The organism is Streptomyces tibetensis (assembly GCF_007655005.1).
Classification (GTDB): domain Bacteria; phylum Actinomycetota; class Actinomycetes; order Streptomycetales; family Streptomycetaceae; genus Streptomyces; species Streptomyces tibetensis.
The window spans coordinates 55318-112988 of the sequence record NZ_SZVW01000027.1 but is presented as its reverse complement, the minus strand read 5'-3'; the positions used below and the strand labels follow the sequence as shown (position 1 = coordinate 112988).

The following is a 57671-nucleotide window of genomic DNA, read 5'->3' as shown; positions in this document are numbered from 1 at the left end:
GGAAGGACTGGACGCGCTCCACAAGAAGTACCTCGCTCTGTCGTCCACGGCTCCCAAGGAGACCCGTACGGAACTCATCGCCAGAATGATCCAGCAGATCAAGGAGCTCGGCCTGCTGATCGAAGGCAAGGGCGATCCCCCGAATCTCGGTGAGGTGGCCCCGCATCAGGCCCAGACGCAGCGCTTCAGGCCGGCAGTCAAAGAGGCTCGCTACGCCCAGCTCTGGGAGCTGGAGTCGGAGCACGTGATCCCGCGCAGTTTTGTCGACTCCCTGCTCACCGCGCACTACCCGCCGGGTACCGACAAGGCGACGTTCAAGGTCAGGCCCGAAGAGTACGAGGCCATGCACACGATCCTCATCTACCGGACCGCGGCGCACGGAAAGACGTACAGCAAGGAGCACGGAGGGTCGTACTTCAAGACGCCCAAGCCGGTGGAACTGGGCTCCGACGCGTCATTGCTGAAGAAGTTCCGCTCCCGTGCCCAACAGGGAGAGCAGACCGGGCGGGTCGGTGCGGGCGACTCCCCGAAGCATGCCCGAAGGGCCTTCGACCTGCTGGCCAAAGGTGCCGTGCGGCGCACCGCCGAGGCGGTGGCGGCGGACCACAAGGCGCTCCAGAGCCGGCGCGGCAGTGGTCCGGAACCCCGGCCGACCAAGGCGAGGGTCGAGGAGGCGGCCAAGAAGCAGCGCCAGGACATCAACCGCATTCTTTCCGCACGCGGGTTGGAGCCCATGCCCTTCTGATGCCAGGACGCCCCCGGCGCGGTCAGGGTCGCGCCGACGTCCGCCCCGACTTGGCCAGTTCCCAACGCGTCGCCGCCGCCACGTCCTCCTCCGACACCTCGCCTCGCTCCGCCCCCAGGAAGGCGGCGGTCAGCGCCGCCGCCGCGATCGCTCCGCCGGGGAGATCCACCGCGGCCAGTCGCCGGGGGTCCAGGCCCTCGGTCGGGGTCCCGGCCGGGAACGCGCGGGCCCACAGGGCCGCGCGTGCCGAGGGGTCCGGGTACGGGAACGTCACCACCACGCGCAACCGCCGCAGGAACGCCTGGTCCAGAGCGCCCTTCGTATTGGTCGTCAGCACGGCCAGGCCCCGGAACGACTCCATGCGTTGCAACAGATAGCCGACCTCGAGGTTGGCGTACCTGTCATGACTGTCACGCACCTCCGTACGCCGGCCGAAGAGCGCGTCTGCCTCGTCGAAGAGGAGGACGGCCGCGCTGTCCTCGGCGGCCTCGAAGACCCGGGCGAGGTTCTTCTCGGTCTCGCCGATGTACTTGCTGACCACCCGGGACAGGTCCACCACCACGAGGTCCAGGCCCAGTTCCTTCGCGATCACCTCGGCGGCCAGGGTCTTGCCCGTGCCGCTGGGCCCTGCGAACAGAGCGGTCGTCCCGAGTCCGCGCGCCGATGCGGCACCGAAGCCCCAATCCTCCAGCACCCGGCTCCTGTGCCGCATCGCTCCTACCAGCGCCCGTAGCTGCTCCAGCTGCCCCTCGGGCAATACCAGCCGCGACCAGTCCGCGCGGGGCTCCACCACTTGGGCCACCCCGGAAAAGCCGGCCCGCGCCCGCATGCGGCAAGCCGTCCACAGGTCTGCTCCTCGCTCGACCTCCTCGGCTACCGCGTCCAAGTCCGGCACCGACAGGTCGAAGACGCCCGCCGCCGCGGCCGTCGTCTCCGGCCTCTGGGCGTTATCCGGCCCGCAGCGCTCGGCCAGCGCGGCGCCCAGTGCAGCCGCGCGCTCCGCCGCACCGATGCGCGGCACGACGATTCGTACCGCCTCGCGGGCGACCGGAGCCGGTACGGCGCCCATGTCGTGGCCCAGCACCATCGCCGGCACGCTCAGATCCAGCATCGCCCTCAACAGCGCGGGCTCCTCGTCCTGTCGTGCGTCGCCGAGATCCAATGCCCAGGCACAGCCGTCGAGCACCGACTCGCGCTCCATCAGCCTCAGGAACCGCTCCCGGTCCTCGGCGGCTCGAGGCAGGGCCTCGGCCGCCACGACGTGGAGGGCGCGCCCACCGGCCGTCCACGCCGCCTCGGCCGCGACAGCGGTGAGGTTGCCGTGCTGAGGCCCGCTCAGCACCACGATCCGCCCGTCGGCCCAGGCCCGGGCCGTCCCCTCGGCCGCGTTCCGCAGGGTGCCCGTCAACGCATGCCGGACGGTGACCCGCCGGGTGGCCGGGGCCAGCTCCGTGTCGAGGTGCCCTGCCCCGACGAGGTGGTGCAGCAGCCGCTCCGGGACCAACAGCGGGCTGCGCGTGGGCGAGGTTGCGTCGGCCATCGCCACCAGGTGCCAGCGGCGCAGCGGACCCGCCGGGGTCAGGGCGCTCCAGTGCGGATCGGGAAACCGGGACAGCGCCAGTCCGAAGGTCGGACGGGGATCTCCGCCCGCCCCGGCGATGTCGTCGGCGGTCGCGGCCACCAGCTCGGGGCCAGCCGCGAGCAGAAGCACCGCTCGCTCGAACGCGGTCAGACCGAAGCCGACCATCACCTCGTCCAGCGGAGTAGGGCCGTCCAGACGCCGTGCGGCGTCGCCGGCGTTCTCCTCGGCTTCGGCCGTCTCCTCCCCGCGCAGGCGCGCCCGGATGACGCCCAGCTCGGCCACCAGCGCCTCGTGGCATGCCTGTTCCCGCTCCTCGGGCGTCACGGCGTCGCCCCGACGTCTACCACGGGACGACCGAACGTGCTGTCGCCGATCCGTTCCGGCAGGCTGTCCACGCCGTCCACCCGTACCCTCACCAGCCAGATCCCCTCCGGCACGTCGCTGCGCGGCACCTTCTGCTCAGTCGTCTCCGTCGCCACCCTGGGCAGATCGAAACTGAGATCGGCGGGAGTGTCCGGACCGCCGCCCGACCGGTGGGTCAGGAGGACGGTCACCCGCTGGCCCTTCCTGAGCGGCGGGTCGAGGGTCAGGACGACGTCCGTTGCGGTCGTCTCCGCCGTGACCTTGGGCCGTACCAGGAGCGGTACGGCGTTCGACGAGGCCAGCGTCCGCGACGGCTGTTCCCCGGGTCCCGGCGGGGACCGGTGCAGTACCTGCACGGAACGCACACCGGCCGGAACTCCGGTGAGGGGACCGACGTGCACCTCAGAGTCGGACGAGCCGGGGCCAGGAGCGAACTCGACCGGCCCGATGACCACGCGCGTATCCGGTCCCAGCAGACGCCGGCCGCGCAGGACCACGGTCGCACGCTCCACCACGGCGGTCGGGCCGGGGCCCGCCGCCTCGACGGACTCCAGCAGGGGCCCTCCCGTCGGCCGGGGGTCCACGGTCCGGATCAGCACAGGAGGTGCGACCCTGACGTGGTCGTCCGAGGTGATCACGGCGGCGGACGCCAGCCAGGCCACCGACAACACGCTCTCGTTGCCGCCGCCGAACATGCCCCACAGGTTGGACATCTCCTCCAGCGAGAGCGTGAGGGGGGACAGCCGCGCCGGTTCCCTCCCCATCTCCAGAGGGACCTCCCGCAGGAGGGGTCCGATCGCGTCGTCGTCGCGGTAGCGGTCCACGGCCTTGGCGACGACGGCCGTCGTGAGCACGGGGGTGGCGGTGAGGGATCCCAGCGCCGTGCCGAGCAGCCGTTGCGGCTCCAGCGACTCGTCGTCGCCGTAGCAGCTGATGAGGTAGTGCAGATCGACCGCGGCCGTGGGCCGGGCCATGAGCGAATCTCCGGAGCGACGGGTCGGCAGCGCGGCGACGTTCCCCGTGGCCTGTGGGGTGACCTGGTAGCAGTAGACGTTGATTCCGCGCTGCGGGTTGCCGTCCGAATGAGCCAGCTTCGATGGGTGACGGGTCGTCACCATGACGCCGGCCGCAACCCCGGACCGCTGCGGCGGGTCCAGCTCGCGCTGCAGGACGAACCGGATGGTCGTGGTGATGGCGGCGAGCGCCAGGGCACTGTTCACCTCCGCTCCCGTCGGCGGGCGAGGTAGGCCGCATGGTCGGAGACGGAGCGGCGTCGGGGTGCCGCCGGGGGAGGCGGGGGAGGCGCCGGGTTCGCGGTCCGGGTGACGGTGAGCCGGTCGATGTGGACGTGCACCTCCGACGGCACGGGGCGCTCCGGCGCACCGGTGTCTCTCGGGGCTTCCGCGACGGGCTGACGCACGCTCATCACGCCCGGCTGCACGGTGACCGCGCCGGGGGCCGGGGTCCGTCGCCCCGTGGGCGGAGCGGACGGCGAGGCGGGTTCCACCAGTTCGGGAACGTCGCCCGGCTCCAGCGCCCCGTGGGCGGCCAGCGCTGGGAACACGTGTCGGCGCAGCAGTTCGGCGAGGTCCAACGGCGTGCCGGTCGTCCGAGCGGCGGGGCGGTCCGGGTGAAGGGGCGGCTCACCCGGGGCGTCCGGCGCCAGCGACGCGCCGACGGGCTCGTCCGCTCCGTGGCCGGGCGGCTCATGTCCGGACGGCAGGTCGGCGGGCGGCAGCGGACCGGCCGGCGGCGGGGACGTCGGCCGGCGGTCCGCGGTGGCGGTGTCCCTGGTGGGCTCCGAGTCCGGTGCCGCCGTGGTCGTAGGGGTTCCGGACGCGTCCTCGGAGGACGCCGGCGGGGGATCGGCCGCCCACACGGCCTCCACGGGTGCCATGGCGGAGGCGGGCTCCGGCCGGGCCGCCCGGGCGATCGGCGCCGTGCCCATTCCACCGTGGGCGGGTCGGTACGCCGCTCGCCGCGGGTCTCCCGCCGGGGCCGTGAGAGGAACCGGTTCCTGTTTGGGTGCTACGAGCTGTACGCGCGACTCGGCCGCAGCGGCCGGAGCCCCTACGGCGACCTCCCCCCACCGCGGCTCGGAAGCTCCCTCGTACGGCTCGGGCAGCCGCAGCCGGAGCGCGCCCTCCGCTCCCAGCGCCCGTTCGCCCATCCGCCTGAAGAACCCCGTCACGCCGCCCCCCGGCGAGCCAGCCGCAGATACATCCGGCGGCGCTGGGGGGACATGTGCAGCACGTCCTGCTCCCGCCAGCCGAACGCCGCGGCCAGAGCAGCCACCTCCGAGACGAGGGCCGAGGCCGCACTCGCCACCCGGTCCCACAGCAGCCCGCCCATGTCCACCGGCATGAGCGGCGCCGCCCCACAGTCCGGACAGCTGGTCCGCACCACGGCCGCGGCCGCACCCGACAGTTGCTCGGCGGCCTCCTCGACGCGCGCGACCTCCTCGGGGCCCAGCCCCCGCGTGTCGACCGGCTTGCCCGCGGAGTCCGTCACACATCGTGCCAGCAGCTCGCCCGCCGGGTCCGGGACGCGGCCGGCGGCGAGCAGGTCGCGGGCGGTGAGCGCCCGTACGGACAGCTCACGGTTCCGGGGCCCCGGTACCCGGCGCTCGCGTTCCGGCGAGGCCGTCCACAGCGTGCTCACCGGGAGCCGCACGTCCAACTGCGCGTCACACCCCCGGCACGCGACCACGGCCTCCAGCGCCTCGCCGAAGTCCTCCGCGTACATCCGGCCGGCCAAGGCGCAGACGTCACCCAACGGCAGCCCCAGCGCCGACTCGACGTCCTCGGCGAACCCGCCGTGGCAGACCAGTACGGCGGCCCGGGCCGCCGGGGGGACGGCGGCCGCTTCCTCCCAGGCGTCCAGCAGACGAGCGGGGTCACTGAGAGCCGACACACGTCACTCCGAGAAAGACGGCTCGACCGGGACCGGAGTCGACAGGTCGCGCTCCCAGCCCTCGTTCTCCAGCTTCAGCGTCTGGATCGCCACCGCGTTCGCGTTCGCGTCGAGTTCGGGCAGGGCCTGGAACTCCGAGACCCAGCAGCGGAAGATCTTGTACGAGATCGCGAGCTGCCCCGCCTCGTTGTAGAGCTCCAGGATCATGTCCTTGCGGAAGTCCCGCAGCGACGATTCCGCGCCCAGGGCCGTCCCGAAGTTCCACACCTTGTTCGCCCACGCCTCGAACTCCGGGTCGTGGGTGACACCCCTTTCGAGGGTGATCGCCTCGTACTCGGACCGCCCCGGTGATTTCCGGCTGCTGCTGGGATCCCCGCCGTGCCGGTGGGTGACCACCTCGGTGGTCCGCTTCAACGCGCTGACCTTGCTGACCGCGGCGACGTAGCGGCCGTCCCACTGGAGCCGGAACTTGAAGTTCTTGTAGGGGTCGAATCGTGTCGCACTGACGGTGATCTCGGTCATGCCGTCCCTCCTGCCGGGTGCGGGCTCAGGCCGGCGAGCCGGCGGTCTTCTGCTGGATGTGGATGAGGACGAACTCGGCCGGCTTCAGCGGCGCGAAGCCGACGTGGATGTTGACCACCCCGCGGTCGATGTCGTACTGCGTGTTCGTCTGGCCGTCGCACTTCACGAAGTACGCGTTTCGCGGACTCGCACCCTGGAACGCCCCCTGTCGGAACAGGTCCTGCATGAACGCCCCGAGTGAAGTCCGGATCTGCGCCCACAGCGGTTCGTCGTTCGGTTCGAAGACGACCCACTGCGTGCCGCGGTACAGGCTCTCCTCCAGGAACAGGGCGAGCCGCCGCACCGGCACGTACTTGTACTCGTCGGCCAGCACGTCGGCGCCCCGGAGCGTCCGGGCACCCCAGACGACCGAACCGGCGTCCCGGAACGTGCGCAGACAGTTGACGCCCTTGACGTTGAGCGGGCCCTGCTCCGCGTCGGTGAGCACGACCGCGAGACCCTGCGCCCCGGTCAGACCGGCGTCGACCCCGGCAGGCGCCTTCCACACCCCGCGCGCGGCGTCGGTACGCGCCATCACCCCCGCAACAGCCCCGCAGGGCGCGAACTCGTCCACGGCGCCGTCGCGCAGCGGATCGGAGCGGCGAATGCGCGGGAAGTACAGGGCGCAGTTCCGCGCGCCTTCGCCATTGAGCCCCCGCGGGGTGAGCCAGCCACGCAGGGATGTGGCGTCCTTCGCGGCACCGGGCGGGTCCACGATCAGGAAGGCGCGCCTCTTCCAGCAGTAGGCCATCGCCTCCGCCCACAGGTCCTCGGGGAGGTCGGAGGCAGGGGTGGGCGGCGGCAGGCACAGCAGCGTGAACAGGTCAGCCTTCTCCAGGGCGTAGATGCCCTTCTTGCCGTCCTGGCCCGTTGCGCTGTAGTCCTCGGCTCGCAGAGGCACACCGTGCGAGCCGCTGTCAGGGAAGGGATAGGCGGCGGGGGTCGGCGCCGTGGCGGGCGGGGTGTCTACAGCGCGGATCAGCTGCGAGGCGAGCAGAACCTTCTTGACGTGTCGAGGACCCTCGACGCCTGTGACGTTAAGGAACTCCTCCTGGAATCCGGTCGCGGTGTCGGTGACGGTGAGGTGGTAGAGCGACGCGGCGGTGACGCCCGAACCCTGCGCCTCCGCGACCTGCGCTGCCTCCTCCGGCTCCGGGTGCGCCACTGTCACCGTGAGCCCGTTGCCCCACGTCCCGGGGTTGGCGGCCTGGAGCTTGAGCCCTCCGATGCTGACCTCGGCGGGTTCGGCATCCGGTGCGAGGCGCACGACGAGGGCGCTGTTGCCGCCGTTGAGGAAGTAGTCCTGCACCGCGTAGCCGAGACCGCTGGCGCGCCACAGCCCACCGAAGACCCGCTCGAACTCTCCGAACGAGGAGACCATGACCGGATCCTCCACCGGCCCTCGCAGTGCCCGGCCCACGAAGGCGGTGATGGCGGTGGCGACGCCGACAACGGCACGACTGCCGCCGCTGACCTCGCGGATGTAGACGCCAGGATGGCTGAATTGCACCGTCATGACTGCTGGGCCCCTTCGACGACGGGCTGTGTGGCTCGCCGATCGTGCCCGGTCCGCGTCACCGCGCCATCACGGGGGAGTCACCGCCCGGCGGCCGGCCGGTGACGCGGGCGTGACTCTCGGTTGACGCGGAGGTGCGACATTCGCCGTGAGTGCCGAGTCGAAGGAGGTCGTGGTGGTACTGGTATCAGCATCGGCGGCGGTCAAGGTGAAGAACGGTCCCCAGCTCCCCTTGGACCTCACGCTGGACCCGGAGTCGTACACGCTCCACTCCAGCCGTCTCGGCGCGGCCGGGGACGCGAACGGGGCCGACAAGGACGAGCACACATTGCCGGACGGAACGATCGTGCTGCTGGCGGTGACGGCCGTGGATGTGGAGATGAAACCGGCGAAGGTCGAACTGACCCTGCGTGAGAACACGAAGACTGCGCTGACAGGTTCGCTGCTGGTCGCCAATGCCGATGCCGTCGAGCAGCTCGTGACCGCGGAGAGTGCCCGCAAGGTGAAAATCGAGAATAAGGCGGACAAAGCGGTGACGGTGGAGATCCTCACCTGCCGCGACGGCGACGACGGGTGAGAGATGTGGTGTGCGAAGAAATTCGCAAAGGCCTGCAGCCTGGAACGTAGAACTCTGTGAGAAGCACCTGAAGCGAGCGATGTGCCCTGCCGAAGCCCGCCTTCGCTCCTTTGGAAGAATCTGAGCTTCCTGGGGATCCACTCTTCACGCAGGATACTTCGGGGATGTTGGTGCCTTGGACGGCTGCCGTTGCCAGTCGGGACACCGTATCAGCGTGAGTCCTGCAACACCTGGGGACGCCTGACCGGACAAGCCAAGCGTTGTGCGGTCTGAAGACCGCCCTCGACCGGCGATAAGTAGGCAGGAAGCAAGAGCACGCGTTTATCGCGGAGGGCATTCGCGTCCGCCACCTCCAGGGCCTGACCCGTGGCGTCGGTTTCGACTCCGTCGGCGAGGCACCCGGCCCCTTGGCCGCCGCCGGGTTGCGCGCACTCGCGAACGGCGCGTGATCGACACCTTAGGGGTCACCCTGAGCGCGTCCCCCCACTGGCGGCACCCGGGCGAAGCGTTGCTGTGGTTCGGTTTCGTGCCGTGCCTTCGGCTCGCGAGGCCGCCGGACGCGCGGCCGTCGCTCGCGAGTTCCACCCGGTTCGCGGAACACGGCTCCTCTTGCCCATCAGCCGGTCGACGCTCGGCCACTCCGGAAAGCGGCTCGGTGTCCGACGCCCCTCGGCAGCGTGCCTGATGGGACATCAGTTAAGTCAGCATCTGGTCAGCATGGCCCCCACACGTTCCGGCGCAGTCGGCCCAATGGGCGCCGGCACGGCGCGGAAACCCAAGTGGGAAGCCGTCCAGCCCGACCGGAGCGATGTTCCTCACAAACATGGTTCGGCGCATGCCGGTGTACAGTCGAGACCGCCCTTGACCTGCAGAAAGCAGGCAGGGAGCCGTCTCAGAGGAGTCCAAAGTGCTGCGTACTCTGTTCAAGTCCAAGATCTAGCGTTTGGGTGTTTCCGCAGGTCAGGGCCCTGATCGCTGCCTCCGGGTCAGCAAACGGTCAGCATCGAGTCGGACGGTGTCCGGCTTGCTGACCTGCCCGTACGACATGGGTCTGCCGGGCCGCCCATCGCCCTGTTCGGAAGGCTTGATACGTGGCTCGACAGCTCGCTCGTGGGATGGGGTCGTTCTTCAAGGAGTGCGGTTGTTCCAGGCCGACGCGTTGTCCGCACCCGTACACGATTCGATTCAGAGATGCTCTCGGCAAGCAGCGTGAAGAGTCTGGTTTCGGCACGCAGGACGATGCGATCGAGCGCCTCACGCAGATCTACGCGGAGAAGAAGACGACGGCCCCGTCCGTTGCCGAGGTCCGCCGGGAACTCGGTCAGCAGACGGTCGCGGAATACGCGAAGCAGTGGCGGCCGAGGCAGCGGCGGATGACGGAGTACTCCACGGGCTGGCACGTCGATAGCTCCATCAACGTGCACATCATTCCCCGTCTTGGATCGCGGAAGCTGAACTCGGTGACGCCGATCGTGGCCGAGCGTTTCCTGGACGAGTTGGAGGGCGACGGGGTGGGTCGCGGAAACCAGGTGAACGTTTTCCGTGTCCTGAAGGCCATCCTGCGGGACGCCTATGGCAAGGGTGCTATGGCGGATGATCCTGTGAAGGGGATCCAGGAACCGGAGTACGTCCGCGAGAAGGTGGTCATCCCGTCCCTTGCCTACGTGAAGAAGGCGCTGAAGGCCGCTGACGAGTTCCTCGGCCTTGAGATCGTCATGATGGTCGGCTGTGGCTTGCGCAATGGCGAGGCCCGGGCAGTGAACATCAACAACGTCGTGGCCGACGACGTCTACCGGGTTCACGAGCAGATCCACTCCAACACGCACAAGCCGGCGAAGCTGAAGCATCGCAAGGCGGGGGAGTTCCGGGAGGTCCCTCTGCCGCGCTCGGTGCGGGAAGCGATGGAGCGGTTTGAGGAGAAGCATGGCACCACGACGGAGGGCTATCTCTTGCGCGGTCCGAGCGGCTACTACACGGAACCGATGGAACGCCGCCGTGTGCAGAAGCTCTTCAACACACTCCCTGCGGAGAACGGTGTGGGGATGTACGGCTTCCGGCACTACTTCGCGTCGAACGCGCTCGGGAATGGGATACCGATCACGGACGTGGCGGAGTGGATGGGCCACAAGTCCATCGAGGAGACGTACCGCACCTACCGGCATCTGATGCCGGGGAGCATTACCAAGGCTGCTCGAATCCTGGACGCCAGCCTCTGGGAAGCGGCTTAATTCGTCGCAAGTGGGCCGTGGGTTGTCAGTCTGGCTGGGTGGCCGACGGAGGCACCGTCCGTGTGTGGGATGTGGGCGCCGGGGGCCACTGGCCCCAATGACGAAGTGCATGCCGCCGCGCTTCCCTGGATGGTCGCCACTGTGTCCGTGGGTCCTCCTCGGTGGAAATAGCCAGTGCTGAGGAGCAAGCCCGTCGGTTTGGCTTGGGGTCGTCCTGAAAGGCGACCGCAAGCGTCAAACTGGAACGGAAGGTTGTTTTGCCGCCAGTAGTTGCGATCCTCGGCCGCCCCGGAGGGGCCACCGCCACACTGGCCTGATGCAGGCGACTGCATCGAGGGCTTTGAGTTGCGACCCTCGGCCGCCCCGGAGGGCAACCGCTAAGCTCGGCGAGAAGCTGAGCAGTCCAAATTTCGGGGATATTGCGAACCTCAGCTGCCCATAAGGGCGACCGCCAGCCGACCGCGTTGGCCGGCTGGCCAAGATCCAAGTCGTTGCTGATCCTCGGCTCGCGGTAGCGTCAAGCGCCTGTTGCAATTCCGGCTGCCCCAAAGGGCGGACACCAGGGCAAAGAGGGCATGGCCCAGGTCTTCCGCTTGTGTGCCGTTTCGATCCTCGGCCACCCTAGAGAGCGACCGCTACGTGGCACCGATGTAGGAGCCCGGTTGAGACCCTCGGCCGCCCCAAGGCGACCCCCACCCGTGGCTCCAGCGAGGGTGCGGGGCTTCGATCCGTAGTTGCGACGCTCGACTGCCCTGGAGGGCGACCGTCATCAGCCAGCACGGCATGACCATCTGTGCGTTCATGACGTTGCGATCCTCGGCCGCTCTGGAGGGCGACCGTCACCAGCACCATCCAGCCGATGGAAGCCGGGTCCGAGACGTTTCGCTCCGCGGTCGCCCAAGAAAGCGACCGCCAGGGTCCTGCCCGATGTCGCCGCCAGAGGTTTCCAGGTCGTTGCGATCCTCGGCCGCCCTGAAGAGCGGCTGCCAGCGACATAGCCGAGCCGATCTCGTGCGGCTGCAGCATGCGGTTGCGATCCTCGGTCACCCCGGAGGCCCACCGCCATTGCACTCTCGCGGTGCGAACGACGCCCAGGCCGAACCGTTGCGATCCTTGGCCGCCCCGGAGGGACGACCGTTACGCTCTTGCCGTTGGCACCCTTCCCCCATAACACGGCGTTGCGATCCCCGGTCGCCCTAAGGTCGACCGCCAACTTCGCTTGATCTTTCCGTACCGTTGTCCCTCTACGACGTTGCGATCCTTGGCCCCCCCGGAGGGCGACCCCCACTTGTAGCCGGCAAGCCGACCGAAGTAGGAAATGCCGTTGTGCCCCTCGGCCGCACGGGAGGGGCGACCGCCACCCGGATCGCGGTCCAGTTGTCGATGTCCGAGCCGTCGTTGCGATCCTCGGCCGTCCTGGAGGGCGACCGCCACCTTGCCGTTGAGGGTGCTGGGTTAGAAGCCGTACACGTCGGTGTTGCGATCCTCGGTTGCCCTTGGTCGACCACCGGCGATGGCGACTTGCGTCTTGTCAACGCCGCTCAGCTTATTGCGATCCGCGGTCGCCTTGGAGTAAAGAGCGACCACTAGTGGCCTGTAAGGTTGGCCAGTCGAAGCACTGGACGACGTTGCGATCCTCGGTCACTCTGAAGGGCGACCGCAAGCGGCACACACCGTGTGGTTCCACGGGCCGAAATCGCCGTTGCGATCCTTGGCCGGCCTAGCGAGTGGACGCCAGCAGTCCGGCCAACACCAGCGTTCGTAATGCCGATCATGTTGCGATTCTTGGTCGTCCCGTAGGGCGACCGCCGAACTCGGATCAGGGCACCAAGCAGGTAGCCGTCTACTTGGTTGTGATCCTCGGCCGTCCTGGTGGGCGACCGCCGCGTCTCGAAGTACGTGCTCGCGATGTTCGGGCCGACGTTGCGATCCTCGGCCGTCCTGGAGGGCAACCGCCACACGCGGGGGATGTACCCCAGCCGGAAGAGCGTGGTGTTGCGATCCTCGGCCGCCCCGAAGAGCGACCGCCACCTGAGCAGTGTTTCGCGGTGCTTTGAGGTAAGGGGGCGTTGCGATCCTCGGTCGGCTGGAGAATAGAGTTCAGTCGATAAGCCGGGTCAGGGACACGCCGGCGGGCACGTTGTCTTCGTCAATGGTGATGCGGTCGGTGTAGTCGTCCCAGGAGCGTGCCTCGCTGTGGCCCAGTGGCTTGATACGGATGAGGTCGAAGAGCTTGTGGGCGGGGGCCCGTCCGTAGGCGTCGTCGTGGGAGAAGACGTACAGGCCGCGGATGGCCATTTCGCCGCGGGACGATGCCCGGTCGTGGTCGAACATCATGGCCAGGGCCTGCCAGTAGGCGGCGAGGTCTTCCGGGGTGACTCCGGCCTTGGTGCCGAGGGCTCCAGAGTAGAAGCCGTGGCCGCGGTAGAGCCCGTAGGGGACGTAGTGCTTGTTGCCCATCTCGGTGACCTTGCCCTTGGCCAGGTCCTCGGGCTTGTTCGGGGCGACACGGGTGATGCCGGCCTCCAGCGGGGTGACGGGATCGATGGAGCGGGAGAAGGTGAGTTGCATGGGCCCGCGGGCCCTTCCTGCATGTTTCTTCTGGTCGCCTACGGACATGACGGCTCCGAACAGGCGCACGTCCCAGAAGTTGCGGATCATCCAGTCCTGCGCGGTGGCGGTCTCGCCTTCTTTGGCTCCCCCTTCGATGTAGGCGCGCTGGATCTGCGGGTTGAGGGCGACGCCCTGTTCGACGTACATCTCGAAGCCGAGCTGCCCCTGGTGGACGAGCGTGATGGTGTTGCGGATCTTGCGCTTGAGGGCGACGTCGGTGATGAGGCCCTGGCCGGTGATGGGGTCGGTTCGGGGCATGCCGCCGGCGTCGGGGTCGCCGTTGGGGTTGCCGTCCTTGACGTCGATAAGGAAGACGTAGTCGTGCTTGCGGGTGGGGTCCAGGTGCGCGGCGCTCATGGTTGTGCTCGGTGTCCTTCCGGGGTTGTGGCGTCGTGGTGAGCTGTCGGCTGTGGGGCGTTACCAGAGGGTGTTGTCCGAGGAGTCGGCGTCCTCGGTGGAGACTTCGGGGAGGGCGTCCGCTTGCTGTTCGGCGGCGAGTTCCTTGCCGGCTTCCCGCGCTTTGATAGCTTCTGCGGCAGCGCGTGCGGAGTGAGCTCGCTGGTGGTCGTAGCCGAGGATGAACAGGGCCTGTTGTTCGGTGCTCAAGTGGGCGGGGATAGCGTCGAGCAGGTCGAAGGCGTCCCGCAGTCGACTGTCCATGGCCTTGGCCGCGGGGCCACTGGTGCGGGCGATGGTGCGCAGATGCGGTCGTGCTCCGATACGGAGGCGAGTGAGGACGGCTCGGGGGGAGACGACCGCGGTGCTCAGGTACTTGTCGGTGATGGTGGTGTTGACCTTGGGCATGGCCTTGCGCTGGATCGCTTCGAGCATGGCCATGATCCGTCCGCATACGTAGCCGGGCTCGGTCGACTGGGGGTTCAGCTGGGGCACACAGAGCTCCTTGTGGCGAGTCGTCGTACGGATCAGGGCGAGGCGCAGCAGGGCGATGCGGGGCCGGTCGAGGTTGCGGTCGGCGCGGATGCGCTGCAGGAGGACCGGCAGGAGATGGGCCGGTGGGGCGGCGCCGTGGAGTGCGGCTTTGGTGAGGTCGGCCTGGAGGTGCTTGGGGACGGTGGTGTCGACGTACTTTTTCGTGCGCTTGTCCCAGCGGGCGCAGGCGAGGGCGAGTCGCCAGACCGACCAGTAGGTGTAGGTGTTGTTCCAGCCGTCCCAGGTCTGCTGGTCGGCGAACCAGGTCCCGAGTCTCCGTTTCAGTTCGGGGACGGGGATGGTGATCCAGTCGGCAACGATGACCCTGTTGGTGTTAACCCGCAGGGTGAGGGCGTGGAAGGCGTCCTCGTCGAGGACTGCCAGTGCGTCTCGTCCCCGCCGGGGGTGGCGGACTCCGGCGACGAGCTGGGCCACCTCCTCGGGCTGGGGGTCGCGCAGGGTCCACATGGCTGTGTCGGTGTGGGGGTCACGGGTCCACCAGACGACGGCGGAATCGTCGGCAAAGGCGCGGTGTTCGGGGTCGGCGAGCAGCGTGTTCAGGGCTGTAGCGGACTTGGTGCCGCAGTCGACGCAGATGGGGGTGGCACCGAGCTGCTTGGTGCCGGCCCGGAAGTGGGCGGGCTGGTTGAGGCAGACCAGCTGGGTGTTCATCCCGGAGTTGGGGATGCCCTTGATAGGAACCGGGAGCGTGGACAGCAAGGGCATGACGTGTCCGCACACGAGGCAGAGTCCCTGGTTCGCCTTGCCCGTCTTCCCGCTCTTCGCTTTCTTGACCTCGTGGGCCCACCAGTTCCTGGCTTCCGGTAGGTCGTGGACCCACTCGCCGTCCACACTGATGGCGACGAGGTGGTCTTTGTCCATCTCCAGCGGCCACGCGGTCGGAGCGTGGCTCTTCAGCCATGTGGCCACCGCCTGCGCCTGGGGAAGATGGGGGTGGTCGTTGCACCAGGAAGTGACGAGTGCACGGTAGGCGGCGTGCCGGGTCTTCGCCTTGGTGACGTCGGCAGAGTTGGTCGAGAGGACCTTCTCCCCGTCCGGCCCTTTGACCAGGCCGGGATGGGCGAGCGCGAACTGTGCGGTGTCGGCAAGCAGGATCGGTGCCGGCTTGGACCCAGAGCGTCCCGTGTACGGGGCGGTGATCTTTCGCTGTTCCTGACGGAGGTCGATGACCAGCGGTTCGACGTTCCCTATACCCGTGCTGGAGAGATCGATATGCCACATGACCCGGCGCGCGAGGTAGTACTCGGGGGTGTCGCCCTGGCGGTTGTCGGCTTGCTGGACGAGGCTCTGCAGCAGCACGTCAGGCCACCTCCTCCGCGGAGGCTCGTCCCTCGGCTCCGGGCATGCCACTGACCTCGGCGGGGGCGAGCGGGCGGTCGGGCACGTGGAGAACGCCGTGCTCGAGGCTGGCCCGGAACCAGTGGTAGCGCTCTTTGCCCTTCGGGAGGTACTCGATGTGGTGGAGCATCAGCCCGAGCTCGTCGATGGGCGGAATGCCTGCCTGGTCGGCGGCGGTGACCACGCCGGCCTCCTCCGCCGATCCGCGAGGCCCGAAGAAGGCTGCGAACTCGCGGCAGCCGAAATGGGGCTGCTCATAGCAGGCACCACGTGCGAGCCGTCGGTCGAACTGGTCGCGGTACTTCGGCAGGGGCGCGGTGCACCGGTCGGTGGCGCGGATCGTCGCGTGGATGCGGTAGGCGACGTCGCTCAGGGCGACGGTGACCCGCTGGCCGCGGTCTTCGGCGACGTCGTAGCGGTAGCCGTTGTTGGCCCGCAGGCTCTCGTAGGCGTTCTTGGTGATGATCGAGTTGTTGACCTCGTTGCGCCGGAAGCGGGTCCACCTCACCGGCTTGAGCTGCTCGATCCGCTCGACCCAGTAGGTCATCTCCGGTTTCCAGAAGATGGCCTCCAGCAGTCCCCTCGCCGCGGAGGGGGTCATGGTCGGATACGAGACCCGCTCTACCTTGAGCTCCGGACGCGTGAAGCAGGCCAACGGTCCCCACGCCTCCACCTCAACGCGTAGCGGCCGGTCCGCGCGCTCACCGCGCCGCCGGGTCTGCTCTGCGGTCATACAAACTTCCCCCTCCATGTGCGGCTCGGCCGGTTGTCAGTGGTGCCCGTTACCGTCACGACACTGGCGATCGACCCGGATTTCCTGCAGCCACCCAAACGTTGCGATGGCCCCGGGTCGGCAGCTGACCGATCCGCGACCCACGTGTCCTAGGGTGGCCCGGTAACGAAATGTGGTGGTCTGGTGGATTCTCAGCTCATAAGTGATGAGATGTCAAACTGCCTTGCGAACAAGGCAGTTGATCCAGTAGGTGACTCAATGTCAGTCCCGGAAGGCAGACTCGTGGCCCACTCGCCGGGCCACCACGGGGCCTGGCACTGGTACGAAGACCACGCCCGCGGTACGGGCGAGCTGGCCCGTCGGTTCGCAGAGCCATGGGGAGGCGGTGACCTCGGCTACCGGCTCGGACGCGACCACGACACGGGCAAAGGAGCCTGCGCGTGGCAGGAGGGGCTGATCGAGGAGGCCACCACCGGCCGCAAGACCAGACGGCCCTCGCACAACGACGCCGGAGCCCTCTTGTTCGCCCGGGCGGCCGAACCATTCCCCGTTCTGCTGCCCTGCGCCGGTGTGATCGAGGGACACCACACCGGTCTGTCCGCGTGGTCGGAAGTCCGGCTCCGGCTGAAGGCCCTGATGGCCGACTCCAGCGAGGTGGACGAAGCCATCAACCGAGTCGCCGCGGTCATGCCGGAAATTTTGGACGGGTCATGCCCGGCCGCCCCGGACTGGCTCGACCCACGTGACAAGATCGCTGTGGAGATGCTGGTCCGCATGACCTACTCGGCCGTCGTCGACGCTGACCGTCTCGACACCGCCGCCCACTTCAGACCCGGCACGCACATCCGGCCGCACGTCGGGATGCCAGAACTGTGGGAGAGGTACGAGGCCCGCCGCCAGGAGGCCCTCGCCGGACGTCAGCGTTCCAAGGGCGTCTCCTGGCTGGACAAGCTCCGTGAGAATGTCTACCAGGAGGCACTCGAAGCCGCCGCCGGCAAGCCGGGCGTGTACCGGCTGCACCTTCCGACCGGCGCCGGAAAGACGTTCACCGGTGGAGGCTTCGCCCTCCGCCACGCCTCCCTGCACGGACTGCGGCGCGTCATTGTCGCGGTCCCGTTCATCTCGATCACCGAGCAGAACGCAGCGGAGTACCGAAGCCTCCTGGACCCGGAGCAAGGACCGCCGGTGGTTCTGGAACACCACTCAGCCGTGAACGTCGAAGCTCCGCAGCAACGCGCGCCGCAGTCCGCCGGCCCCTCGACGAACGTGCGCCACGGTCAGAAAGGGGGTCAGCCCAACCGGTGGGCGAAACTGGCCACCGAGAACTGGGACGCCCCCTTCATTGTCACCACCACCGTCCGCCTGATCGAAACGATCTTCGGAAGCACCCCCTGGGCCACCCGCCGACTCCACCGGCTCGCCAACTCCGTGATCGTCCTCGACGAGGTCCAGGCTCTCCCCGACAGGCTCCTGACCCCGATCCTCTCGGGCCTACGGGAACTCGTGGAGCACTACGGCGTGACCCTCGTACTCTCATCGGCGACCCAGCCGGAACTCGCCGCGCTGAACCCCTGGCGCTCCGGCCTCCCGCAACGTGACGTCGTCGCCGACCCCGCACCCCTCTTCAAGCAGCTGCGTCGCGTCAGATACGAGTGGCGGACCGACCCGGAGGTGACCCTCGAAAGCATCGCCGCCGAGGCGGCCGAGCATGACCAGGCCCTCGTCGTGGTCAACGGGACCAAGGACGCCAGTCAGGTGCATCGCATCTGGCTCAGCACGAACCACGACGATGACCCAGGCGTCCTGCACCTGTCGACCCGCATGACCGGCGGCCACCGCCGAGAAACCATCCAAGCGACGAAGCAACGCCTGGAGAAGGGCCTGAACACCCTCCTCGTGTCGACCTCGCTCATCGAAGCCGGCGTCAACCTCGACTTCCCCCGCGGATACCGCGCCAGATCAACACCAGAGTCCGAACAGCAGGCTGCCGGACGGGTCAACCGCGAGGGCAAACGCCCCGCGAAGGACAGCGTCATGACCATCTTCGATCCCCAGGACGGCCTCAACCCGGAGGTGATCTACAACACGTGCGCTATCGCGGCAGCGTCCCGCCGTTTCGGCGACGGGCTGGCCGATCCCGACGATCTGGACGTCCTCCGCTCGTACTACCAGCACCGCTACCGCCTCCAGGCAGGACAACATTCCAAGGACCCCAACGGAGCCACCGGAGAAGTCGTCGAAGCGCTGCGAGCAAAGCTGCACTATCCAGAGGTCGCGCGCAGAATGCGGATCGTCGACAACGAATACTCCGTGGCCGTGGTCGTCATCCGCCCCCGGCTTGAAGAAGAAACCCGACAGGCCGCCCAGAAGGCAGTCGGCCAGCTCCGCCGCGGCCTGCCGACGCCCGTGACCTACCGTGCCCTGCAGGAACACATGGCATCGATCCCCGAGCGCGAACTGGAACTGGCGATCAACGCCGGCCATGCCATCAAAATCGCCGGTGACCTGTACCAGTGGGTCGGCCCCTACCACCCCCACCGAGGCGTCGAACCCCCTGCATGACCATTCAGACCACCGAGCAACGCCTCACCAGTACGCTTGCGGAACTTGAAATGTCAGCTGGCTGCCGAGTGTGGTGATCAACTTGTAGCAGTGAAAATTCGAGTGTTCGGAGAACCGAACCCGTCGCGGTAGTCGTCCTCCGGGCGACTGAGGATCGCAACTTCACCATGACCATCCCTGGCTGGGGCACCACCCTCTGACGGTCGCCCTCAGGGGCGACCGAGAATCGCAACGCCGAGGAATGCGTCGCCTTGGTCGACCGCTTCGTCGACGCGGTTACGTAGCGGTCGTCCTCCGGGACGGCCGAGGATCGCAACCCCGGCCTGGGTTTTGCCGAGGAGGACTACCGCACCTGGCGGTCGCCCTCCAGGACAACCGAGGATCGCAACGACCAGTTCGTCAAGGTCGCCCAGCTCACCGTCGGCTGACGGTTGCTCTCTGGGGCGATCGAGGATCGCAACACCCACAACCCGGGTTAGAACGAGGACGTGGCGTACACGTGGCCGTCGCCTCCCGGGATGACCAAGGATCGCAACGGGAAGTCCTGCCGGAGGACGGCGAGAGTGGGAACCCTGGCGGTCGCCCTCTGGGGTGACCGAGGATCGCAACATCCGCACCCACGCGTCGTACTGCGCTCGCGAGTACACCTGGCGGTCGCCCTCCGGGGACGACCGAGGATCGCAACAGCTTCACCTACGGCGTCGGAGAGGACGGCCGGATCATGGCGGTCGCCTTCCGTGGCGATCGAGGATCGCAACTTGTGGACGTGGAATCTCGTCGATGATGCCGCCGTGCACTGGCGGTCTCGCCCCTTCGGGTGACCGAGGATCGCAAGACCCGCGACGGCTACTGTGAGACCTACACCGACGGACTGGCGGTCGCCCTCCGGAGCGACCGAGGATCGCAACCTCGTCCGCATCACCCGTGCCCGACTCCGTGGCACGACTGGCGGTCGTCCTCTGGGGCGACCGAGGATCGCAACGACGGCCCGACGACGACCCCCTTGCACATCTCCGCCTGGCGGTCGTCCTCCGGGGCGGCCGGGGACGTCCCCGGCCGGGGATCGAGAGCCCCGCCGGTTGGCTGGCCGTGGGCTGGTCGGAACAGCCAGGGCAGCAGCAGCGTGTGCGCTGCCACATCGATGTAGGCACGTGCGGCGGGCCCCGGCCGACCAGACCCGGAGGGCGGCCTCCCCACCCCGGCCCGGACAAGAGCCTGTTCCCAATCGGTCATCACGCGCACGCCCGGGTCCAGGATGTCGTCCTCGAGTCCCCCTCGTGGTCCAGGCGCTGTTCGTCGGGCTGTGCGCCATCGCACCGGCGGACCGTACGACCCGGAAGCCCGGCGTGTGGCTGCGCTGGTCGATGAGGCGGGAACGGTCGCGGAGGTGTTTCGCAGATCCGACCTTCCGTGTCTGCGGCCACCCTGCGCGGCCGGTTCCTCCTTTGCGCTGCTGGAGACACTGCCATATGCGGCCCCACCTCCACCCCGACAACGCACCCTGCTCACCGCGCTGAACCGCCCGCGGCAATAACTGCGGCCAACAGAACCTGCGGAACTCAGGGTGGTTGGCCTCAACGCCCTATGAGGACGCTTCGTCCATCAACGGTTCGTCGTCGATGTAGTCATGAGGGTCGGCATCCAAGAAGACACTCTGGGCTAGGTCGCCCATGTGCATGAGAAGCTTGGCGCCCACTTCGAGGTCGCACGCTGCGCAGTGAAACCCATAGGGGTCGAGTAGAACCTCCTTCGGTGAGACTGTGACCTGGCCGCCGTCGTAGACGTGGACGGCACTCACTTCGCCAGCCACCCACCCCTGGGAGCCGCAGGCCGGGCACTCCCTAGGGGCTTCCCGGCTCATGGTGATCATCGGCTTGCTGGTGATTGCGGCCAGAACCACGTCACGCTCCTTGCCTGACATGTGCCCGAAGCGCTGCTCGAACAACGAACGAGCCTTGACCAGCAGAGCTTCCGCCGCGACTCGTTCCTGCCGCACCTGCTCATCCACCAGTTTGTCGTGCAGGACCAGGAACGGGCCCCAGTAGCCGTTCGGATCAATCTTCAGTTCTTCGAGAACCGGGTCGACCAAGCGAAGACAGACCGTGAACACGGCTTCGGCCTGCGCCGAGTCGTGTATCGCACTGTGGGCGACTCCGTTGCGGGCGTCCGCGAGGGGTTCAAGAGCCTTCTTGTCGATCGGGATCTTCCTGGGAAGGAGCTTGACCACCCGTTCGTAGGCGTCAACAAGGCCGATGGTCTTGACTTTGGTCAGTGGGCCTGCATGCGAGCCCAGCCCCGTGGCATGGAGCAACGAGTCAAAGTGCCGGCCGTCGACGATCAGAGCTGGATGGATCCCGGCGAGGTACGCCTTGAGCAGATGTTCCGTAGCGACTCCAGCGTGGTGAACAGCGAAGTCGTAGCTCTCAGGGCCCTCCACGAAGGCTGCCAGTGCGGCACTCATCCACCTGTGGGATGAACCTTTCAACTGCTCTGCATCCATGTCTGAGACGATAGGGCCGCTAGACCGTCAAGCGCTCGGAGTTTGCATGCGCCGAACCTGATGCGGGCAGGCCAGCGATCCGGCTGTCGCGTCAAGTGGGCGGCGCGGGGCCCACGGGCTCGGGCCTTGATCCCTGATCTTGGACACACGACCCAGCTCCGCGACGCCGAGTTCGGCACTTCATGGAAGAGTTGAAGGCCGATGGGCCACGGAAAACCAGGTGAATATCTTCTGCGCTCATAACCGTTGTCATCCGAGACTGATCCCCGGGCCTTGGGCATGGCGAAGAGGGGGAGATGACGCGAGAGCGCTCGATCATGTGGTGGTGGAGCATGCTGGTCGGCTCTCCCGTCCCGCTCTCGCACTTGCCTGTGAGTCGGGATCGAATGAACCCCCGAGCAGGCCCAGTGCCACCGACTCTCGACATGTCTGATGAGACGTCAGATAAGTCAGCATCCACTCAGCATTAGTCCCATACGGCTCTCCGCGCGTGCGCCCGGTCGGTGGCTTGGTGGCAGCCTGCTGGCGCAGAAATACGCAGGCGGCAAGCCTGGTCACAGCAACGCACGATTTTCCTGGAGGTCTTCGAGTCGAAGGCATGCCGATGTACAGTGAGGGACGCCCCTGACCTGCAGAAAGCTGGCGGGGAGCCGTCTTCTAGGAGTCCAAAGTGCTGCGAACTTTGATCAAGTCCAAGATCCACCGAGCCACCGTCACCCAGGCCGACCTGCACTACGTGGGATCCGTGACCATCGACGCCGACCTGCTCGACGCCGCCGATCTGCTGCCCGGCGAGCTCGTGCACATCGTGGACATCACCAACGGCGCCCGCCTGGAGACGTACGTCATCGAGGGCGAGCGCGGATCCGGCGTGATCGGGATCAACGGCGCCGCCGCCCATCTCGTCCACCCCGGCGATCTCGTGATCATCATCAGCTACGCCCAGGTGACGGACGCCGAGGCGCGGGCACTCGCCCCCCGGGTCGTGCACGTGGACCGCGACAACCGGATCGTGGCCCTGGGCGCCGACCCGTCCGAGCCGGTGCCCGGCTCGGACCAACAGCGCAGTCCGCAGGCCGTCGGGGCCTGACGGACGCATCGGCAGCAGAGGAGGAGCGTGTCCATGAGCGACCCGGAGATCCGCGACGACCGGGCGGCGGGCCGGCTGGAGGCCGTGTCCGGCGGTGAAGTCGTCGGCCGCATCGAGTACTTCGTGCTCGAAAGCCCCGAGCGCGCGCTCGTGCCCGTGCACACGGTCGTCGAGCCGGCCCACGAGGGCAAGGGCATCGCCGGTTCGCTCACGCGCGAGCTGTTCGCCCTCGCCGGCCGCGAGCACAGCGCGGTCGCCTCCCTCTGCCCGTACGTCACCAAGTGGATCGAACGCCACCCCGACGAGGCCTCGTCTGCCGATCAGGACCTGGTCGTGGCGGCGAAGGAGTGGCTGAGGTCCCATCCCGGGCGCTTCTGACCCGGCCTCGTCCCTCTCCGGCCTCGGCTCGTCCCTCTGCGGCCTCGGCTCGTCCCCCTTCGGCCTCGGCCCGTCCCCCTTCGGCCCCGGCTCGTCCCCCTTCGACCTCGGCCCGTCCCTCTCCGACCCAGGTCCGCCCCTCTCCGGACACCCGCCCCCGGCCCCATTGCCCCCCACCTGGTCCCCTCCCCGTCCTGCGGGGGAGTGACTGCCGACGCGGGTGCCGGGTAGGCGGGGATTAGTCCAGAGCCGGAGCCGACCCACTGGCTGGAGGACCTGATGACGAACCCGATTCCCGACCCCGTGCCGCCGGCGCCGACACCGGGCCCCGATCCCCAGCATCCGGACCCGCACCCCGACCCCGTGCCGAACCCACAGCCCCCGCCGGGCCCGGAGCCGACCCCTCCGCCGCCCGCGCCCACCCCGCCGGCACCCCCGGGCCCCGGCCCCGTGCCGGGTCCCGACCCGTCCCCCATCCCCCCGGGACCGGAACCCGTGCCGAGCCCGGAGCCCGGCCCGCCACTGTCCTGACCTCACTGTCCTGACCCCCGGATACGCGAGCGGGGCGGTGGACGGCATCCCGTGCCGTCCACCGCCCCGCTCACCTCCCTGAGCGGCAGCGCCTACGCGGAGGTCTCCGACCGGTCCCCGCCCCACAGCGTGTGGAACGAGCCGTCGCGGTCCACCCTGCGGTACGTGTGCGCACCGAAGTAGTCCCGCTGCCCCTGCGTCAGCGCCGCCGGCAGCCGCTCCGCGCGCAGGGCGTCGTAGTAGGCGAGGGCCGCGGCGAAACCGGGCGTCGGCACACCCTGACGGGTCGCCGCGACCAGCACCTCACGCCAGTCGTCCTGGGCGTCCCCGATCTCCTGCGCGAACGTCGCGTCCGACAGCAGGCTCGGCAGGTCCGGCCGGGTGTCGTACGCGGACCGGATACGGTCCAGGAACGCCGCGCGGATGATGCAGCCGCCCCGCCACAGCGCCGACACCGCACCGAGGTCGATGTCCCAGCCGTACTCGTCGCGGGCCGCGTCGATCTCGTGGAAGCCCTGCGTGTACGACACGATCTTCGACGCGTACAGCGCCTGCTCCACCCGGTCCGCGAACGCCCGGGCCTCCGCCTCGCTCAGCGGCTGCGCCTTCGGGCCGGCCAGCTCGCGCGAGGCGTCCCGCAGCGCCGCGTGGCCCGACAGAGAGCGCGCGAAGACCGCCTCGGCGATACCCGACACCGGCACACCCAGGTCCAGGGCGATCTGCACGGTCCAGCGGCCGGTGCCCTTCTGCTCGGCCTGGTCGACCACCACGTCCACGAACGGCTTGCCCGTCTCCGCGTCCACGTGCGAGAGCACCTCGGCCGTGATCTCGATCAGGTACGAGTCGAGCCGGCCCCGGTTCCAGGTCCGGAAGATCTCGGCGATCTCGGCGGGGGAGTACCCGGCGACGTCCCGCAGCAGCTGGTATGCCTCGCCGATGAGCTGCATGTCCGCGTACTCGATGCCGTTGTGCACCATCTTCACGAAGTGCCCGGCACCGTCCGGACCGACGTGCGAGACGCACGGTGTGCCGTCGGCCGCCTTCGCCGAGATCTTCTCCAGCATCGGGCCGAGCGAGTCGTACGACTCCTTGGGGCCGCCCGGCATGATGCTCGGCCCGTTCAGCGCGCCCTCCTCGCCGCCGGAGACGCCCATGCCGACGAAGTGGATGCCCTGCTCACGCAGGTCCCGCTCCCGGCGCCGGGTGTCCGCGAAGTGCGCGTTGCCACCGTCGATGATCATGTCGCCGGGCTCCAGAAGCGGCGCGAACTCCTGGATCACCGCGTCGGTCGGCTCACCGGCCTTCACCATCACGACCAGACGCCGCGGCCGCTCCAGTGCCGCCACGAAGTCCTTCGCGCTCTCGCACGCGACGAACTCACCCTCGCCGCCGAACTCCTCCACCAGGGCGTGCATGCGCGCGGGTGTCCGGTTGTGCACCGCGACCGTGTAGCCGTTGCGGGCGAAGTTACGGGCGAGGTTGCGGCCCATGACCGCGAGACCGGTGACGCCGATCTGCGCTGTACTGCTCATTCGGTTCGCTCCTAAGACCTCGGTATCGGTGCTGCCGGTGGAGGGCGCCCACGGGCATCCCCCGTCGACCATCCTGACGTGCCGCTACTTCGTCCGCACGCCCGGGTCGCACGGCGTGGCGCAGGCTGATACGGACGAGAGCCCCGTCGCACTCAGCCGACGCACGCGTCCCCGCGCACGGCGCACCCGCGCACCGGGTGCTGTTCACGGTGCATCACCGAGGCGCACGTCGCGCAACAGGGGCCTCATACCGGCCATTTGGACACCCGGGCGGCGAAAAGCCGTCTTGTTCTGGCCGGTTCGCAGCGCTTACTTTTGCCCCTCCTGACGCATGTCTAGGGGGGCTATCGATGGCCGTACGCGGCCGGCATCGCCGGTATCAGCCGAACAGGATCAACCGCGCCTCACTCACCGTCACGGCGGGCGGCGCGGGCATGGCACTGCCGTTCATGGGCACCGGCGCCGCTCAGGCGGCGGACATGGACACCTGGAACAAGGTCGCCGCCTGCGAGTCCACCAACAACTGGAGCATCAACAGCGGCAACGGCTTCTACGGTGGACTGCAGTTCACCCAGTCCACCTGGGAGGCCTACGGCGGCCGGGCCTACGCGGCACGCGCGGACCTGGCGAGCAAGGACCAGCAGATCGCCGTCGCGGAGAAGGTGCTCGACGGGCAGGGCCCGGGTGCCTGGCCGGTCTGTTCCGTGCGGGCCGGACTGACCCGGGGTGGCGGCGAGCCCGGCATCCGGCCGGCCGCCGAGCGCACGAAGCCGAGGGAGACGAAGCCGAAGACCTCCATCGAGGAGGTACGACCGCAGGCCACGCCGCAGTCCCGGGCGGGCAACGCCGAGATGTACACCGTGGTCCGCGGCGACACCCTCTCCGGCATCGCGGACGACCAGGAGGTGCGGGGCGGCTGGCGGGGCCTGTACGCCGTCAACCGATCGGCCATAGGGTCCGACCCCGACCTGATCGTGCCCGGCCAGCGCCTCGCCCTGCACGACGAGGGCGCCACGAAGACGCGTCCGGCGCACCGGCCCGCGCCGTCGGCGAAGCCCTCGACGAAGAAGCCGGCCGAGGACCGCGCCAAGGAGCGGCCGAAGGAGCGCTCCGAGGAGCGGAGCCAGAACGAGGGCAAGGAGCGTGCCGGCCGGTCCACGGCCACCCGGCAGGGACTCGTCGCCCCCGTCGGCGCCTCGCTCGGCACGCCCTACCGCAAGGCGGGCTCCTCCTGGTCGAAGGGCTACCACACCGGCATCGACTTCCCCGTGCCCACGGGCACCTCGGTCAAGTCGGTCGCGGCGGGCAGCGTCGTCAGCGCGGGGTGGGGCGGCTCGTTCGGCTACCAGGTCGTGGTCCGGCACGCGGACGGCCGGTACAGCCAGTACGCCCACCTGTCCGCGATCTCCGTGCGGGACGGGCAGTCGGTGAGCGCCGGCCAGCGCATCGGCCGTTCCGGCTCCACCGGCAACAGCTCGGGCCCGCATCTGCACTTCGAGGTGCGGACCGGGCCCGGTTTCGGTTCGGACGTCGACCCGGTGGCGTACCTGCGGGCCGGCGGCGTCAGGATCTGACGCGTATGCGGTGCCGGTCGACCGTGGGGAGCGGGACGTACGGGATGCCGTAGAAGGGCACGTAGGAGAGCGGGCGTTCGTCGTCGGCGGCCACCACCGACGGCTCCCCGCTCTCGTACGCGGCATCCGCACCGGGCGCCGCTGCTGCCGGCCCCGGCGCGAGCACCGCGACCGGTGCGTCCGGCTCCGGCACGAGCACCGCGAGCGGCGTCTTCGGCCCGGGCACGAGCACCGCCGCCGACCCCGGCCGCGGTGCGGGCCCGGGCACGAACACATCCTCCACGGCCGGCCGCCCACCGGCGGCCACGGCCTCGCCCACCGCGGCGACCGGCTCGGACACAGCCACCGGCTCGGGCGCGGCGACCGGCTCGGACACAGCCTCCGGCTCGGGCGCGGCGACCGGCTCGGACACAGCCTCCGGCTCGGGCGCGGCGACCGGCTCGGACACAGTCACCGGCTCCGGTGTGGCGACCGGTCCGGACACAGTCACCGGCTCGGTGGCGGCGACCGGCCGGGGTGCCGCATCCGCCGGCCGGCCGTGCGTGAGGCGCTCCGTCGTCAGCAGGATCAGGCCACCGGCCGCCACCACGCCGCAGCTCAGCGCGAGCGCCGTCCCCGTCGTGCCGTAGCGGAAGGTTTCTCCGAACATCGTGATGCCCACCGCGGCCGCCACCACCGGGTTGACGACCGTCAGCGTGGCCAGCGGGGCGGCCAGGCCCGCGCCCCGGTAGGAGGCCTGCGACAGCAGCATGCCGGCCGTGGCGAGGACGCCGATTACGGCAAGGGAGGGCACGTCCGCCGCCGACACGCCGCCGGTCCAGTCGACCGCGACGGTCTTGGTGAACACCGAGGACATGCCGAACGCGATACCCGAGGCCGTCGCCAGCATCATGCTGCGCACCGCCGGGTGCCGGTGCGCCGCCCGGGCGGCGATCATCAGCGAGACGACCACACCGGCGGTGACCACGGCGACGGCGACCCGCTGTGCCGTGTCCAGCGACCGCGCGTCGGACGCGGCGACCAGGGACAGCAGACCGGCGAGCCCCACCGTCGCCATGATCGCGCCCCGCCAGGCCGTGGCGCCGGCCCTGCGGCCGACGAACAGTGCCGCCATGGGCAGCGCCACCACGATGGTCAGCGCGCCGAGCGGCTGCACCAGGCTCAGCGGACCGTAGGCCAGAGCCACCACGTGCAGCACTCCACCGAGGCCGTTCAGCCCGACCGCCGCCCACCAGCCCGGCCGGCGCAGCGGCGCGTACTGCTCGTCCGGCGAGGACTCCGCCACCCGCTCCTGCACGATCGCCCCGCCCGCGTAGGCGAACGCGGAGACGAGGGACAGCAGGACGGACAACGCGAGGGCGCTCATCGGCTGCTCCTCTGCGTCAGGCCGGGGCGCTCGGCCCGGCGCGGCGAAAGGTGGGCTTTCATGACCAACACCCTGCCGTGTCCAGGTCTTCCCGTCGTCGTCCCTGAGCACTCATTGGGTCCTACTGCCGATGGAGTACGAGGGGAGCAGCGTCATCCCCAGGGTGGGCGAGTCCGGTCGGGGGCCACCGGGTCGCGTCCCTTAGGGGCCTTGGTACTAATGCTCTTCGTGGAACTGGACCCCGACCTCGCCGCGCTCCGCCCGCTCGCCGGCTTCTTCGTGCTGCGCACGGAAGGAGCACCGGCCGGGTCCCTTCCCACTCTCGCACAGGCGTATGCCACAACGTCACCGGAACTGTCAGGAAATCCCCTGATTTTTCGTGTGCGGAAGGTCGCGACCGCCCTGCGTACCCCGGAGCCGCGTGTCGCCGCGTCGGTGACCCATCTGGGCCTCGCCGCCCGGCTCTGGTCGATCGCCCTCGGCTGCGCCGCGCTGTACGGCCGTGTTCCCGACCTGGACGCCCGGCTGCTGCGCTGGGACGCCGACGGCAGCGCCCCCGACGACCTGTGGCTCACGGACGTGAGGCCCCTCCCCGGCGACGCGCCGACGCTCGCGGACGTCGTCCTGGACGGCCACCTCGTCCCCCTGGCGGCGGCGCTGCGCGCGCAGCACCGCCTCGCCCCCGGTCTGCTGGGGGGCAACGCCGCCTCAGCGCTGGCCGGCGCCGCCCGGGAACTGGACCACTGGGCCCGGCGGCACGGCCGTACGGACGTCGCCGCCCGGGCCCGCTCGCTGGCCGCGGAACTCCTCGCGCACCCCCGGCTCACCGGCGCCGGAACCCTCGCCGGCACCGCCTTCCGGCGCCGCAGCTGCTGCCTCTACTACCGGGTCCCGGGAGGGGGCGTGTGCGGCGACTGTTGCTTCCCACGACCGCCCCGCTCTTCCCCACGCGCCCCATCTGGGTGACCATGAAAGGGAACGGCCGCTGAGAGCAGGGAGTTGCGGGTGCGAGTCGGACTGCTGACCCGGGAGTACCCGCCGGACGTGTACGGCGGTGCAGGTGTCCATGTGGAGTTCCTCGCCCGTGAGCTCCGGCCACTGGTCGACCTGGACGTGCACTGCTGGGGCGAGGGCCGCGCCGACGGTGTACGGCGGCACCGGCCCTGGTCCGCGCTCGACGGCGCCAACGACGCGCTGCGCACGTTCTCCGTCGACCTCGCCATGGCAGCCGCCCTCGAAGGCCGCGAACTGGTCCACTCCCACACCTGGTACGCCAACCTCGGCGGCCACCTCGCGAAGATGCTGTACGGCATTCCGCACGTGATGACCGCGCACTCCCTGGAGCCCCTGCGCCCCTGGAAGGCCGAGCAGCTCGGCGGCGGCTACGAACTGTCCAGCTGGGCCGAACGCACCGCGATCGAGGCCGCCGACGCGGTGATCGCCGTGTCCGGCGCCATGCGCGAGGACATCCTCGGCTGTTACCCGGCGCTGGACCCGGCGCGGGTCCATGTCGTGCACAACGGCATCGACACCACGCTCTACCGGCCCGACCCCGGCACGGACGCCCTGGACCGGATCGGCCTCGACCGCTCCCGCCCGTACGTGCTGTTCGTCGGCCGGATCACGCGCCAGAAGGGCGTCCCCCACCTGCTGCGCGCGGTGCGCGACATCGACCCGGCCGCGCAGGTCGTCCTGTGCGCGGGCGCCCCGGACACGCCGGAGATCGACCAGGAGTTCCGCGAGCTGTTCGGCGAGCTGAGCGGGGTCCGCGACGGGGTGTTCTGGATCCCGAAGATGCTGCCGCGCCCGGAGGTGATCCAGCTCCTCACGCACGCCGCCCTCTTCGTCTGCCCGTCGGTGTACGAGCCGCTCGGCATCGTGAACCTGGAGGCCATGGCCTGCGGCACACCGGTGGTGGCCTCGGCGGTCGGCGGCATCCCCGAGGTCGTGGACGACGGCACCACCGGCCTGCTCGTCCCGCCCGGCGACGACTTCGAGGCGGGTCTCGCCCGGGCCATGGACACCGTGCTGGGCGACCCGGAGGCCGCCCGGCGGATGGGCGAGGCCGGGCGGGAACGCGCGGTCGGCGAGTTCGGCTGGGACGCGGTGGCCCGCCGCACGGTCCGGCTCTACGAGGAGATCGTCAAACAGGCTTAGTGGGTACTGCACAGGGGCAGGCATCGGGAAATCGGCGTGAGGGGAGCGGCCATGCGAGGTGGTGGTCCTTCGGTCCTGGGGATCGTGCTGGCGGGCGGCGAGGGCAAACGGCTGATGCCCCTGACCGCGGACCGTGCCAAACCGGCGGTGACCTTCGGCGGCACGTACCGCCTGGTCGACTTCGTCCTGTCCAACCTCGTCAACGGAGACATCCTGCGCATCTGCGTCCTGACGCAGTACAAGTCGCATTCGCTCGACCGGCACATCACGACCACCTGGCGGATGTCCAATCTGCTGGGCAACTACGTCACGCCCGTGCCCGCCCAGCAGCGGCTCGGCCCGCGCTGGTACCTGGGCAGCGCCGACGCGATCCTGCAGTCGCTGAACCTCGTCTACGACGAGCAGCCCGAGTACGTCGCCGTCTTCGGCGCCGACCACGTCTACCGCATGGATCCGCGCCAGATGCTCGCGCAGCACATCGAGAGCGGCGCGGGGGTGACAGTCGCCGGCATCCGGGTGCCGCGCACCGAGTCCTCGTCCTTCGGGGTGATCACGCCGGGCTCGGACGGCCAGACGGTGGAGCGCTTCCTGGAGAAGCCGACCGACCCGCCGGGTCTCGCGGACGACCCGGCCTGCGTCTTCGCCTCGATGGGCAACTACATCTTCACCACCAAGGCCCTCATCGAGGCGCTCAAGCGGGACGCGGAGGACGAGTCGTCCGTGCACGACATGGGCGGCTCGATCCTGCCCCAGCTCACCGACCGGGGCGAGGCCGCGCTGTACGACTTCAGCGCCAACCACGTGCCCGGCGAGACCACCCGCGACCAGGGCTACTGGCGGGACGTCGGGACAATGGACGCCTACTACGAGGCCCACATGGACCTGATCGCCGAGCGGCCCGCCTTCAACCTGTACAACCGCAGCTGGCCCATCTACACGCACTCGTACCAGCTCTCGCCGGCCCGCTTCAACGCGGGCGGCATCGCCAGCGAGTCCATCATCAGCGCCGGCTGCCTGGTGCGCGGGCAGGTCACGCGGTCCGTGCTGTCGCCGGGTGTGGTGGTCGACCCGGGGGCCGTGGTGCAGGGCTCGGTGCTGCACGACAACGTGCACATCGGCAGGGGAGCGGTGGTGCGCGGCGCCGTCCTCGACAAGAACGTCGAGGTGCCGCCGGGCGCGACGATCGGCGTCAACCCGGAGCGGGACGCGGAGCTGTACACCGTGTCCAAGGGCGGGGTCATCGCCCTCGGCAAGGGGCAGCTGGTCACCTGACGACGGCGACCCGGGCGCTTTGTCCTGACATGCCCGGGGAGCGGCGAGATCGCAGAGATGACCGGCGGGCGCATCGGCGGCCCGCCGGTCGTCATGCGGTGACCTTCAGCAAGCCAATCGCGTCGATCCGTGACGCCTCCCGGGTGACTCCCACGGGGTGCCCGGCGACGCAACCTGTGCTGAACTGACGGCACATGCACCATAAGTCCCGCCCCTTCCACCGGGGCGGGACTTAATCTGCTGTTAACTGTACGTAGCCTGATCGTACTTGACCGTAATCGGCTGGGGGCGGTTGACTGCTGGCCCACCCGTCGTCGACGCGAGGCAAGCCCTTGACTGCTGACCTGCTCGCTCCTCTCGACCTGGCGTTCTGGAACCTCGAGTCCGCCGAGCACCCGATGCACCTCGGCGCGCTCGGGATCTTCTCGGCCCACTCGCCCGCCGCGGGCGCCCACGCGGCGGACCTGCTCGCGGCCCGGGCCGCCGGTGTCCCCGGGCTGCGGATGCGCATCCGTGACGTATGGCAGCCGCTGCCCGCCGCCCTGCGCCGGCCGCTCGCCTTCGGCGGCGCGGCCCGTGAGGCGGACCCGGACTTCGACCCCCTGAACCACGTACGGCTGCACGCCCCCACCGCCGACTTCCACGCGGTGGCGGGCCGCCTCATGGGGTGCCCCCTGGAGCGCGACCGGCCTCCCTGGGAGGCCCATGTGCTGCCGGGCGAGGACGGCGTCTGCTTCGCGGTGCTGTTCAAGTTCCACCACGCCCTGGCCGACGGTCTGCGGGCGCTGACCCTCGCGGCGGGCGTCATGGACCCCATGGACATGCCCCCGCCGCGGCCCCGCCCCGCCGCGGCCCCGCGCGCTCTCGTGCCGGACGTGCGCGATCTGCCCGCGATGATGCGCGGTGCCCTGTCCGACGTGAGCCGCGCCCTGGACATCGGCGCCGCCGTCGCCCGCTCCTCCCTCGACGTGCGCTCGACCCCCGCGCTCACCTGCGAGCCCAGCGGCACCCGCCGCACCGCCGGGGTGGTGCTCGACCTCGACGACGTCCACCGCGTCCGCAAGACCGTCGGCGGCACCGTCAACGACGTCCTCATCGCGGTCGTCGCGGGCGCCCTGCGCCGCTGGCTCGACGAGCGCGGTGACGGCAGCGAGGGCGTTGCGCCCCGCGCGCTGATCCCCGTCTCCAAGCGCCGCCCCCGTACCGCGTACCCACAGGGCAACCGGCTCTCCGGGTACTTGATACGGCTTCCGGTCGACGATCCGGACCCGCTGGCCCGCCTGGCCTCGGTCCGGGACGCCATGGATCGCAACAAGGACGCCGGCCCCAACCGGGGCGCGGGCGCCGTCGCCCTGCTCGCCGACCACGTCCCCGCCCTCGCCCACCGGCTCGGCGGGCCCCTGGTCGGCCAGGCGGCCCGGCTCTGGTTCGACCTTCTGGTCACCAGCGTGCCGCTGCCCAGCCTTGGCCTGAAGCTCGGCGGCCACCCCCTCACCGCCGTCTTCCCCTTCGCCCCGCTGGCCCCCGGCCACTCCCTGGCGGTCGCGGTCTCCACGTACCGCGGGAGTGTCCACTACGGCCTCGTCGCCGACGCCGAGGCGGTCCCCGACCTCGACCTGTTCGCCACGGCCGTCTCCAAGGAGGTGGCGACGCTGATCAAGGCCTGCCGGTCGTGATCAAGGCGACTTTGGCGGTGCGGCCCGACGCTCCGTAGAATTCGCCCTTCGAATGCGGGCGCGACCGGCGCGCCGCGACGGCAGAGCAGGGAACGACAGCGGCGATGACGGTGACAGAGGACGGCCCGCAGGCCATGGACGAGGCCGGCGGGCTCTCGTACGGACCCGGCATCGACCCGGAGCGCCTGGCCGTCTGCCTCAGCGTGCTCGAGGAACTCGACAAGCTGGAGGTCGACCACCCGGACGCCATCGCGGTGCGCCGGGCCACCGCCGGGATCTACCGCACGGTCAAGCAGCGCCGCCGCCAGGAGCGCCGGGCCGCCAAGACCGCCCACGACAAGGCGGTCACGGAGTCCACGGCGACCGGCTCCGCCCAGCGCATCGACGACGAGACCGAGGGCCTGCTGCCGTCGTCGAACACCGAGGAGGGCAGGATCGCGGGCATACTCCAGCGCCCCCGTTCCTGCTACACCTGCAAGAGCCGGTACGTCGAAGTCGACTACTTCTACCACCAGCTCTGTCCCGACTGCGCCCGCGTGAACCGCGAGAAGCGCGACGTCCGCGCCGACCTCACCGGCAAGCGGGCCCTGCTCACCGGCGGCCGGGCCAAGATCGGCATGTACATCGCGCTCCGGCTGCTGCGCGACGGCGCGCACACCACGATCACCACGCGCTTCCCCAAGGACGCCATCCGCCGTTTCAAGGCCATGGACGACTCCGCGGACTGGCTGCACCGCCTGGAGGTCGTCGGGATCGACCTGCGCGACCCGGCGCAGGCCGTGGCCCTCGCGGAGCAGGTCGCCGAGGCGGGCCCGCTCGACATCCTCGTCAACAACGCGACGCAGACCGTGCGCCGCCTGCCCTCCGCCTACGCCGCGCTGGTCGAGGGCGAGAGCGCCCCGCTGCCCGCCGGTGAGCTGCCCGCCCACCACGTCATCGGCGCCTTCAACTCCGGCGCCGTCGACGGCATCGCCGCGCTGCCGCTGGGGACCAGCGGCCTCGACGCCCAGAAGGTCGCCGACCTCGCCCTGGTCGCGGGCAACGCCAGCGTCGAGCGGCACCTGGACGGCACGGCGATCGACGCGGGCGGCCTCGTGCCCGACGTGGTCGACTCCAACACCTGGGTGCAGACGATCGAGCAGATCTCGCCCGTCGAGCTGCTGGAGACGCAGCTGTGCAACTACACGGCGCCGTTCATCCTGATCAGCGCGCTGCGGCCGGCCATGGCCGAGGCCGCGAAGAAGGCGGAGAGCGGGCGCGCGTACGTGGTGAACGTGTCCGCGATGGAGGGTGTCTTCGGGCGCGGCTACAAGGGCGCCGGGCATCCGAACACCAATGCCGCGAAGGCCGCGATGAACATGGTGACCCGGACCAGCGCACAGGAGATGTTCCAGACCGACGGGATCCTGATGACCTCGGTGGACACGGGCTGGATCACGGACGAGCGGCCTCACTACGACAAGCTGCGGCTCGCCGAGGCCGGGTTCCACGCGCCGCTCGACCTGGTCGACGGTGCAGCCCGGGTCTACGACCCGATCGTGCGGGGCGAGGCGGGCGAGGACCTGTACGGGGTCTTCCTGAAGGACTACGCGCCGGGCAAGTGGTAGGCGGGGTTCGGTCCGGCGTCAGCGGGTGGTGTGAGGGCTGGTTGCGCCCACGCGGCGGAGCCGCATGGGGACACAGCCCGCGCCCCTGAGTCGGTCATGCGGGCCCCGGGGTGACGAGCACGGCGTATCCCTCCTGCGGCGGCCCGTCAGTCCACCGCTCCGAGACGGGAGTTGCGGGCCGCCAGCAGTTCCAGGACCGTGCGCCAGTCCTCCAGGACCCCGGCGTCGAAACCCGCCGTGCGGCCCTCCTCGGTCGCCTGGCGGAGGGTGAGGAGATCGTCGTCGGCCGGGGCGTCCCGGCGAGGACAGCGGCGTACCAGGCCGGAGACCCGCTCGCCGAGCAGGGTGCGCACGGCGTCGGCCGCCTGGTCCGCGCGCCCGGCGGGATCGCCGGGCCACAGCAGTCCGCCGACGGGCTGCACCAGGCCCGCGACTTGGAGCTCCTTGTCCGCCGGACGCCCGCGGCGCAGCAGCGCCGCGGTCCGCAGCGCGTGGTCGTGCAGGTCGACCGGCGGGCGGGCGCGGACCGCGACGTCCCGGGTGCCCCGGCAGGCGTACAGCAGATCCATCAGCTCCTCGACGCTGCGCAGCTCCATGCGTCAGTCCTCCCGCGAGACAGCCGTTGCGTACGGAAGCAGACCATGGCGAGCTTGCGACTCGGCCAACGCCGCTTGAACTGCGCAACCGTCTGGAAAGCGCTGCCGCCGACGTACGCCGTTCGAGTGATTTGCAAAACGGGCTTATATCTACAAACCCGTACGCAAAGACGAGTTGAACGGCAGATGACGCGTGATTGTTACCGGCTGTTTTCAGCCCCATCGAGCGGGGCTCCGCTCATCTGGTTAGTCTGATGCGGACGGACAGCAGCACGGGGTCCTACCCACACCCACCGTCCGTCATGGGACCAGCCGGATCACCACGGCCTGCTCTCCCGTGAGTCGACCGGCGCCACCGCGTCCGAACCGCATTTGGCATAGAGGCCCGAGCGGGCGTCAGGCGCAGCAGGACCGGCGCGTACGTCCCGAGGGTGACCGACACATAAGGAGTGCGCGGTGACACCGGAGAAGACGAATCGCGATCAACGCCCCAAGGAACGCGGCGAGCGCGCCGGCCGACGGGCCGACGAGCTCGGCAGCCTCGACGTGTGGGCCCGTTCGGCCCCGATCCGCCTCGCGGGCTACGAGGACGACCTCGCAGAGCCCCACATCCTGCCCAGCGTCGACTGACCCCGGGCGGACCCCTCCGCGACCTCCGAGCGCATGGCCGTGCCAGACTCACGGCCATGCTGATCAGGGAAGCGACGGCTGACGACTGGCGTCGCATCTGGCCGTTCTGGCACCGCATCGTCGCCGCGGGCGAGACCTACGCATGGGACCCGGGTACCTCCGAGGAGGAGGCCCGGGTCCTGTGGATGAACCCGGCGAAACGCGTCTACGTCCTCGAGAACGACAGCGGCGACCTCGTCGCCTCCGCCTACCTCACCCCCAACTACGGTGGCCCCGCCGCCCGTATCGCCAACGCCGGCTTCATGGTCGACCCCGGCCAGGGCGGCCGGGGTTACGGACGGGCTCTCGCCGAACACCTCCTGACCGAAGCCCGGGCCGCCGGCTACCGGGGCATGGTGTTCAACGCCGTCGTCGAGACCAACCCGGCCGTGTCACTGTGGACCTCCCTCGGCTTCACGGTCCTCGGCACGGTGCCCGACGCGTTCGACCACCCCCGGCACGGCCGGGTGGGGCTGCACATCATGTACCGGGCGTTGTAGGGCGACCGGGAGTTCGCGGCTCTCAGGGCCGGGCGTACGGCCGGGTCATGATCTCCATGTTGTGGCCGTCCGGGTCGTCGAAATAGGCACCGCGACCGCCGAAGAGGTCGTTGACCCGGCCGGGCCGGGTGTGGTTCGGGTCGGCGTAGTAGGTGACGCCGATCGTCTCCAGACGGTCGATCATGCCGTCGAACCGCTCCTCGGGCACGAGGAACGCGTAGTGCTGTGGCTGGATCGGCTCGTCGGTCTTCTCGTAGTAGTCGAGGGTCACGCCGTTGCCCAGGTCGACGGGCAGGAACGGGCCGAAGGGGGCGCCGACCTCCAGCCCCAGGACGGCCGCCAGGAACTCCGCGGACAGCCGGCGGTTGGAGGCGTAGACGGCGGTGTGGTCGAGATGGGCGACCGTGGTCGGCAGTCCGGGGGCGTGCGGGGTGTAAGACATGCGTGGGTTCTTCTCCGAGTCTCGGGATCCGTGAGGAAGCGCCGTCCAGGGGCGCGGGGACGAGGACACGAAGACGAGAGGCGGGGCGCGTGCCCTCTCCGGCTCTCGGGCGGGCCCGGGCGGGGTCACCCCCGCCGCGCTCACTCCGAGGCCGGGCGCCTCACTCGTGCATGGCCTACGGCCGACCCGGCAGTCACCCGGCCGACCCTAGTCCATCGGCGCCGTACGCCGCCAAGGGTTTCGCTCCTCCAGCTGCCCGGCCAGAGCCAGGAGTTGGGACTCCGTCCCGGGGCGGCCCACGAGCTGCACGGCGCACGGGGTGCCCGAGGGGAGGGAGCCGCAGGGGACGGACATGGCGGGCCAGCCGGTCAGGTTCCACGCGGGCGTCAGGGGCGAGTAGTTCGTGTTCGCCAGCACGTTGCTCAGCCAGCCCCGCTCGTGCCAGGGCCCGGCCTTGGGGGAGCGGCGGGCGAGCGCGGGTGTGAGCAGCACGTCGTGCTCGTCGAAGAACGGCTCCAGCCGCCGGCGCAGCCGCTCGCGGCTCGCTCCGGAGCTCACGGTGTTCAGGAAGGGCCGGCCGAGCCGGGCGTGGACGCGGGTGCGTCGCGTCAGCAGCCGGGGGTCGAGCGGCCGGGCGTCCGCGGCGGTGCCCGCCGTCCAGTGGGTCAGGGAGGTCGTGGCGAGTGACATCGGGTAGGGCGGGTCGGCGCGCCGGACCTGATGGCCCGCCCGCATCAGCAGCCCCGCTGCGTCCCGGGCGGCCGCCGCGTACGGACGGCTGATGGTGACGCCGGCCAGCGGGCTGCGCAGTGACACGGCGATCCTGAGGGCGCCGGGCGCGGGCAGGGGGCCGGACTCGACACCGGCGAGGACGGAGAACATCAGGTGGGCGTCCTCGACGGTCGTGGCGAGCGGCCCGTTCTCCGCCATGCCGAACCAGGTGCTGTCGCCCTCGCCGGTCGGGATCACCCCCTGCCCCGGCTTGATGGTGACGAGGCCGCAGTTGGCGGCCGGTATGCGCAGGGAGCCCATCCCGTCGTTGCCGAGCGCGATCGGCACCATCCCGGCGGACACGGCCGCCGCGCTGCCGCCCGACGAACCGCCCGCCGAACGCGTGGTGTCCCAGGGGTTGCGGGCGATGCCCAGCACGCCGTCCGTCGTGCCGAAGACACACAGTTCGGGGACGTTCGTCACCCCCACGACCACCGCGCCCGCCGCCCGCAGCCGGGCCACCGTCACATGGTCCCGCGCGCTCGGCGTGTCCGGCGTCGCGGCCGAGCCGATCCGCCGGGACTCACCGCGCACGGCGAGATTGTCCTTGACGGCCACCGGCACGCCGGCCAGGGGCAGTTCGGCGAAGTCGCCGCGCGCCGCCACCTCGTCGGCCTCGGTCAGGGCCGCATCGGCGCGCACCGCGCGGAAGGCGCCGACCCGGCCTTCGAGCCGCTCGATCCGGGCGAGGTGCTCGGCGACCACCTCGCGGGGCGTGACCCGCTTCTCGCGTACGGCGGCGGATATCTCGGCGGCGGTGCGGCCGGCCCACGTGGTCACAGTGGCTCCTCGGAGGGGAGAGGGCGGACTTACTGACGAGTACGTAGGGAGAACTGTGCACCCGCCGAGGACCGTGCGTCGAGGTCGCCGACCGTGCCGGGGCCGAACCGATGCCGCGGAGGCGACCGGCTCAGCGCGGGTGGCGCCGTCCTCCGTGCCGCCGGTGCAGCCCGGCGCGACGGCCGGCGGCAGCCCGGCGGCCGCGCAGGCGGTGCCCCGGGGCAGCGCGCGGTCCAGTGTGGCTCGTGGAGCACCGCAGGACAGGGCCGACCTGCGCGCGACGTTCCGCGCCAGGCCCTATGGCGCAGGTCACACACGTCCATGTCACATCGGGATGAGCCGCTGCCTCATAGGGGTGTACGCACCGACAACGGCAGAGGAGCTCACCATGAGCGCACGACTGGACGTCTTCGCCATCCCGAGCGCGAGCAAGGTCGTCAAGCAGTTCTACTCCCTGGGGCAGCTGGTGGTGAATTCACCGCTGCCGGCCGCCACTCGGGAACTGGTCTCGCTCCGCACGAGCCAGATCAACGGATGCGCGGTCTGCATCGACATGCACACCAAGGAGGCCACCGCCGCGGGTGAGAGCTCCGTACGCCTCCATCTCGTCGCGGCGTGGCGGGAGGCCACGGTCTTCACCGAGGCCGAGCGGGCCGCGCTGGAGCTGGCCGAGCAGGGAACCAGGATCGCCGACGGAGCCGGTGGCGTGCCGGACGCCGTGTGGCGGCGGGCCGCCGAGCACTACGACGAGGAGCAGCTCATGGCGCTGGTGACCCTGATCGCCTTCATGAACACCGCGAACCGGCTGAACGTCATGCTCGAGCAGCCGGCGGGCGACTACAAGCCCGGCCAGTTCGCGTAACCGGGGAACGCCGGGGCCGGGCGAGGCCGCGGCTACGGTCTCCGCCCCGGCCCCGCCATCCGCGTCGGCGGCAGGTACTCCCGTACGTACGTCCGCTCCCAGCACGCGCCCGTCTCCCGCAGCTCGCGCCACGTCGTGTAGCGGTAGCGGAACAGGCGGGCGCGCACGTACCGAGGGGGTTCGTCCGGCGGGAACGGGGAGCGGCGCAGCAGCTTCAGGGTGTCCCGGTCGTTCTCCAGCAGCCGTTCCACCAGCGTCCCGAACCAGGAGTCCGCGTAGGCGGGGGAGAGGGCCGCGAACCACATCAGCCAGTCGAGCCGCAGATGGTAGGGCGCGAACTGGCGCGGCCAGCGCCGCGGATCACCCGGCTTGCCCTTGAACTCGTACTCCCGCCAGCCCGAGTCCGTGTGCGGCGCGTCGTCCGCGGTGCCCTCCACCACCACCTCGTACCGCACCCGGCTCACACTGCCGAACGCCCCGTAGGTGTTGACCAGATGGAGCGGGTCGAAGGAACGGTTCATGACCTGGCGCCGGGAGACCATGTTGCGTACCGGCCGGTAACCGAGGCCCAGCAGCAGCGCCGACACCGCGAGCACCGCGACGACGTACCACAGCGGGGCGTCGGGCACCTCCGGCGGATCGGCCGGGAACCGCACCGCCGACAGCGCCAGCACGATCGTGATCCAGTTCAGCCAGGAGAAGTTGCCCGACAGCACCAGCCACAGCTGGGTGACGATCATCAGCGACGCGGCGGCCGTCGCGACGGGCTGCGGGGTGAACAGCAGGAACGGCACCACGAGCTGGGTGACGTGATTGGCGGCCACCTCGACGCGGTGCAGGGGCCTGGGCAGATGGTGGAAGAACCAGCTCAGCGGGCCCGGCATCGGCTGGGTCTCGTGATGGTGGTCGAGACAGGTGAGGTTGCGCCAGCAGGCGTCGCCACGCATCTTGATCAGGCCCGCGCCGAACTCCACACGGAACAGGATCCACCGCAGCAGGAACAGTACGACGACCGGCGGCGCCACCTCGTCGTTGCCGAGGAACACCGCGAGGAACCCGACTTCCAGCAGCAGTGACTCCCAGCCGAACGCGTACCAGGTCTGCCCGACGTTGACGATCGACAGGTACAGCACCCACGGCACCAGCCACAGCAGCATGCCGCCCCACAGCGGAAGCAGCGAGTCCAGCCCGGCCAGCAGCGCCGCCGACACCGCGCAGCCCGCCCAGGCGCAGAGCGCGAAGAAGCGGTCCGAGTAATGCCACTGGAACAGGCTCGGCGCCCGCTTGAAGGGAACCCGCTCGACGAACCTCGGCACCGGCAGCATGCCGCGCCGGCCGATCAGCGCGCGGAACTGGAGCGCCGCGGTCAGGAACGCCACCAGATACATGGCCGCCAGTGCCCGCTGAAAGACCAGCCGGGTCAGCCAGTAGTCGGATGCGGCGAACCATTCCACGGCCGTGGGGCCCTCCTTCCCGTGCGGCGCCGGGGCCCGGTCGTCCGGTCGTCACGCTAGGTGTCCCGTCGCTGCGGTTGCGTGACCGAAGTGACCGAAGCAAACAATAGTGCCGGGCCCGACGTCGTACCGGACGGCCCCGATCCGCCCGACGGAGCCGGACCGATTTCCGACGGCGGGGCCGCCGAGTACATCCCCGGCAGCCCCGCGAGCGTCTTCAGTGACTGAGGGACGATCCGGCGCGGCGGCTCGTAGACTCGGCACATCCGCTCGAAGAATCGGACGAATCCTGGCAAGGTGGGCCCATGGCTGATCGGGGAGCGAGAGCCCTGTCCCTCCCGGACGACTGGCCCGCCCACCCGGACCCGATCCTCGCGCTCAACCGGATGGGCAGCTTCGACTGGGACCTGGACACCGGCCTGATGCAGATGGACGCCCAGGCCCACGAGGTCTTCGACGTGCTCTCCGACGAGTACGACGACCACCCCGAGACCCTCGCCAAGCGCGTACCGCCCGACGAGTCCCGCCGCCTGGACACCGCGGTCTCGCAGGCGCTGAAGGACGGCAGCGAGAACTACGGCGCCTACTTCCGCATCCGCCGCCGCGACGGCAGCCTGCGCTGGACCCACACCCAGGGCTACATCCGGCGCGACGACACCGGGCGCCCCCGCCGCATCATCGGCATCATCCGGGACGCCACCCAGGAACTCGGCGAGATCGACGCCCGCCGCGACCAGGCCGCCCAGGACGAGGCCCGCCGGCAGCAGACCAGCGTCGTCGAACTCACCACGGCCGCCCTCGCCCACGCCCGCACCGTCCAGGACGTCATCGACGTCCTCAAGGACACCCACGGCCTCGTCCACCTGGGCGCCACCAGTCTCGTCATGGGCCTGGTCGAGGCCGGCCGGATCCGCCTGGTCGCCGAGGGCCCCACGGACAGCTTCGTCCCCGGCACCCGTGTCACCCGGATCGACGAGCCCTACCCGATGAGCGAGGCCGTCCGCACCCTCGGCCCGTGCTTCATCGAGTCGCCGGAGGAGTTCGCCGAGCGCTATCCGGTCCTGTGGCCGCACATCACCGGACTCGACATCACCTCGGCCGCCTATCTGCCGCTCATCGTCCAGGCCCGCCCGATCGGCGCCATGGGCCTGCTCTACAGCGACCGCCACGGCTTCACCTCCGAGGAACGCAACATCCTCGTCGCCCTCGGCAGCAGCATCGCGCAGAGCCTGCAGCGGGCCATGTTCTACGAACAGGAGATGGACCTCGCGCAGGGCCTCCAGCAGGCCATGCTGCCCCGGACCATCCCGAGCGTGCCCGGTGCCGACGTCGCCGTGCGCTACCGCGCCGCCACCATCGGCGGCTCCGTCGGCCGGGACATCGGCGGCGACTGGTACGACCTGATCCCGCTGCCCGGCGGCCGGGTCGGCGCGGTCATCGGTGACGTCCAGGGCCACGACACGCACGCCGCCGCCGTCATGGGCCAGTTGCGCATCGTGCTGCGCGCCTACGCCGCCGAGGGACACCCCCCGGCCACCGTCATGGCCAGGGCCTCCGTCTTCCTGCACGAACTCGACACCGACCGCTCCGCGACCTGCCTCTACGCCGAGGCCGACCTGTCCACCGGCGTGCTCCAGATGGTCCGGGCCGGCCACATCGATCCGCTGGTGCGGCACCCCGACGGCTCCTGCCGCCGCGTCCCCGTTCCCGGCGGGCTGCCGCTCGGCCTCTCCGCCGAGTTCGGCCGCCTGGAGTACCCCGTGACCACCATGGAGCTCGACCCCGGCGACACCCTGCTGCTGTGCACCGACGGACTGGTGGAGCAGCCCGGCGCCGATCTCGACGACGGCATGCGCACCCTGAGCGCGCTCGTCGCCACCGGCCCCGACGACGTACGGGACCTCGCCGAGCGGCTCATCGACGTGGCCGCCGAGCGCGGCGGAGACGACGACGTGGCGCTGCTCCTGCTGCGCCGGCGCGGACCCGAGGGCCCGCGGTCCGGCCGCCGGCTCCAGCGGCGCGTGGCTCCCGGCGACCCCGGGGCCCTCGCCGAGACCCGGCACATGATCCGCACCGCGGTCGCCGCCTGGGGAGCGGGCGAGCGCGCCGACGAGATCGAACTGGTCGCCGACGAGCTGATCACCAACGCCCTGATGCACACCGAGGGCTCCGCGCTCGTCACCCTGCGGGCCTTCACCGGCTCCGAGCGTCGGCTGCGCGTCGAGGTCGCGGACTCCTCCAGTGCCCTGCCGCGCCGGCGCGAGGCGGGCGAGTCGGGCGTCTCCGGGCGGGGCCTGCTCCTGGTCGAGCTGCTCACCGACGTGTGGGGCGTGGAGGCCCGGGGCGGCGGCAAGGCCGTGTGGTGCGAGTTCGAGGTGCCCGGCCGGGACTGACCCCGCGTGGCACTCTGGACCTATGCCGGAACTCCCCGAGGTCGAGGCGCTCAAGGACTTCCTGACCGAGCACCTCGTCGGCCACGAGATCGTCCGGGTGCTGCCCGTCGCGATCAGTGTGCTGAAGACGTACGACCCTCCCCTGTCCGCACTGGAGGGCCACGAGGTGGCCGCCGTACGCCGGTACGGCAAGTTCCTCGACCTCGCGACCGCGGACGGCCCGCACCTCGTGACGCACCTGGCCCGCGCGGGCTGGCTGCACTGGAAGGACCGCCTTCCCGACGGCCCGCCCCGCCCGGGCAAGGGGCCCCTCGCGCTGCGCGTGGCCCTGGAGACCGGTGCCGGGTTCGACCTGACCGAGGCCGGTACCCAAAAGCGGCTCGCGGTGTACGTCGTGGGTGATCCGCAGGAGGTCCCGGGCGTCGCCCGGCTCGGCCCGGACCCGCTCGCCGACGACTTCGACGAGCGGCGCCTCGCGGAACTCCTGGCCGGTGAACGGCGGCAGCTCAAGGGCGCGTTGCGCGACCAGAGCCTGATCGCGGGCGTGGGCAACGCCTACAGCGACGAGATCCTGCACGTGGCGAAGATGTCGCCCTTCAAACGGGCGGCGTCCCTGAGCGAGGAGGAGACCGGGCGGCTGTACGCGGCCCTGCGCGACACGCTCACGGGGGCGGTCGAGCGCTCCCGGGGCGTGGCGGCCGGGCGGCTCAAGGCCGAGAAGAAGAGCGGGCTGCGCGTCCACGGCCGCGCCGGGGAGCCCTGCCCGGTGTGTGGCGACACCATCCGTGAGGTGTCCTTCAGCGACTCCTCGCTCCAGTACTGCCCGACCTGCCAGACGGGCGGCAAGCCGCTGGCGGACCGCAGGATGTCCCGGCTGCTGAAGTGACCCGGGCCGGGTCCCGGGGCTACCGGAACGGCGGTGACCACTCGAACATCAGGATGGTCGCGTCGTCCCGCAGCCGGCTCGTCGGCGAGTCCAGGATGGAGTGGATGAGCCGTCGCAGCGTCTCGGACGGCAGCTCGCCCGCGGCCGTCGCCCCGATGATGTAGTCGGCGAACTGTTCGAGCCCGAACTCCGCGCCGTCGACGGCCCTGGCCTCCGTGACCCCGTCGGTGTACATCAGCACCCGGTCGCCTGGTTTCAGCGCGATCTCGTGCGTCTCCCGCCGCCGCTCGGTCAGCAGGGACGGCATCCCCATCGGCAGGTCCGCCTCCCGCCGCATGGCGTCGACCAGCGGCCGCCGGTCACGGATGAGCAGCGGGGTGGGGTGCCCGCAGTTGACCCACCGCAGCGTCCCCGACGCCAGGTCCAGCTGAGCCAGGACACCCGTGCAGAACTGGTCCGGGAGCCACAGCGACAGCGCGTCGTCGACGCTCTCGACCAGATCGGGCAGATCCGCTCCGGTGCGCCGGGCGTTGCGGCACGCGGCCAGCGACACCGCCGTGGTGAGCCCGGACGCCAGGTTGTGCCCCATGGCGTCGAGGACGGTGAGGTGCAGGGTCGTCTCCGTCAGGGAGTGGTCGAAGGCGTCGCCGCCGAGTTCGTAGGCCGGCTCCAGCACGGCCGTCGACACGACGTGTGAGGTGCCGATCGTCCGGGGCGGGAGGAAGGCCCGCAGCATCTCGGCGGGCAGGCGCATCGGCCGGGTGCGCAGACGCCGTACGAAGGAGTCCTGGTAGGCCCGCTTGGACGTGATCATCATGGCGAGCAGCTTGGCCAGGGCGCGGGCGCGGCGCAGCACGTCCGGTGTGAGCGCGGGGGAGTCGACCGCGATGACGCCCAGGCGTTCGGCGCCGTCCACGAGCGGGAGCCAGGCGGTCATGCCGCCCGCCTCGGACACCGCCACGCGCAGGGACTGGGTGCGGTAGGTCCAGCCCGCGAGTGAGCCGTCGACGAGCAGGGGGGAGGCCACGTCGGTGAGCGGTACCAGCCGGCGCTGCTGGATGTCCGAGAGGTAGACCACGGAGCTCTGGAGCCCGAGGGCCTTGGTGCAGCGGGCCGCCGCGGTGGGCAGGTCCAGGGTCGCGTTCTCCGGGTCGGCGAGGAACTCCGCCAGCCGGCCGTCCCCGGGCTCTGCCGTCACCTCGTCTCCCCTCGCCGGGACCGCGGGCACCTGGGCGAACTTCCGGGTGCGTCGTCCAGCAGTCTCACACCGGGGCGCGCCCGGCGCCCGGCGGCAGGGGCGGACGGATGGTCAGCTCGGCTGCGTCCTCCACAGGACCTCGCCGGCCGCCGAGCGGATCTCGTAGCGGGCGATGTCCTCCGGATGCAGGGAGGAGCTGGCCATCATCGTGTTGGGGTGGTCGTCGCGGCCCGGCCCGTGCCAGCTGGTCGCGGTCTCCTCGGTGCCGTTGTGGCCGATGATCACCAGGTGGCAGGCGCGCGGGCCCGAGCCGTCCTTGACCTTCAGCTCGACCTGGCTGCCCGAGGCCTCTTCCGCCGTCGTGACCTGCGCCCACACCCCCGTCCGCGTGTCGGTCGCCGCGACGGTCCGGGGCTGCTCCTCGGCGCTGCCCTCGGCCATCATCGCGATGCCGGGGACCGACGCGGCGAAGACGACCGAGGCGGCCAGGGCGAACAGCAGGCGTCTGCGTCCGGCCCGGCGCCGGGTCGCCACCTCGGCCAGCAGCCCGTCCAGCATGCGCGGCCCGGGCTGCGCCATGGGGTGCACGAACCGTGGTGTCGACCGCCGGTAGAGCATCAACTGCCGTGTGGTCGGGCCGAATTCCGTCACCTCTGCAGCGCACCGAGGGCACTCCATGAGGTGGTCCTCGAAGCGGAAGGCCTCCGCCTCGTCCAGCACGCCGAGCGCGTAGGCCGCGACGTCGCGATGCCTCTCCAGGGACCTCATGCCGAATCCTCGTGCCGTTGGGTGCGGGTGGGGTTACTCCTTGCTCCCACCGGTACGGACCAGGCACCTGAATCACTCAAGCCGGTGACACAATCGCAACCAAAGGATTCGGAGCCCTCCGGCTCCCGGATTGGTCCGGGGCCGCAGAAATCTAAAAAAGATGGATCGCGAGGTGTCCCAGCGGCAGTCCGAGCTGCCAGGCGGGCGTCCAGACCTTCGGCCCCTCGTCCTCCCCGACCACCGGAGCACCGCCCGGAACCGCGTTCAGATCGGGCGCGAGCAGTTCCGTCTCCTGCAGCCAGCGCCAGGCCTCCTCCGCGAGGTCCAGATCCGGCGCGGGCCGGCCCGACGTCGCGGCGCCGGCGGCGAGCTCGGCCAGCCGCTCGCGCACCCACTCCTGCCACGGCTGGTCGTACGCCGTCAGCGACAGCCACGTCTCCAGCTGCGTGACGACCCGGATGCCGGACAGCTCCCCGTCGGTGTCGGACAGGAAGATGGTCAGCGCCAGCGCATCCCGCCCGGCACGGAACTCGAAGGACGTCGGCGGCATCAGATCGCCGGTCCGCAGCAGCTCGTCGGCGATGTACTCGGCGTACAACCACGCCATGGGAACGGTCAGTTCACCGTCGGAACCGTCCGTGCTCCCCTGCTCTTCGTCCAGCATCCCTTCCTGCCTTCCTCCGGTACGTGCGCGTCGCCCGACGCCGGGCCCCGAGGGCGCTGACGGCCCCCTCCGGAACACGGATGGGAACAGCCGATTACTCAACCGGGGTCATCGGCAAGGCGCTTTACGGAGGCTTGACCCGCCCATGGGTTTCATCGCAGGTCGGTGGCGTATCCCGGGAGCACCCTGCGCAGGGCACGCAGCGCGTAGTACGCGCGGGACTTCACGGTACCGGGCGGAATCCCGAGGGCCGTCGCGGCTTCCGCCACACTCGCCCCCTGGAAGTACACGAGCACCAGGACTTCACGGTGCTGCGGAGTGAGTGTCTTCACAGCCTCGCGGACATCCAGCATCGCCGCTGCCCGCTCGGCGTGGTCGGAGATGACCCGCGCGTTCTCCAGCACCGCGTCGCCGACCTCGGGCGGACGGGCCTGGCGGGCCCGCCGGGCGTCGATCGCGAGGCGTCGCGCGACGGTCATCAGCCAGGGCCGCACGGAGTCGAAGTCCTCGGCGCGCAGGGCCTCGGGGTGCTGCCAGGCACGCACCAGCGTCTCCTGGACCAGGTCCTCGGCGCGCTGCCGGTCGCCGTCGCAGAGCCGCAGCAGCAGCGCGAAAAGGGGCCGGCCGTGCTCCCGCTGCAGTGCGGCGAGCTCGTGCTCGGCGGTCGTTCCGTTCGTGAGAGTGGATCCGGCCGTCATGGCCGTATGCCACCGCAGGGCGTGGCCCGGGCACAGGGCACGTACCCCGCTGTGCGGCGGACGGTCGATCGCGTCGACGAACGGTTCGACGAACGGTCGGGGCACCCGGCCATGTGGGTGCCGGACGGGCTGATGAGCGTGTCGGAGACGCGTGGGACACCAGGAGCCTTCTTTCCTGATGGTGCGTAAATATGACCACAACGCCCACAGTGGGGTGAATGCATGCTCACACGCAGTCGACAGATCGCCCTGGCCCTGACCGTCGTCCTCGCCGCGGGCGCCGCCTGCCAGGCCCGCGGCCACGACGAGTCCGACCGCGGACGCCCGGCACCGGCCGCCGGGTCGCGCGGGTTCACACTGGTCGCCTCCGGTGACGTCCTCCCGCACACCACGATCATCGACCGGGCCCGCTTCGACGCCGGCGGCACCGGCTACGACTTCCGGCCGATGCTCGCCGGGATCCGCTCCGTCGTCTCCCGCGCCGACATCGCCCTGTGTCACATGGAGACCGTCTACGGCGCGAACGGCGTCTACACCGGATACCCCACCTTCAAATCCCCGCCCGAGGTGGCCAGGGCCCTGGCCGTCACCGGCTACGACGGCTGCTCCACCGCCTCCAACCACACCCTGGACGACGGCGCCGACGGTATCCGCCGCACGCTCGACGCCCTCGACCGCGCGGGCGTCCGGCACGCAGGCTCGGCCCGCACCGAGGAGGAGGCCCGCACGGTGACGGTCCTCGAGGCCGGCCCCGCTGTGGTCGCCCACCTCGCTTACACCTACGACACGAACGGCATGCCGTTCCCGGACGGGCAGCCCTGGGCCGTCAACCTCACCGACGAGGCGAGGATCGTCGAGGACGCCCGGGCCGCGCGCCGGGCCGGCGCCGACGTGGTAGTGGTCTCCCTGCACTGGGGCACCGAATGGCAGGACGCCCCCGACGACCGGCAGCTGACCCTGGCCAGGAGCCTCACCGCCACCCGCACCGGTGGCCGCCCCGACATCGACCTGATCCTCGGCACCCACGCGCACGTCCCACAGGCCTACGAGAAGGTCAACGGCACCTGGGTGATCTACGGCATGGGCGACCAGATCGCCGGCGAGATGACCAATCACGAGGGCGCCAAGGACCCCCGCGGCAACCAGTCCACCCTCGGCCGCTTCACCTTCACCCCGCCCGCCCGGCAGGGAGAGCGCTGGAAGGTGACGAAGGCGGAGTTCGTCCCCCAGCTCTTCGACGTCGACGCCGGCCGGGTCGTGAACCTCAACCGGGCGCTCGCCCAGGGCGCCGACGTCCGAGCCGTCCGCGACCGCATCCGCGACGTCGTCCTCAGCCGCGGCGCGGCCGCGGACGGACTGTTGATGGGGGAGTAGCGCCCCGACACCACGGGTGCCTTGGCGCGCGGACGTCACGGGTGAGGGAGCGCCCTACGGCACGGGTGTCTTGGCGCGCGGACGTCACGGGTGCCTTGGCCCCCGACGCCACGGGTGCCGTAGCGTCCTGACACCACGGGCGCCTTGGCGCCCCGACGTCACGGGTGAGGGAGCGCCCTACGGCACCACCGTCACCGGCCACCGTCCCGCTTTCACCAGGCGTACCGCCACCGAGCCGACGATGCGATGGCCCGCCTGCTCCGAGGCACCCACGACCACCGCGTCCGCCTTGAGTTCGTCGGCGGCGGTCACGAGGCCGTTGTACGGGTCGCCGCGGAACGTGTGGAACTCCCAGCGGACCTCGAATATCCCCTTGAGCCGCTCGGCCGCGTCCCGGATCTGCGCCACCAGGTCCTCGGCGATCTCGTCCGTCGTCCCGGCCACCGGCGCCCCCAGCGCCGCACCCGCGGCCACCACGGGCTGCACGTACACCACGGCGAGCAGTGCGTGCTGCCGGCGGGCCAGGCCGGCCGCGTAGGCCGCGGCCCGCAAGGAGGAGTCGGAGCCGTCCACCCCGGCCACGATCACCTTCGGCCCGTCCGTGCCCCGCTCGAACTGATGGGAGTGCTGTTCCGTCACGTCGCGAGGCTATCGGAACCCCCAGGTCCGGCCGCCGGGCGGGACGGATACCGGCGGGCGGCGCCCGGGCTTCCTGTGCCGCACGGGGCGCGAGCGCTCGACGGGCGAGGAGGCGCGGGTGTTCCTAGAGTCGAAAGCATGAGCGTCAGCGCGGACACCGGGACGGCCGAGGACAGCTCAGGAGCGATACGGCCGCCCCACCGGGCGCACGGTTTCCTGAGCCGGGTACCGCAGGGCTTCGCGGTCTTCTTCGGCGCCCTCGGACTGCTCTGCGCCCTGCTGGCGCTGATCCCGGTGCTCCGCACCGGGCTGCGCCCCCTGGTCCACTTCCTCGACCTGCTGCTCGTCCCGGTCAGCGCCAACCTCGCCTACGCGGTCTTCCTGTTCCTGCTCGCCGCCGCGACCGGCGCCCGCAAGAAGATCGCCTGGTGGCTGGTCGTCGTCTACCTGGGCCTGCTGGTCCTCACCGACATCCTCGGCATGGCCGTCGGCGAGTTCGCCGAGTCCGTCCCCTCCTTCGTGGTGTGCGGCCTCGCCCTGATCCTGCTGATCCACGCCCGCAAGGAGTTCTACGCCGCCTCCCGCCGCGCCGCCGTACGCCGGGCCCTGGCCGTCCTGGTGGCCGGTCTGGTCGCGGCGATCCTGGTCGGCTGGGCCCTGGTCGAGGCGTTCCCGGGCAGTCTGCCGAGCGGCGAGCGCCTGGCCTGGGCCGCGAACCGGGTCTGCGGCGGCCTGGTGCCCGCCGACTCCTTCGACGGCCGCCCGCCGCACGCCCTGTACTTCCTGCTCGGCCTGTTCGGCGCGCTCGCCCTGCTGAACGCCGCCGCCACCCTCTTCCGTTCCCAGCGCCTGGAAGCCGCCCTGCACGACGACGAGGAGGCGCGCATCCGCGCCCTCCTCGGCCGCTACGGAGACCAGGACTCCCTCGGCTACTTCGCCACCCGCCGCGACAAGGCCGCCGTCTTCTCACCCAGCGGCAAGGCCGCCGTCACCTACCGCGTGGAGGCCGGGGTGTGCCTGGCCAGCGGCGACCCGGTGGGCGACCGGGAGGCCTGGCCGCACGCGATCGCCGCCTGGCAGGAGGTGGCCCGCCGCTACGCCTGGGTCCCGGCCGTGATGGGCGCCTCCGAGGAGGGCGCCCGGGCCTACGTCCGCGCCGGGCTCGGCGCGCTCCAGCTTGGCGACGAGGCGATCCTGCACGTCCTCGACTTCGACCTGGACGGCCGCGACATGCGCGTCACCCGCCAGGCCGTCAACCGGGTCCGCCGCATCGGTGTCACCTGCCGCGTCCGCCGCCACTCCACCCTCGGCGACGACGAGATGCGCCAGCTCGTCGAACGCGCCGACGCCTGGCGCGACACCGAGACCGAACGCGGCTTCTCCATGGCCCTGGACCGCCTCGGCGACCCGGCCGACGGCGACTGCCTCCTCGCCGAGGCCCTCGACCAGGACGGCCGGCTCCTCGCCATCCAGTCCTTCGTGCCCTGGGGCAAGGACGGCGTCTCCCTGGACCTGATGCGCCGTGACCGCACCGCCCCCAACGGCGTCATGGAGTTCATGGTCGCCGAACTGTGCGCCGTGGCCCCGAAGCTGGGCGTGCGCAAGGTCTCGCTGAACTTCGCCGTGTTCCGCTCCGTGTTCGAGGAGGGCGCCCGCATCGGCGCGGGACCGGTGCTCCGCCTCTGGCGCCGCCTGCTGCTGTTCTTCTCCAAGTGGTGGCAACTGGAGGCCCTGTACCGCTCCAACGCCAAGTACCACCCCGAGTGGTACCCCCGCTTCCTCTGCTACGCGGAGGCCGCCTCCCTCGCCCGGGTCGGTCTCGCCTCCGGCATCGCCGAGGGCTTCGTCTCCGTACCGTCGATGCGCACGTTGTGGGGCAAGGGAAAAGGGCACCCGAAGGGCGGGCAGCGGCCCGCCACCACGGAGGGGCTGCCGTCGTTGGCGGCGCTCGGCCTCGCCGGAGGGGACGGGACCGAGCCCGCCGACCCCCTCTCCGGCCTGTCCGACCAGGTCCGCGTCCGGCACCACAAGCTCGACCGGCTGCGCGCCGAAGGCACCGACCCCTACCCGGTGGGCGTCCCGGCCCGCACCCACACCCTCGCCGAGGTCCCGCGGGGCGAGGAGGTCACCGTCGCCGGCCGGATCATGCTGGTCCGTGACTTCGGCGGCATCGTCTTCGTCGTTCTGCGCGACTGGTCCGGCGACCACCAACTCGCCCTCACCCGCGACCGCTCCGGCCCCGCCCTGGACCGCTTCACCGCCGACACCGACATCGGCGACCACATCACCGTCACCGGCCAGGCGGGCGTCAGCGACAAGGGCGAACCGACCGTCTTCGTCACGTCCTGGCAGCTCACCGGCAAGTGCCTGCGCCCGCTGCCCGACAAGCGCCGCGGCCTGGCCGACCCCGAGGCCAAGGTCCGCATGCGCTACCTCGACCTCGCCGCCAGCCCCGCCGCCCGTGACGTGGTCCGCGCCCGCTCCACCGCCGTCCAGGCCGTCCGCCAGGGCCTGCTGGCACGTGGCTACCTGGAGGTGGAGACGCCGGTCCTCCAGCAGATCCACGGCGGAGCCAACGCCCGGCCCTTCACCACCCACATCAACGCCTACGACCTCGACCTCTACCTGCGCATCGCCCCCGAGCTGTACCTCAAGCGGCTGTGCGTGGGCGGCATGGAGAAGGTCTTCGAGATGGGCCGCACCTTCCGCAACGAGGGAACGGACTACAAGCACAACCCCGAGTTCACGATCCTGGAGGCCTACCAGGCGTACGCCGACTACGACGTGATGCTCGACCTCGTGCGCGAACTGATCCAGGGCGCCGCCACCGCCGCCTTCGGCAGGCCCGTCGCCCACAAGGACGGCAAGGAGTACGACATCTCCGGGCAGTGGCCCGTCAAGACCGTCTACGGCGCGATCGGCGAGGCCCTCGGCGAGGAGATCCACCCCGGCACCGGCACCGACACCCTCAAGCGGCTGTGCGACGGTGCCGGAGTGCCGTACGTCGCCGACGACGGCCACGGCGACATCGTCCTGGAGATGTACGAGCGGCTGGTGGAGGAGCGGACCGGACTGCCCACCTTCTACAAGGATTTCCCGACCGACGTCTCCCCGCTCACCCGGCAGCACCGCACCGACCCGCGCCTCGCCGAACGCTGGGATCTCGTCGCCTTCGGCACCGAACTCGGCACCGCCTATTCGGAGCTCACCGACCCCGTCGAGCAGCGCCGCCGCCTCACCGCCCAGTCCCTGCTCGCCGCCGGAGGCGACCTGGAGGCGATGGAACTCGACGAGGACTTCCTCGACGCCCTCGAATACGCCATGCCTCCCACCGGCGGCCTCGGCATCGGCGTCGACCGGCTGGTCATGTTCCTCACCGGACTCACCATCCGCGAGACCCTGCCCTTCCCGCTGGTGCGCCACCGCTGACCCACCCGCGTGGGCCGAACGGGTGAATGTGTGCGGCCGCACCGGTGTTGCTCGTGTGCGTCGGCCTTCCGCCGGGCGACTCATGAGTCATGAAGAAGGATCAGTTGCCGACCGGGCTGTTCACCAGGCGCCACGCGTTGATCGCAGGTGCCGGCGCCGTGGGAGCGGCCGCGACGGCCGGAGTGGTCACGGCTGTCACCGGGGACGGACCCGGCACCTCGACCCCCGCCTCGGGCCCCCAGGCCCGCCGCCTCGTCAAGTCCTCCGCGTACCGGCTGCAGCCCCTGACCGGCTTCGGCCCGCCGCGCGCCGCACCCCGCCGGACCCTGGTCCACCGCGAGGCGCCGCTGCGCGTGTCCGGCCGTGGCCGCACCATGGTGCTGACCTTCGACGACGGCCCCGATCCCCGCTACACCCCGCACATCCTGGACACCCTGGCCGAGTACGACGTGCGGGCGATGTTCTTCGTGTGCGGCGAGATGGTCGCCGGCGGCAGGAACCTGCTGGCCCGGATGGCCGACGAGGGCCATGTCGTGGGGAACCACACCTGGTCCCACCCCCTGCTCACCCGCCTCACCCGACGGCAGATCCGCTCCGAGATGGAACGCACCAGCGACGTCATCGAGGACGCCTACGGGGAGCGCCCCGAGTGGTTCCGCGCGCCCTACGGCGCCTGGAACCGCACCGCCTTCCGGCTCGGCGCCGAACTCGGCATGGAACCCCTCGGATGGACGGTCGACACCCTCGACTGGACCACCCCCGGGGTCCGGTCCATCGCGAACCGGGTCGAACGCGGCGCCGCACCCGGCGTCGTGGTGCTCTCGCACGACGCCGGCGGCGACCGCTCGCAGAGTGTGCGGGCCCTGCGGCGCTATCTGCCCGAACTGCTGGACTCCGGCTACCACGTCACTGTGCCCCGGCGGGACTACGCGTGAGGGACGCCTGAGGGCTTTCGCCCGCCCGTGTCGCGAGCGCTCAGCGCACCGCGACCAGGCGGGCGAAGGCGACGACGTTCCCCGCATAGCCTTCCTGCTTGGAGAAACCGCCGCCGCAGGTGATGACCCGCAACTCCGGCGCGCCCTTGGAAGCGTAGACACGGTCGCCGGGGAAGTTGTTCTTCTCGAACACCTCGACGCCGTAGATCTCGAACTCGGCGGTCTTTCCGTCCTGCCGGGCGACCTCGACGCGTTGTCCCTTCCTCAACGCCCCGAGGCCGTAGAACACGGCGGGGCCCTGCTGGTTGTCCACATGGCCGACCACGACCGCGGTGCCCTTCTCGCCGGGTGTGACGGCACCGGTGAACCAGCCGGCCAGGTTGGGGTCCTCCGGCGGCGGCGCGCCGACCCAGCCGTCGGCGTCCAGGCCCACGGGAATGATCGGCGCGTCGACCTGGATCGCCGGGATCCTGACCCGGTCGGGGAGGGCGTAGGGCAAGGGCCGAACGCTTCCCGCGAAGGTGCCGCCGGGCACCCGGCTGTCCGCCGCGGCCGCGCTCGCCGGCTGTGGCGGTCCCTCGTCGAACTCTCCCGAACCGTTCCGGATGAGCGCGAGGCCGGTCAGCAGAACCAGCGCTATCACGCCCCACGGGGCGCGCTTCCTGGGCCGCGCCTCCTCTTCCGCCTGGGCCAGCTCGGACGCAGACATTCGCCATCCCCTCTCGACGCGGCCGTCGCCGTGTCCATCGCGCATAGCGACACGCTAAGTGGCGTGCGGGAAACCGGCGACGGGGCGGCGGCGAACGGGTGGCCGGGGGCCGCGAGGGCTGGTGGGTGCCGGGCACGGGCCGAATTCCGGGGTTCCCACAAGCCCGGCGCGCGCCAGGGCGAGAGCGGTACGCAGGACCTGAGGTGAGCCATCCGAGTTGCCGCCGCGAGGAAAATTCTGACGGTCTGTGACCTGCGGCGATATACGCATGGACGCTTTCCCCGCACCGCCTTCTCTCACCGGTACGGACCAGTGCCGAAATGCGGCTTGCGGCACGGCAACTGACTGTCTTTCTGGGAGGCGCTTTCTCGCCGATCGACCGGGGACGGGTCCCGGGGCGTCTTCCGCGGAGGTTCACATGCGTAACACTCGTGCCCTGGCGGTCGCCGGCGCAGCGGTCGCCGCTCTCGGCCTCTCCGCCCCCGCGGCCGTCGCGTGGGACACGCCGAGCAACATCACCGCCCTGCCCAGCGTGATCGCCCCCGGCGGCCAGCTGACCATCACGGTCGACGGCTGCCGGGGCGGCGGCACGGCGACCTCGAACGCGTTCTCGCCGACGCGTCTGTCGCCCGTCTCCGGCCCCAACGAGAGGGCCCGGGGCACCGCCATCATCAACAGCAACGCCCGCCCGGGGCCGTACGACATCACGGTCGACTGCAACGGCAGGCGGATGACCAAGCCGCACGCCTTCACCGTCATCGGCGGTGTCCGCGGCGGCATCGGCGGCGGCAGCACCACCGGTGCGACCCCGACGGACATGGCCATCGGCGGTGGTCTCGTGGCCGCGGCCGTGGTCGGCGGCGGTGTGTTCTGGATGCGCCGCCGTGCCGAGCGGCGCATCTGACACGGACGCCTCGTCGCACCGCGTCTTCGAGGCGGACACGGACGCCTCGTCGCGCCGGGTCTTCGAAGCTGACACGGGCGCCTCGTCGCGCCGCGTCTTCGAGGCTCACACGGGCGCCTCGTGGCGTCCCTTCCTCGACGAGTCGCCGCCTCGCACGTGAACGCATTTCGCCCCGGCTCCCTCTCATCAGGGGAGCCGGGGCGAAGGCCTGCCGCGGAAGGGGTCAGCCGGCGTCCCCGTCGGTGCGGCGGCGCGAGAAGTGGTAGGCGACGCCGAGCGACCCGGCGATCAGTGCGGCGCCCAGACCGACCTCCTTGAGGTCGAACCCGGCGAGGGTGCCGCCCTCACCGGCGTGCACACCCTTGTGGGGGTGGCGCGTCGGGTGATGGGCGGGGTGGGGCGCCGGCCGGCCGCCCGCGATCGTCAGACGCGCGACGCCGATCGACCCGTCGCACCCGAACTCGACCTCGTAGACGGCGCCGGGCTTGGCGTCCCAGTCGACGACCACCGTCGTCCAGGACTCGTCCGGCGGGATGGTGACCGGGGCGAAGGCCGGTGAGTCGACCGTCGCCTCCCCCCGGCATGCCCGGTTGCGCGTGACGTGCACAGTCACCTCGCCTCCCGCCCTCACGGTGGAAGGCAGGAGGTTGAAGCCGAAGTCGGTCCGGATCGCCGCGTCGGCGGCGGGCACGCAGGAGGTGAGGGCGCCGGCACCCAGCAGTACGGCAGAGGCGAGGCGTATCGCGCGCATGGTGAATCCTCCGGGTCCCCGAGGAGCAGCCGCGGACCTGTTCCGCTCACGTCACACATGCACCTCGATGCCCGAAACGCTAAGAAGACGCGCGCGATGGCGCGATCGCAGTAGCGCGAATGGGGCACGGACGTGCGCCGCCCGGGGGAACACCGCCCAGGCGGCCGGGGGACGGCGACGGCGTGTCGCGCGCCCCCCGGCCGGGCCCCGTGCTGCGGGGCGCCGTCAGTCGCCGACGCCCGGGAAGAGGTTCAGGAACGGGTCCGCCGAGGCGGTCACGCCCCTGCTGTAGGGCGAGTCGAAGTCCCAGATCAGGAACAGCAGGAAGGCGATCAACGCCGAGAACAGCCCGGCGAGGACCAGTTCGCGGGTCGTTCTGCGGATCTGCAGGGCGAAGATCATCCCGATGGTGATGACGGCCCCGGCGATCAACCCGAACCACACCACCCCCGGCATGGTCTCCCCGGTCGACTCCGCCCGGGCGATCCGGGCCTGGTTCGCCGCGGTCACCTGGTCCAGCAGTGGCTGGTAGGCCTGGGCCTCGAAGTCCGTCGCCGGCTCGTAGTCGGTGACGTCCTGGCGGATCCGTTCGAAGAGCTCGGCGCCGCGCGGGGTGACCTCGCCCTTGTCGGCCATGGTGTCCCACTCGGTGGTCACGACATGGCTCACGTACGTCCGGATGTCGTCCCGGATGCGGTCGCGTTCCTCGGCCGGATAGACCCGCACCCGCTCCGAGATCTCGTGCAGTGCGGTCGCCTCGGCCTGGACGTGGTCCTGTGCGGCGCTGCGTCCCTCCCAGACACCGGCGATCGCCAGGCCCAGGACGATGGCGTAGACCACGCCGATCCACATCGTCATGTACTCGATGACGTCCGGGGTCTCATTGGGGTCCTCGTCCTCGCGGGCCGCGCGGTGGCGTACGAAGGTGATGATGACCACCACGGCACAGGCGGCCAGCATCGCGAGGGTGAGAACAAGCCATTCCGGCAAGAGGTACCTCCAGGGCTTCAGGGATCAGCGCGCGCGCAGCGCGGCGACGGCCACCACCGCGGGCACCGTGACGAGCAGGACGAAGGTGAGCGGCGACAGCGTGCCGTCCGCCCTCCGCGGCCGCGGAGGCGCGGCGCGGTAGCGCGGGTAGTGCACGGGCGCCGCGGACGGGCCGGGCGCGGGGGCGGCCGACGGCGTCGGCGGTGGAGCGGGCGCCGGTGCGGGGGGAGGGGGAGCCGGCGGTACGGGCCTCGGGGCCGGCCGCGGCGGGGGTGGTGCCGGGCGTGGCGTGGGCGGTGCCGGTGCCGGCGGCTCGGGCCGGGCCGTGGGGGTCGGTTTCGGGGGCGGGGGCTTCGGCGGGGGCGGCGGGTCCGGTGTCGGCTTCGGCGGAGGTGTCGGCTCCGGCGTCGGGGTCGGCGTCGGGGTCGGCGTCGGGGTCGGCGTCGGCGTCGGGGAAGGGGTCGGCGTGGGTGTCGGGCACGGCCACGTCTTCTTGCTGCCGGCGTACGCCACCGCCTCCGTGCCGTCCGGCCCCGTCGAGGCGTACGCGCAGGCGTCGGCCACCGCGAACCCGGCCGGTGCGCCGACGAGCGCCCAGGTCAGCGTCGCCGCCGCCAAGGCCCGTGCCGCAAGGGCGGGTTGAGTCGAAAGGGGTCCATGCACGACGAAGATCATGAGCCCTCTGCCGCCCGGACGGGCCGGAGTGCAAGGGGATTGCCCCGAAAGAGGGATATCCGGGCATCACGGGTTTGATCTGCGGTCGCCCGCAGGGAGCTCGGGATGCACTCCTGTACGACGACTGGAGGCACTCGTCACAGGTTCCGGAAAGAAATTTGGCCGACGGTTGAACACAATCGCCGTCCCCATGCGTACTCATGACCGTGCGGCGGCGCA

47 protein-coding genes (1 of these 47 running past the window's edge) are annotated in these 57671 nt (G+C 70.7%); 22 read left to right on the top strand and 25 right to left on the bottom strand.

All coding sequences use genetic code 11. From position 1 onward, the window contains the following. Nucleotides 1-745, top strand: the end of a protein-coding gene (locus FDO69_RS36120; RefSeq protein ID WP_104787101.1) for an eCIS core domain-containing protein. The gene continues 2945 nt to the left of window position 1, outside the view; the window shows 745 of its 3690 coding nt (coding positions 2946-3690); its start codon lies beyond the left edge, outside the window; it ends in the stop codon at nucleotides 743-745. A 22-nt stretch (nucleotides 746-767) separates the two neighbouring features. Here FDO69_RS36120 and FDO69_RS36115 read toward each other — a convergent pair whose 3' ends face one another. The 6 genes from FDO69_RS36115 to FDO69_RS42485 form a co-directional block, all read right to left on the bottom strand. Then, the gene (locus tag FDO69_RS36115) at nucleotides 768-2651 is read right to left on the bottom strand and encodes an ATP-binding protein (protein WP_104787098.1); all 1884 of its coding nucleotides are present in this window, start codon (nucleotides 2649-2651) and stop codon (nucleotides 768-770) included. Further along, nucleotides 2648-3910 (bottom strand): Pvc16 family protein, encoded by a 1263-nt coding sequence (locus tag FDO69_RS36110; protein ID WP_104787096.1) that lies wholly within the window; start codon nucleotides 3908-3910, stop codon nucleotides 2648-2650. The genes FDO69_RS36115 and FDO69_RS36110 overlap by 4 nt, the downstream gene beginning before the upstream one ends. Next, nucleotides 3907-4638: a hypothetical protein gene (locus FDO69_RS36105; protein ID WP_104787093.1), complete on the bottom strand. Its 732-nt coding sequence runs from the start codon at nucleotides 4636-4638 to the stop codon at nucleotides 3907-3909. The genes FDO69_RS36110 and FDO69_RS36105 overlap by 4 nt, the downstream gene beginning before the upstream one ends. Nucleotides 4639-4877: 239 nt before the next feature. Continuing rightward, nucleotides 4878-5603 (bottom strand): hypothetical protein, encoded by a 726-nt coding sequence (locus tag FDO69_RS36100; protein ID WP_104787090.1) that lies wholly within the window; start codon nucleotides 5601-5603, stop codon nucleotides 4878-4880. 3 nt (nucleotides 5604-5606) lie between these two features. After that, the gene (locus tag FDO69_RS36095; RefSeq protein WP_104787087.1) at nucleotides 5607-6125 is read right to left on the bottom strand and encodes a phage tail protein; all 519 of its coding nucleotides are present in this window, start codon (nucleotides 6123-6125) and stop codon (nucleotides 5607-5609) included. A 25-nt stretch (nucleotides 6126-6150) separates the two neighbouring features. Then, on the bottom strand, nucleotides 6151-7680 hold the full coding sequence (locus FDO69_RS42485) for a phage tail sheath family protein (protein ID WP_104787085.1): 1530 nt from the start codon (nucleotides 7678-7680) through the stop codon (nucleotides 6151-6153). Between the two features lie 148 nt (nucleotides 7681-7828). Here FDO69_RS42485 and FDO69_RS36085 point away from each other — a divergent pair, with 148 nt between their 5' ends. Together FDO69_RS36085 and FDO69_RS36075 are read left to right on the top strand one after the other, a co-directional pair. Then, nucleotides 7829-8257, top strand: coding sequence for a hypothetical protein (locus FDO69_RS36085; protein ID WP_104787082.1), 429 nt, complete (start codon nucleotides 7829-7831; stop codon nucleotides 8255-8257). 1115 nt (nucleotides 8258-9372) lie between these two features. After that, the gene (locus FDO69_RS36075) at nucleotides 9373-10485 is read left to right on the top strand and encodes a tyrosine-type recombinase/integrase (RefSeq protein WP_104787079.1); all 1113 of its coding nucleotides are present in this window, start codon (nucleotides 9373-9375) and stop codon (nucleotides 10483-10485) included. A gap of 2100 nt (nucleotides 10486-12585) precedes the next feature. On the opposite strand, the gene cas7c is transcribed toward FDO69_RS36075, so the two are convergent. From cas7c to cas5c, 3 genes are read right to left on the bottom strand one after another with little or no spacing between them, the layout of a single operon-like run. Next, nucleotides 12586-13455 (bottom strand): type I-C CRISPR-associated protein Cas7/Csd2, encoded by an 870-nt coding sequence (gene cas7c / locus FDO69_RS36070; protein ID WP_104787073.1) that lies wholly within the window; start codon nucleotides 13453-13455, stop codon nucleotides 12586-12588. A gap of 60 nt (nucleotides 13456-13515) precedes the next feature. After that, nucleotides 13516-15348 (bottom strand): type I-C CRISPR-associated protein Cas8c/Csd1, encoded by a 1833-nt coding sequence (cas8c, locus tag FDO69_RS36065; protein WP_159030682.1) that lies wholly within the window; start codon nucleotides 15346-15348, stop codon nucleotides 13516-13518. Nucleotide 15349: 1 nt separating this feature from the next. Further along, entirely contained in the window at nucleotides 15350-16120 is a 771-nt protein-coding gene (gene cas5c, locus FDO69_RS36060) for a type I-C CRISPR-associated protein Cas5c (protein WP_170320990.1), read from the bottom strand. Nucleotides 16121-16303: 183 nt separating this feature from the next. On the opposite strand from cas5c, the gene FDO69_RS36055 reads away from it, so the two are divergent. Next, nucleotides 16304-18682 (top strand): CRISPR-associated endonuclease Cas3'', encoded by a 2379-nt coding sequence (locus FDO69_RS36055; protein ID WP_234388244.1) that lies wholly within the window; start codon nucleotides 16304-16306, stop codon nucleotides 18680-18682. Nucleotides 18683-20264: 1582 nt separating this feature from the next. Here the strand turns inward: FDO69_RS36055 and FDO69_RS36050 are convergent. Further along, complete coding sequence (locus FDO69_RS36050; RefSeq protein WP_234388243.1) at nucleotides 20265-21182, bottom strand: hypothetical protein; 918 nt, start codon at nucleotides 21180-21182, stop codon at nucleotides 20265-20267. A 670-nt stretch (nucleotides 21183-21852) separates the two neighbouring features. On the opposite strand from FDO69_RS36050, the gene panD reads away from it, so the two are divergent. Together panD and FDO69_RS36040 are read left to right on the top strand one after the other, a co-directional pair. Next, nucleotides 21853-22272, top strand: coding sequence for an aspartate 1-decarboxylase (panD, locus tag FDO69_RS36045; RefSeq protein ID WP_104787061.1), 420 nt, complete (start codon nucleotides 21853-21855; stop codon nucleotides 22270-22272). 33 nt (nucleotides 22273-22305) lie between these two features. Next, nucleotides 22306-22650, top strand: coding sequence for a GNAT family N-acetyltransferase (locus tag FDO69_RS36040; RefSeq protein WP_104787059.1), 345 nt, complete (start codon nucleotides 22306-22308; stop codon nucleotides 22648-22650). Nucleotides 22651-23273: 623 nt separating this feature from the next. Here the strand turns inward: FDO69_RS36040 and gndA are convergent. Beyond that, on the bottom strand, nucleotides 23274-24713 hold the full coding sequence (gene gndA / locus FDO69_RS36030) for an NADP-dependent phosphogluconate dehydrogenase (protein ID WP_104787053.1): 1440 nt from the start codon (nucleotides 24711-24713) through the stop codon (nucleotides 23274-23276). A 350-nt stretch (nucleotides 24714-25063) separates the two neighbouring features. On the opposite strand from gndA, the gene FDO69_RS36025 reads away from it, so the two are divergent. Then, a complete protein-coding gene (locus FDO69_RS36025; RefSeq protein WP_104787050.1) occupies nucleotides 25064-26287 on the top strand; it encodes a transglycosylase family protein in 1224 nt (407 codons plus the stop codon). Here FDO69_RS36025 and FDO69_RS36020 read toward each other — a convergent pair. Next, entirely contained in the window at nucleotides 26277-27653 is a 1377-nt protein-coding gene (locus FDO69_RS36020) for a DMT family transporter (RefSeq protein ID WP_104787047.1), read from the bottom strand. The genes FDO69_RS36025 and FDO69_RS36020 overlap by 11 nt on opposite strands. A gap of 228 nt (nucleotides 27654-27881) precedes the next feature. Here FDO69_RS36020 and FDO69_RS36015 point away from each other — a divergent pair, with 228 nt between their 5' ends. The 5 genes from FDO69_RS36015 (at nucleotide 27882) to FDO69_RS35995 (ending at nucleotide 34365) form a co-directional block, all read left to right on the top strand. Then, nucleotides 27882-28619: a (2Fe-2S)-binding protein gene (locus tag FDO69_RS36015; RefSeq protein WP_104787148.1), complete on the top strand. Its 738-nt coding sequence runs from the start codon at nucleotides 27882-27884 to the stop codon at nucleotides 28617-28619. Nucleotides 28620-28658: 39 nt separating this feature from the next. After that, nucleotides 28659-29810 carry a glycogen synthase gene (glgA, locus tag FDO69_RS36010; protein WP_104787045.1) on the top strand — a complete coding sequence of 384 codons (1152 nt, stop codon included), beginning with the start codon at nucleotides 28659-28661 and terminating at the stop codon, nucleotides 29808-29810. Between the two features lie 51 nt (nucleotides 29811-29861). Then, on the top strand, nucleotides 29862-31082 hold the full coding sequence (glgC, locus tag FDO69_RS36005; RefSeq protein WP_104787042.1) for a glucose-1-phosphate adenylyltransferase: 1221 nt from the start codon (nucleotides 29862-29864) through the stop codon (nucleotides 31080-31082). 332 nt (nucleotides 31083-31414) lie between these two features. Further along, the gene (locus FDO69_RS36000; protein ID WP_104787039.1) at nucleotides 31415-32758 is read left to right on the top strand and encodes a wax ester/triacylglycerol synthase family O-acyltransferase; all 1344 of its coding nucleotides are present in this window, start codon (nucleotides 31415-31417) and stop codon (nucleotides 32756-32758) included. A gap of 104 nt (nucleotides 32759-32862) precedes the next feature. Next, nucleotides 32863-34365, top strand: a complete 1503-nt coding sequence (locus FDO69_RS35995) for an SDR family NAD(P)-dependent oxidoreductase (RefSeq protein WP_104787036.1) — start codon at nucleotides 32863-32865, stop codon at nucleotides 34363-34365. A 146-nt stretch (nucleotides 34366-34511) separates the two neighbouring features. Here the strand turns inward: FDO69_RS35995 and FDO69_RS35990 are convergent, their stop codons facing one another. Continuing rightward, the gene (locus tag FDO69_RS35990) at nucleotides 34512-34961 is read right to left on the bottom strand and encodes a hypothetical protein (RefSeq protein ID WP_104787033.1); all 450 of its coding nucleotides are present in this window, start codon (nucleotides 34959-34961) and stop codon (nucleotides 34512-34514) included. 456 nt (nucleotides 34962-35417) lie between these two features. On the opposite strand from FDO69_RS35990, the gene FDO69_RS41425 reads away from it, so the two are divergent. Together FDO69_RS41425 and FDO69_RS35985 are read left to right on the top strand one after the other, a co-directional pair. Further along, a complete protein-coding gene (locus FDO69_RS41425; protein WP_167526749.1) occupies nucleotides 35418-35591 on the top strand; it encodes a hypothetical protein in 174 nt (57 codons plus the stop codon). Between the two features lie 56 nt (nucleotides 35592-35647). Next, nucleotides 35648-36130 (top strand): GNAT family N-acetyltransferase, encoded by a 483-nt coding sequence (locus FDO69_RS35985; RefSeq protein ID WP_104787031.1) that lies wholly within the window; start codon nucleotides 35648-35650, stop codon nucleotides 36128-36130. 22 nt (nucleotides 36131-36152) lie between these two features. On the opposite strand, the gene FDO69_RS35980 is transcribed toward FDO69_RS35985, so the two are convergent. Both FDO69_RS35980 and FDO69_RS35975 read right to left on the bottom strand, forming a co-directional pair. Further along, the gene (locus FDO69_RS35980; RefSeq protein ID WP_104787028.1) at nucleotides 36153-36572 is read right to left on the bottom strand and encodes a VOC family protein; all 420 of its coding nucleotides are present in this window, start codon (nucleotides 36570-36572) and stop codon (nucleotides 36153-36155) included. A gap of 207 nt (nucleotides 36573-36779) precedes the next feature. Further along, entirely contained in the window at nucleotides 36780-38123 is a 1344-nt protein-coding gene (locus FDO69_RS35975) for an amidase (RefSeq protein ID WP_104787026.1), read from the bottom strand. Between the two features lie 388 nt (nucleotides 38124-38511). On the opposite strand from FDO69_RS35975, the gene FDO69_RS35970 reads away from it, so the two are divergent. Further along, nucleotides 38512-38985, top strand: coding sequence for a carboxymuconolactone decarboxylase family protein (locus FDO69_RS35970; RefSeq protein ID WP_104787023.1), 474 nt, complete (start codon nucleotides 38512-38514; stop codon nucleotides 38983-38985). A 32-nt stretch (nucleotides 38986-39017) separates the two neighbouring features. On the opposite strand, the gene FDO69_RS35965 is transcribed toward FDO69_RS35970, so the two are convergent. Next, on the bottom strand, nucleotides 39018-40439 hold the full coding sequence (locus FDO69_RS35965) for a lipase maturation factor family protein (RefSeq protein ID WP_104787021.1): 1422 nt from the start codon (nucleotides 40437-40439) through the stop codon (nucleotides 39018-39020). Between the two features lie 305 nt (nucleotides 40440-40744). Between FDO69_RS35965 and FDO69_RS35960 the strand changes: the two genes are divergently transcribed. Beyond that, a complete protein-coding gene (locus FDO69_RS35960; protein ID WP_104787018.1) occupies nucleotides 40745-42832 on the top strand; it encodes a SpoIIE family protein phosphatase in 2088 nt (695 codons plus the stop codon). Between the two features lie 22 nt (nucleotides 42833-42854). Beyond that, complete coding sequence (locus FDO69_RS35955) at nucleotides 42855-43718, top strand: Fpg/Nei family DNA glycosylase (RefSeq protein WP_104787015.1); 864 nt, start codon at nucleotides 42855-42857, stop codon at nucleotides 43716-43718. A gap of 19 nt (nucleotides 43719-43737) precedes the next feature. Here the strand turns inward: FDO69_RS35955 and FDO69_RS35950 are convergent, their stop codons facing one another. From FDO69_RS35950 to FDO69_RS35935, 4 genes are all read right to left on the bottom strand, one after another. After that, complete coding sequence (locus FDO69_RS35950; protein WP_104787013.1) at nucleotides 43738-44916, bottom strand: PP2C family protein-serine/threonine phosphatase; 1179 nt, start codon at nucleotides 44914-44916, stop codon at nucleotides 43738-43740. 111 nt (nucleotides 44917-45027) lie between these two features. Further along, nucleotides 45028-45684: a zf-HC2 domain-containing protein gene (locus tag FDO69_RS35945; RefSeq protein WP_104787010.1), complete on the bottom strand. Its 657-nt coding sequence runs from the start codon at nucleotides 45682-45684 to the stop codon at nucleotides 45028-45030. 151 nt (nucleotides 45685-45835) lie between these two features. Next, nucleotides 45836-46348, bottom strand: a complete 513-nt coding sequence (locus FDO69_RS35940; protein WP_104787007.1) for a hypothetical protein — start codon at nucleotides 46346-46348, stop codon at nucleotides 45836-45838. 152 nt (nucleotides 46349-46500) lie between these two features. Next, nucleotides 46501-47046, bottom strand: a complete 546-nt coding sequence (locus FDO69_RS35935) for a sigma-70 family RNA polymerase sigma factor (RefSeq protein WP_104787146.1) — start codon at nucleotides 47044-47046, stop codon at nucleotides 46501-46503. A gap of 222 nt (nucleotides 47047-47268) precedes the next feature. Between FDO69_RS35935 and FDO69_RS35930 the strand changes: the two genes are divergently transcribed. After that, on the top strand, nucleotides 47269-48420 hold the full coding sequence (locus FDO69_RS35930) for a CapA family protein (RefSeq protein ID WP_104787004.1): 1152 nt from the start codon (nucleotides 47269-47271) through the stop codon (nucleotides 48418-48420). Between the two features lie 177 nt (nucleotides 48421-48597). On the opposite strand, the gene FDO69_RS35925 is transcribed toward FDO69_RS35930, so the two are convergent. Beyond that, nucleotides 48598-49059, bottom strand: coding sequence for a universal stress protein (locus FDO69_RS35925; RefSeq protein WP_104787001.1), 462 nt, complete (start codon nucleotides 49057-49059; stop codon nucleotides 48598-48600). Between the two features lie 138 nt (nucleotides 49060-49197). Between FDO69_RS35925 and lysX the strand changes: the two genes are divergently transcribed. Beyond that, nucleotides 49198-52488 (top strand): bifunctional lysylphosphatidylglycerol synthetase/lysine--tRNA ligase LysX, encoded by a 3291-nt coding sequence (gene lysX, locus FDO69_RS35920; RefSeq protein ID WP_104786998.1) that lies wholly within the window; start codon nucleotides 49198-49200, stop codon nucleotides 52486-52488. A gap of 89 nt (nucleotides 52489-52577) precedes the next feature. Continuing rightward, nucleotides 52578-53423, top strand: coding sequence for a polysaccharide deacetylase family protein (locus FDO69_RS35915; RefSeq protein ID WP_104786995.1), 846 nt, complete (start codon nucleotides 52578-52580; stop codon nucleotides 53421-53423). A gap of 40 nt (nucleotides 53424-53463) precedes the next feature. Here FDO69_RS35915 and FDO69_RS35910 read toward each other — a convergent pair whose 3' ends face one another. Further along, nucleotides 53464-54132, bottom strand: a complete 669-nt coding sequence (locus FDO69_RS35910) for a class F sortase (RefSeq protein ID WP_104786992.1) — start codon at nucleotides 54130-54132, stop codon at nucleotides 53464-53466. A 418-nt stretch (nucleotides 54133-54550) separates the two neighbouring features. Here FDO69_RS35910 and FDO69_RS35905 point away from each other — a divergent pair, with 418 nt between their 5' ends. Beyond that, nucleotides 54551-55036 carry a hypothetical protein gene (locus FDO69_RS35905; protein WP_104786990.1) on the top strand — a complete coding sequence of 162 codons (486 nt, stop codon included), beginning with the start codon at nucleotides 54551-54553 and terminating at the stop codon, nucleotides 55034-55036. A 223-nt stretch (nucleotides 55037-55259) separates the two neighbouring features. Here the strand turns inward: FDO69_RS35905 and FDO69_RS35900 are convergent, their stop codons facing one another. From FDO69_RS35900 to FDO69_RS42810, 3 genes are all read right to left on the bottom strand, one after another. Next, nucleotides 55260-55787, bottom strand: a complete 528-nt coding sequence (locus FDO69_RS35900) for a hypothetical protein (protein ID WP_104786985.1) — start codon at nucleotides 55785-55787, stop codon at nucleotides 55260-55262. A gap of 225 nt (nucleotides 55788-56012) precedes the next feature. Then, on the bottom strand, nucleotides 56013-56747 hold the full coding sequence (locus tag FDO69_RS35895) for a bestrophin-like domain (protein ID WP_167526751.1): 735 nt from the start codon (nucleotides 56745-56747) through the stop codon (nucleotides 56013-56015). Nucleotides 56748-56801: 54 nt separating this feature from the next. Next, complete coding sequence (locus tag FDO69_RS42810; RefSeq protein WP_260419336.1) at nucleotides 56802-56933, bottom strand: hypothetical protein; 132 nt, start codon at nucleotides 56931-56933, stop codon at nucleotides 56802-56804. A gap of 133 nt (nucleotides 56934-57066) precedes the next feature. Here FDO69_RS42810 and FDO69_RS42480 point away from each other — a divergent pair, with 133 nt between their 5' ends. Continuing rightward, on the top strand, nucleotides 57067-57420 hold the full coding sequence (locus FDO69_RS42480) for a hypothetical protein (RefSeq protein WP_234388241.1): 354 nt from the start codon (nucleotides 57067-57069) through the stop codon (nucleotides 57418-57420). The last annotated feature ends 251 nt before the right edge of the window (nucleotides 57421-57671 follow it).

What these genes read in the sequence shown, in the direction of transcription:
- FDO69_RS35900 (WP_104786985.1), bottom strand. Translation starts at nt 55,787, where the DNA reads ATGCGCGCGATACGCCTCGCCTCTGCCGTACTGCTGGGTGCCGGCGCC.
- cas5c (WP_170320990.1), bottom strand. Translation starts at nt 16,120, where the DNA reads ATGACCGCAGAGCAGACCCGGCGGCGCGGTGAGCGCGCGGACCGGCCG.
- FDO69_RS35915 (WP_104786995.1), top strand. Translation starts at nt 52,578, where the DNA reads ATGAAGAAGGATCAGTTGCCGACCGGGCTGTTCACCAGGCGCCACGCG.
- FDO69_RS35960 (WP_104787018.1), top strand. Translation starts at nt 40,745, where the DNA reads ATGGCTGATCGGGGAGCGAGAGCCCTGTCCCTCCCGGACGACTGGCCC.
- FDO69_RS36040 (WP_104787059.1), top strand. Translation starts at nt 22,306, where the DNA reads ATGAGCGACCCGGAGATCCGCGACGACCGGGCGGCGGGCCGGCTGGAG.
- cas7c (WP_104787073.1), bottom strand. Translation starts at nt 13,455, where the DNA reads ATGAGCGCCGCGCACCTGGACCCCACCCGCAAGCACGACTACGTCTTC.
- FDO69_RS35930 (WP_104787004.1), top strand. Translation starts at nt 47,269, where the DNA reads ATGCTCACACGCAGTCGACAGATCGCCCTGGCCCTGACCGTCGTCCTC.
- FDO69_RS35955 (WP_104787015.1), top strand. Translation starts at nt 42,855, where the DNA reads ATGCCGGAACTCCCCGAGGTCGAGGCGCTCAAGGACTTCCTGACCGAG.
- lysX (WP_104786998.1), top strand. Translation starts at nt 49,198, where the DNA reads ATGAGCGTCAGCGCGGACACCGGGACGGCCGAGGACAGCTCAGGAGCG.
- FDO69_RS36075 (WP_104787079.1), top strand. Translation starts at nt 9,373, where the DNA reads ATGGGGTCGTTCTTCAAGGAGTGCGGTTGTTCCAGGCCGACGCGTTGT.
- FDO69_RS35905 (WP_104786990.1), top strand. Translation starts at nt 54,551, where the DNA reads ATGCGTAACACTCGTGCCCTGGCGGTCGCCGGCGCAGCGGTCGCCGCT.
- FDO69_RS35940 (WP_104787007.1), bottom strand. Translation starts at nt 46,348, where the DNA reads ATGCTGGACGAAGAGCAGGGGAGCACGGACGGTTCCGACGGTGAACTG.
- FDO69_RS35985 (WP_104787031.1), top strand. Translation starts at nt 35,648, where the DNA reads ATGCTGATCAGGGAAGCGACGGCTGACGACTGGCGTCGCATCTGGCCG.
- FDO69_RS35895 (WP_167526751.1), bottom strand. Translation starts at nt 56,747, where the DNA reads ATGCTGGCCGCCTGTGCCGTGGTGGTCATCATCACCTTCGTACGCCAC.
- FDO69_RS42485 (WP_104787085.1), bottom strand. Translation starts at nt 7,680, where the DNA reads ATGACGGTGCAATTCAGCCATCCTGGCGTCTACATCCGCGAGGTCAGC.
- FDO69_RS36050 (WP_234388243.1), bottom strand. Translation starts at nt 21,182, where the DNA reads ATGGATGCAGAGCAGTTGAAAGGTTCATCCCACAGGTGGATGAGTGCC.
- gndA (WP_104787053.1), bottom strand. Translation starts at nt 24,713, where the DNA reads ATGAGCAGTACAGCGCAGATCGGCGTCACCGGTCTCGCGGTCATGGGC.
- FDO69_RS35945 (WP_104787010.1), bottom strand. Translation starts at nt 45,684, where the DNA reads ATGAGGTCCCTGGAGAGGCATCGCGACGTCGCGGCCTACGCGCTCGGC.
- FDO69_RS35910 (WP_104786992.1), bottom strand. Translation starts at nt 54,132, where the DNA reads ATGTCTGCGTCCGAGCTGGCCCAGGCGGAAGAGGAGGCGCGGCCCAGG.
- glgC (WP_104787042.1), top strand. Translation starts at nt 29,862, where the DNA reads ATGCGAGGTGGTGGTCCTTCGGTCCTGGGGATCGTGCTGGCGGGCGGC.
- FDO69_RS36105 (WP_104787093.1), bottom strand. Translation starts at nt 4,638, where the DNA reads ATGGGCACGGCGCCGATCGCCCGGGCGGCCCGGCCGGAGCCCGCCTCC.
- FDO69_RS35935 (WP_104787146.1), bottom strand. Translation starts at nt 47,046, where the DNA reads ATGACGGCCGGATCCACTCTCACGAACGGAACGACCGCCGAGCACGAG.
- FDO69_RS35980 (WP_104787028.1), bottom strand. Translation starts at nt 36,572, where the DNA reads ATGTCTTACACCCCGCACGCCCCCGGACTGCCGACCACGGTCGCCCAT.
- FDO69_RS36020 (WP_104787047.1), bottom strand. Translation starts at nt 27,653, where the DNA reads ATGAGCGCCCTCGCGTTGTCCGTCCTGCTGTCCCTCGTCTCCGCGTTC.
- FDO69_RS36025 (WP_104787050.1), top strand. Translation starts at nt 25,064, where the DNA reads ATGGCCGTACGCGGCCGGCATCGCCGGTATCAGCCGAACAGGATCAAC.
- FDO69_RS35970 (WP_104787023.1), top strand. Translation starts at nt 38,512, where the DNA reads ATGAGCGCACGACTGGACGTCTTCGCCATCCCGAGCGCGAGCAAGGTC.
- FDO69_RS36095 (WP_104787087.1), bottom strand. Translation starts at nt 6,125, where the DNA reads ATGACCGAGATCACCGTCAGTGCGACACGATTCGACCCCTACAAGAAC.
- FDO69_RS35995 (WP_104787036.1), top strand. Translation starts at nt 32,863, where the DNA reads ATGACGGTGACAGAGGACGGCCCGCAGGCCATGGACGAGGCCGGCGGG.
- FDO69_RS35990 (WP_104787033.1), bottom strand. Translation starts at nt 34,961, where the DNA reads ATGGAGCTGCGCAGCGTCGAGGAGCTGATGGATCTGCTGTACGCCTGC.